We start from the raw sequence: 50,656 nt of genomic DNA, 5'->3' as shown, positions 1-50,656 counted from the left end.
ACCCCGCCCTCCCGAACCGTCGAGATCCTCTCCGACGCCCGATACGTCCAGGCCGAGTCTCCGCGGTGGGACGGTCGCGACGGCGGTCTCGTCTGGATCGACATGGCGACGGGGTCGCTGCACCGCGGGCGTATCGACGGCGGGCGGGTGATCCCCGAGTCCGCGGTCGTGGTCGGCGCACAGATCGGGGCTCCGGTCCCGCTCGCGCAGCCGGGGCAGGGCTGGCTGGTGGGAGTGGATCGTCGTGTCGTGCACGTGGGGGACGACGGAGCGGTCTCCCCGCTCACGGATGACATCGCCGCAGCGGGCGACTACATGAACGACGGCAGCGGTGATCCGGCCGGTCGCTTCTGGGTGGGCAGCCAGTCGATGCCCCGCGACCCGCACTGCACGCTCTGGAGCGTCGGTCTCGACGGCGAGCCGACAGCTCGCCTGGAAGGGGTCACCGTGTCGAATGGCCTGGCCTTCGACAGCACGGGGTCCGCGCTGTACTACATCGACACGCTTCCGAACCGCAGCATCGAGGCGTTCGACGTGACACCGGACGGGGAGCTGTCGAACCGCCGCACGGTGTGCCGGGTCGATGGCGGCAACCCGGACGGCATGGCGATCGACCTCGAGGGCATGCTCTGGGTCGCCGTCTGGGACGCCGCTGAGGTGCGTCGCTATTCGCCGGACGGCGTTCTCCTCGAGACGATCGTCCTTCCCGCGAAGCGCCCGACCGCGGTCGCCCTCGTCGATCGGCTGCTGGTGATCACGACGGCGAGCATCGGGCTGGCGGACCCCTCCGATGCCGACGGTGCGCTGCTCGGAGTCCAGGTCGAGGTCGGCGGGGCCCCCGCGTTCCCCTGGCGTGGCCCGGCACCGACAGGCAGCGACGCAAGGGAGGCTGCGCTGTGAGCACCGTCGACAACGACCAGCTGCAGGAACGGCTGCGGCGCACGCGACTCGTCGCGATCCTCCGCGGAACCGACGTCGATGCGACGGTCGCCGCCGCCCGCACGATCCTGGAAGCCGGCGTGCGCACTCTCGAGATCGCGCTCACTCTCTACGACGCGGAGGAGGCGATCGCGCAGGTGGTGCACGATGCTCCGGATGAAGCGCTGATCGGCGCAGGCACCGTGCTCGACGAAGCCGACGTGGAGCGCGCTGTGTCCGCCGGCGCGCAGTTCATCGTCACGCCCACTCTCAGCGCATCTGTGCCCTATGCCGTTCGTCAGGGCATCGGTGTGCTCCCCGGGGTGTACACACCCACGGAGATCCAGCGTGGACATGATCTCGGCAGTGCGGCGGTGAAGCTGTTCCCCGCGTCGGCACTCGGCCCCGGATTCATCCGCGCCGTCCGCGACCCCTTCCCGCACGCGCGGATCATCCCCGTGGGAGGTGTGAGCGTCGACACCGTCGGCGACTACCTCGCGGCCGGGGCCTTCGGTATCGGGGTCGGCGGACCTCTGGTCGGCGATGCGGCCACATCAGGCGGCGACCTCGCGGCGCTCGCCGTCCGCGCCAGGGCGTTCGTGGAGGAGCTCAGACGGGACGAGATCGCCGCGCCGGAGAAGACTTCGTAGGTCATCACGCACGCGGTGACACGCGAAGGGCCGGCCACCTCGCGGTGCCCGGCCCTTCGTATGACGGGATGTCAGTGCGTGTCTTCCGCCTCGATCTCGGTGCGGTCGCCCGACCACAGCGTGTGGAAGGTGCCCGGCTTGTCGATGCGCTTGTAGGTGTGCGCACCGAAGAAGTCGCGCTGTCCCTGCACGAGGGCGGCGGGGAGGCGGTCGGCGCGGATGCCGTCGTAGTACGACAGCGACGACGAGAAGGCCGGAGCCGGGATGCCCGCTTGCGCCGCGGTCACCACGACGCGACGCCACGACGACTGTGCGCGGGTGAACGCCTCGGCGAAGTATGGAGCGGTCATCAGAACGGGGAGGTCGGGGGTGGCCTCATACGCGTCGGCGATGCGGTTGAGGAACTGCGCGCGGATGATGCAGCCGCCGCGCCAGATCTTGGAGATCGCGCCGAGATCGATGTTCCAGCCGTACTCAGCAGCGCCGGCGCGGATCTCGTCGAAGCCCTGCGAGTAGGCGACGATCTTCGACGCGTACAGAGCCAGACGCACATCTTCGATGAACTGCTCGGTGTCTTCGGTCGAGACCGTGAACTCCTCGTCAGGACCCGGAAGGCCGCCGGCGACGGCACGCTGCTCGGGGTGCGACGACAGCGAGCGGGCGAACGTGGCCTCGGCGATGCCCGACACCGGGACGCCGAGCGACAGCGCGGTCTGCACGGTCCACGCGCCGGTGCCCTTGGCTCCCGCCTGGTCGAGGATCACGTCGACGAGCGGCTTGCCGGTCTCGGCGTCGATCTGGCGGAGCACCTCGGCCGTGATCTCGATCAGGTACGACTCGAGCTCGCCCCTGTTCCACTCGGCGAAGATCTCCGCGATCTCGGCGGGCGACTTGCCGGTACCGCGGCGGATGAGGTCGTAGGCCTCGGCGATGAGCTGCATGTCGGCGTACTCGATGCCGTTGTGCACCATCTTGACGAAGTGGCCGGCGCCGTCGTGGCCGACGTGGGTGACGCACGGCTCGCCTTCGGCGATCGCCGCGATGGACTTGAGGATCGGTCCGAGCGTGACCCACGACTCGTCCGAGCCGCCAGGCATGATCGAGGGGCCGGTGAGGGCACCCTCCTCGCCACCGGAGATGCCGGCGCCGACGAAGTTGATGCCGGTCTCGCGGACGGCCTTCTCGCGACGGATGGTGTCGGGGAAGTAGGCGTTGCCGCCGTCGACGATGATGTCGCCGGGCTCGAAGACCTCGACCAGCGAGTCGATCACGGCGTCGGTCGGACCCCCGGCCTTGACCATGATGATCGCGGTGCGCGGCTTCTGCAGCGAGTCGGCGAATTCCTGGTAGGTACGGGCCGGTACGAAGCCGGCCTCGGGGTGCTCGTCGAGGAGCGTCTGGGTCTTCTCATAGCTGCGGTTGAAGATCGCCACCGTGTTGCCCTCGCGGCTTGCGAGGTTGCGGGCGAGGTTCGATCCCATGACGGCGAGTCCGACGACTCCGATGTTCGCTGATGCTTCGGGCACAGAAGGCTCCTCGATCTGAAGAAGGGGTGGTTTCAGCGTATCGCTGTCCGGGAGGTCAGCGGCGACCTGTGTCGTGAGAGGTGATGTCGTGAGAGGCGATGTCGTGGGAGGTGACGTCGCGGGAGGCGATGAAGCGCCGCGACACCGCGATGTCGCGGTCTCCGAGCCCGGCGGCGACGAGTTCGTCGAAAGCCGCGCGCAGGGCGGGGAGCAGCACGGGAGCGATTCCGGTGGCCGCGGCGATGTCGGCGGCGAAACCGAGATCCTTCACCATGTACTGCGCGATGCCGCTGGGCGAGTCGTCTCCGGTGACGAGCTTCTCCCGACGGCTGTCCAGCAGCCGCGATCCGGCGTATCCGCCCGAGAGCAACGACCAGAGTGCGTCGAGGTCGAGTCCTGAGCGCTCGGCGAGCACGGTGGCTTCGCCGAGCGCCATGATCGTGGCGGAGACCACGAGCTGGTTGCAGGCCTTGGCGACCTCGCCCGCACCCAGGGGGCCGAGCAGTACCGGGTTGCCGCAGGGGGAGAGCACCTCGGCGGCGATCGCCGCGTCCTCCTGGTCCCCTCCGAGCATGATCGAGAGGGTTCCGGCGATCGCACCGTCCTCACCGCCGGAGACAGGGCAGTCGACGACTCGCACCCGTCCCTGCGTCTGTGCGCCCAGCCGCTCCGCGAGCGCGCGGACGGCCGGCGCCGACGATGTGGACCCGATCAGGATGAGCAGGTCCCCGGCGTCGGCCAGCAACCCGTCCGGCCCGTCGAGCATGGCTTCGAAAGGGGGGAGGTCGGGCAGCATCATGAGCAGGACGTCTACTCTGGAGGCGAGTTCGCGTGGCGTCTCCGCCCAGGAGGCACCGGCAGCCAGCAGTTCCGGCTGAGGGCGGCGGGCATGGATGACGAGGCGCCCGTGCGCGGCGAGCAGGCGGTCCGCCATCGGACGTCCCATCGCGCCCAGGCCGACCACGCCGACGGTGGCAGGTGTGTTGCTCATGCGCACACCGTAGCAAGAATCCAATAGACAGAACAGTGTCCAACAGGATGGAACTGAGCTAGGGTGAGGGATTCAGACTTCCCGAGGAGGGGACCAAGATGACGGGGACCGAGAAGAAGCTGCGTGCCGTCGTGGCGGTGCCGCTGCGGGAAGAGCTGTGCCGACTGATCGAGGAGCTCGAACCGCGCCTCGAGGTGATCTGTGACCACGACCTCATGCCGCCGATGCGGGGTCCGGCCGATTGGTCGGGCGACCCTCAGTACACGCGAACGCCGGAACAGCAGCAGGCCTTCGATGCGCTGGTCGATTCCGCGGACGTGCTCTTCGGGATCCCCGACGTCGACGCGGGGGCTCTGGCCCGCACAGTGGCTGCGAACCCGCGGCTGCGCTGGGTCATGACCACCGCTGCCGGTGGCGGAGCCTCGGTCAAGGCGGCTGGCCTCGACCGTTCGCACCTCGACCGAGTCGTCTTCACCACCAGCGCCGGTGTGCACGGTGGCCCGCTCGCGGAGTTCGCGGTGTTCGGAGTCATGGCGGGTGCGAAGAACCTGCCGCGCCTCCTCACCGACCAGGGTGCGCGCACCTGGCCGGATCGGTGGGAGATGCGTCAGCTCGACGAGATGACCGTCCTCATCGTCGGTCTCGGCGGCATCGGCTCGGAATGCGCGCGGCGCTTCCATGCGCTCGGTGCGCGCGTCTGGGGCACGACACGTTCGGGTGAGCCGGTGGCGGGGGTGGATCGTCTGGTTCCGCTGGACGAGCTGACCGACGCGGTGGCCGGTGTCGACGCGATCGTCGTGACCCTTCCCGGGACGGCGCAGACGCACCATCTGATCGGCGCCGATGTGCTGGAGGCCGTCAAGCCCGGTGCGATCATCGCCAACGTGGGCCGCGGCACCGTGATCGACGAGGTCGCGTTGCTCGGCGCGCTCGACGATGGCCGCGTGGCCTTCGCCGCCCTCGACGTGTTCGAGCAGGAACCGCTCGATGCCGCCTCGCCGCTGTGGGCTCACCCGAACGTCCTGGTGAGTCCGCACACCGCCGCCCTCAGCTCCAAGGAGGAGGAGCGGATCGCCCGACGCTTCGCGGAGAACGCGGCGCGCCTGCTCGACGGCGAGCCGCTGGCCGCCGTCGTCGATACGGTCGAGTTCTACTGATCGACCCGTAAGCCTTCACGGGCTGCGGGCCCCGAGCGCGAAAGGCGCGGCCATGGACGACGACACCCGCGAGGGGCGAGACCCCGCACCCGCCGTGACCCGCAGCATCCGCCTGCTCGGAATCCTCGCCGAGGCCGGTGGCCCGCGCACGCTCACCGAGCTCGCCGGAGACCTCGGGTTGGCGAAGTCGTCGACCGCCAACCTCTGCCTCGCACTCGAGGCCGGCGGCATGGTCGACCGCACGGCACAGGGCTACCGCCTCGGCGTGCGCACCGCCGAACTGGGTGGCGCGTTCGCCGCACAGTTCAACCAGGTGCGGGAGTTCTACAGCGTGTGCGAGGCCTCGCCGCAGCTCGCCTCCGAACTGGTGCAGGTCGCCATGTTGGATGGCACGGACGCGCTGTACCTCGCCCGTCACGAGGGCTCGCGCTCGCTCCGTCTCGGCACTCCGCTCGGCTCCCGTCTCCCGGCCCCGCTGTCGGCGACCGGACGTGCGCTCCTCGCCGCGATGAGCGACGACGAGGTGACCGAGCTCCTCGGGGCGGATGCCGTCTTCCCCCAGCTCACCGAGCGCAGTGCGACCACCATGTCTGGACTGCTCGAGGTGCTCGCCACCGCCCGTCGCAGAGGCTGGGCGCTGGACGCGGAGGAGTCCTTCCGCGGCATCGTGGGTGTGGCGGTGCCCCTCGAGGGATGGGCGCCGACCGATCCGCCGCTCGCCCTCGGCGTCGCGATCCGTGCAGCCGAGGCCGACTATGAGCGCATCGAGCGTGTGGGGGAGGCGCTGCGCGAGGCCGCGGCAGCGCTGACGAATCCGTTCAGCGCTGCGGTCCGCCGCTGACCTTTCCTGCTGCATCACCGCCCTGCCTGGGGCGGTGATGGTCGTGCACGCCGTGCGGCGTCCGTCTCGGTCCAAAGGGTTGAACGTAATTCAACCGGCTGGTACAGTCGTCATCACGCCGCAGGCGAAGCCGATCGAAGGAGATGGCCGTGACAGACCCCCGCACCTCAGCCCGAGCAGCGTCGGACGATCCGGAATACGCGGCGAATCTGCGCCGCGCGACGCTCGCGTCGAGCATCGGCAGCGCGCTGGAGTACTTCGACTTCGCGCTCTACGGCCTCTCGACCGCGCTGATCTTCAACGTGCTGTTCTTCCCCCAGGACGACCCGGCCATGGCGACGGTCGCCGCGTTCGCCACGTTCGGCGTCGGCTTTCTCGCGCGTCCGTTCGGCGGTCTGTTCTTCGGCGTGCTGGGCGACAAGCTCGGACGCAAGTGGGTGCTGGTCGCGACCATCGTGCTGATGGGCGGAGCCTCCACCGCGATCGGCCTGCTTCCCACGTATGCGGCGATCGGCGTCTGGGCGCCGATCCTGCTGGTGCTGATGCGACTGCTGCAGGGCTTCGGTGCCGGTGCGGAGCAGGCGGGGGCGACCGTGCTGATGGCCGAGTACGCGCCGGTGAAGCGCCGCGGCTTCTTCTCGGCCCTCCCGTTCGTCGGCATCCAGGCGGGCACGCTGCTCGCCGCCGTCGTCTTCGGGCTGATCACCCTGCTCCCCGAGGACCAGCTGCTGAGCTGGGGATGGCGCGTGCCGTTCCTCGCCTCCTTCGCGCTGATCCTGCTGGCGCTCTTCATCCGGATGCGGCTGCGGGAGACGCCGACGTTCATCGAGCTCGAGAAGCACGAGCAGATCGCCGATCGCCCTATCCGGGAGATCTTCACGCATGGTCTCCCGGGCGTGATCGTGGGCGTCGGGCTGCGCATGGCGGAGAACGGCGGCTCGTACATGTTCCAGACGCTCGGCCTCGCCTTCTTCGTGACGGTGGTCGGCGACACGGCTGACAAGAGCCTGCTCACCTGGGGCGTCACCCTCGGCTCGCTGATCGGCGTCTTCTCCGTGCCGTTCACCGGGCACCTCTCCGACCGATTCGGGCGCCGAACGGTGTATCGGTTCGGCGCGGTCTTCATGCTCGTCTACACGTTCCCCGCATGGTGGCTCCTGTCGCTCGGGAACTACGCCGTCGCGATCGGCGTGATCGCCATCGGCATCGGCGTGGCGGTGAACAGCATGCTCGGACCGCAGTGCGCCATGCTCCCCGAACTCTTCGGAAACCGTCACCGGTACCTCGGCGTCGCCATGGCCCGCGAGATCTCCGCCGTGCTCGCCGGCGGCCTCGCCGGTGTCCTCGGCGCCTACCTGATCGCGGTCAGCGACGGCAACTGGGTGCTGCTGGCCATCTACATGGCGGTGCTCGCTCTCATCACCACCGCATCCACGTTCCTCGCTCCCGAGACCCTCCGTCGCGACCTCACCCGCGTCGACGACGCGATCAAGGTCTCGCGCGCCGAAGCAGGCGACGACGTGTTCGCCACCACCGTCTCGATCAAGGCCGTGGGGCGATGACGGCACTACCTGCGGGACTGGCCGCCTTCGACCTCACGGGGCGGACGGCGCTGGTCACCGGATCGAGCCAGGGCATCGGGAAGACGCTCGCTGCGGGGCTGGCCGGCGCCGGAGCGACCGTCGTCGTGCACGGGCGCGATGCGGCGAAGGCAGGGGCGGCGGCGGATGAGATCGCCCGTGCGACGGGGGCCGTCGTGCACAGCGTCGTCTTCGACGTGACCGATGCTGCAGCGGTCGATGACGGTATGAGCGAGGTCGAGCAGCTGATCGGCGCCCCGGACATCCTCGTCAACAACGCCGGTGTCCAACGCCGCGCGCCCATCGCCGAGTTCACGGACGAGGACTGGGATGCGCTCGTGCAGACCAATCTGTCCAGCGTCTTCCACCTGTCGCGTCGGGTCTCCGCCGGGATGATCGCGCGCGGTTCGGGCAAGATCATCCAGATCGGCAGCGTCCAATCGCAGCTCGCCCGTCCCTCGATCGCGGCATACGCGGCGACCAAGGGCGCGATCGTGATGTTCACGAAGGGCCTGTGCGCCGACCTCGCCCCGCGCGGCATCCAGGCCAACGCGATCGCCCCCGGGTACTTCGCCACCGAGCTCACGAAGGCGCTCGTCGCCGATGAGCAGTTCTCGGACTGGGTGCGCGGACGGACCCCCGCCGGTCGGTGGGGAGACACCGAGGATCTCGTCGGCGCCCTGCTGTTCCTGGCGAGCTCCGCGAGCGACTTCGTCAACGGGCAGACGCTGTTCGTCGACGGCGGCATGACGGCGGTCGTCTGATGCGCATCGGTCGCGTCGCCGCGCCCGGTGGCCCGGTGTGGGTGCGGGACGGTATCCACGGCCCGGTGCCGATCACCGACCCGTTCGAGGCCTTCGCCGGCGGGAGCGCGCCGAACGACATCGGCGAGTCCGCCGAGGGGGCCGTCATCGCGCCGGTGGATCCGGTCGTCGTCATCGGCATCGCCCAGAACGGTCCTGGCCACGCCGCACCTGTGCAGGCGTGGCTCAAGAGCCCGCGGACCGTGGTCGGGAGCGGGGTGACGGTGACGCTGCGTCGCGACGCCGGTGCACAGGTGGCAGAGGGCGAGATCGCCGTCGTGATCGGACGCCTGACCGCAGGGCTGACGGCGCAGAACGCGCACGAATACGTCCTCGGCATCACCGCTGTGAACGACCTCTCCAGCCCCGAGCGTGCCGAGGTCGACCCGCGCAACTTCGAGTCGAAGTCGGGGGAGGGCTACACCCCGCTCGGCCCCTGGATCGACACCGAGGCAGGCATCGACGATGTGCCCCTCGAGGTGGAGGTCGACGGTGGCCGCGTCGCCGCCACCGGGAGCAGGCAGCTGCCGATGTCGATCCGGGATTGCCTCGCGTATGTGGCGGCGTGGTCACCGCTGGGTCCCGGGGACGTCATCATGACCGGTGCCCCCCACTCCCAGGCGGTCGTGGCGCCAGGACAGACCGTGACCGTCGACGTGGCGGGCATCCGATTGGTCACGCCCTTCGTGTGACCGGGAAAGGGGCGCGGTGAGAAACCTCGCTGTGGTGGCGCATGCCGCCGATGATCTGCGGATCGAGGACATCGGTGCGCCGACGGCCCGGCCGGACGAGGCCGTGGTCGACGTGGCTTTCGGCGGCGTGTGCGGATCCGACCTCCACTACTGGCAGCACGGAGCTGCCGGGGCCTCCGTGCTGCGGGAGCCGATGATCCTCGGGCACGAGGTGTCGGGCGTCGTGACGGTCGCCGCTGCCGACGGCACGGGGCCGGCGGTCGGCACGCCCGTCGCGGTGCACCCGCTCACGGCGCACGGCGACGGTCGCACGCCCTGGCCGGCCGAGCAGCCCAACCTCGCACCCGCGTCCACCTACCTCGGGTCAGCGATGCACCTGCCGCACACGCAGGGGGCCTTCGCCCGCCGCGTCGCTCTCCCCGCGCGTATGCTGCACACTCTCCCCGCCGGCCTCGACCTGCGGACGGCGGCGCTGGCCGAACCGGCTGCCGTCGCCTGGCACGGCGTGCGTCGAGCCGGCGATGTCCGCGGTCGCAGCGTCGTGGTGATCGGAGCCGGCCCCATCGGCCAACTCGTCGCGGCCGTCGCGCAACGTGAGGGGGCCGCCTCCGTGACGGTCACCGATCTGCAGCAGCTGCCGCGGGAGATCGCCGAAGTTCGTGGCATCCGGTCGATCGACGCCAGGGCAGAGAGCGAGATCTCCGAGCTGCACGCCGATGTCGTGGTCGAATCCAGCGGCACCGTCCCCGGTCTTGCGGCGGCCGTCTCCGCTGCCGTGCGCGGGGGTGTCGTGGTCATGCTGGGGCTGCAGCGCGGGGGAGACGTGCCGGCGCCGATGGCCACTGCGATCACCCGCGAGCTCACCCTGCGCGGCTCCTTCCGTTTCGGCGCGGAGTTCGACGAGGTCATCGCCGCTCTCGCCGACGGCAGCCTTGACGTGCGCGGTATCATCAGCCACGTGCTGCCCGTCGACGATGCGCTCCAGGCGTTCGCACGGGCCGCTGACCCTGCGAGCTCCTGCAAGGTGCTCATCGACTTCGGGCGAGCCGAATGAGCGTGCGCATCGTGGTGATGGGGCCGAGCGGCTCCGGCAAGTCGACGGTGGGTGCGTTCCTGGCCGGTTCTCTCGGAGCGCGGTTCATCGACGGTGACGACCTGCATCCGCGCGAGAACGTCCGCAAGATGGCTGCGGGAGTGCCGCTGGACGACGCGGATCGTCAGCCCTGGCTCCGCGTCGTCGGCGAGATCCTCCAGTCGGAGGAGCGGATCGTGGTGGCGTGCTCGGCGCTTCGGCGGGTATACCGCGACGTCATCCGGGGCGAGGCGCCGGACACGTTCTTCGCCGAGCTGGCGATCGATCGAGCCGTCCTCGAGGAGCGGATGCGTCTGCGCGTCGATCACTTCATGCCTGCTGCGCTGCTGGATTCTCAGCTGCAGACCCTCGAGTCGCTGGAAGCCGACGAAGAGGGCATCCGCGTGGATGCGGCGGCGGACGTGCGGACCGCGTCCGCGCTCATCGCCGCGGCGGTGGGCGAGCGCTAGCGCTGCCGTCGCAGGTCAGTCCTTGCGGTAGCCGGAGCGGCCCATCGCGAACAGGGCGATGAATGACGTGACGGCTGCGCACACGGTCATGGCGCCGATCAGCCAGAGGAGTGCGTGCGAGAGGAAGGCGCCGTCGAGCATGGGGGTTCTCCGTGTTCTGCAGAAAAAGGACCGGTGTCCTCAGCCTATCGGGTCATCCGGTACCATTGAGGCTGTACCTCGGCGAGGGATGCTTCTGCGCGTGCGCGAACATCCGTTATCGACGCGGCGAAGCAAGCCCGGTGGCTTTCCTCCTGCGTCAGCGAGTTCGAAAATTCCAAGACCACCGCGCGGCGCCTTCGCTGCGTGCCCCGAAGGAGAATCCATGTCTGAAGACACCAAGGTCCAGGCCGAGCTTCGCGAAAGCTTCGGCAAGGGCTTCGCCCGCCGCCTCCGCGCCGCCGGCAAGATCCCCGCCGTCATCTACGGTCACGGCACGGAGCCGGTGCACGTCGCGCTTCCCGGCCACCAGGTCTCGCTGATCATCCGTCGCGCCAACGCGCTCCTCGAGCTCGACATCGAGGGCAAGGAGCAGCTCGCTCTGGTCAAGGACGTGCAGAAGGACCCGGTGCACCAGATCATCGAGCACATCGACCTGCTCGTCGTGAAGAAGGGCGAGAAGGTCGCCATCGACGTCCCGATCGTCGTCACGGGCGAGTCGGCTGCCGGCACCATCGCGAACCTCGACGCCACGACCGTGTCGATCGAGGCCGAGGCCACGCACATCCCGCAGAACATCGAGGTCTCGGTCGAGGGCCTGGAGGAGGGCGCGCACATCACTGCCGCCGACGTGCAGCTCCCCAAGGGCTCCACGCTGCTCTCCGACCCCGAGGTGCTCGTCGTCGCGATCTCCGTCCCCGCCGCTCCGGTGGAAGAGGATGAGGCAGAGACCGAAGGCGAGTCCGCCGAGGCAGCAGAAGAGGCCGCCGCGGAGTGATCTCCGACTGATTCATCACAGAGGGGACGCGAGCCGATCGCGTCCCCTCTGTCGTATCCTGACCGGGGATCTGAACCCGGGCGGGGAGAGGACGACGACATGGCAGCGACCTGGCTCGTGGTGGGGCTCGGCAATCCCGGCCCGCGGTATGAGACGACTCGGCACAACATCGGACAGATGGTCATCGACGAGTTGGCCTCCCGGCGCAGCGAGGCGTTCCGCGAGCACAAGGGTGGCGCACGCGTCGTCGAGACCTGGTTGCGCCCGGGCGCGGACAAGCTGGTGCTGGCCAAGCCGAACACGTTCATGAACGTCTCGGGGACTCCTGTCGCGGCGCTTGCCCGGTTCTACTCGGTCCCCGCAGAGCAGGTGGTCGTCGTGCACGACGAGCTCGATATCCCGTTCGACACGGTCAAGCTCAAGACCGGAGGCGGGCACGGCGGCCATAACGGTGTGCGTGACGTCGGACGGGCGCTGGGAACGGCGGAGTTCCCCCGCGTGCGAGTGGGCATCGGTCGCCCGGTCGGGCGTCAGGACCCCGCGGACTGGGTGCTGGCACCCTTCGGGAAGGAGGAGCGGCCCAACCTGCCGATCCTCATCTCGGACGCCGCCGACGCGGTCGAGCTGCTCGTCGGCGAAGGCCTCCTGGCGGCGCAGCAGAAACACCACGCACCACGCTGACGCGGTTCGCTCCGACGCGACGGCGCGGTGCCGGCTATCGGCTCAGGCGGTGAAGCTCGACAACCCCGCCGTGGCGCCGCTCGTGAGGGCGACGACCAGGGCGATGAAGAAGATCGCGGATGCCAGGACCGCCACGACGAGAGCGGCGATTCCTGCACCTCGGCCACGCTTCTTGGCGATCGCGATGATGCCGAGGACGATCGCGGCGATGCCGACGAGGGTGCCCAGCCAGAAGGAGAGCTCCGCCCAGAGCACCTGATCCCGGACCGGGGTCAGCACGCGGAGATCATCGGCCGTGACAGATGCGCCGTTCGGCAGGTAACGGCCGATCTCGAACGCGCTGATGCTGACGACGATCGTCGGCACGACTGCCGCGACGAGCGAGAGGACCAGAGCGAGCGTCCCGAAGAGCCGCGAGGAGGAGGGAGCCGGTGTGGCGGGCACCTGATAGGCGCCGGAGGGGGCCGCGTAGCCGCCGACGGGCACCTGGTAGGCGCCGGGAGGGGCCGCGGGGTAGCCGGGAGGGGTCGCAGGATAGCCGGGAGCCGGAGCTGCGGGATAGCCGGCGGGTGCCGACTGAGGGTACGCGGGAGCCACGGGAGGATAGGCGGGAGCCGCCGCAGGATACGCGGGTGCTGCCGGCGGCGGGAACGCGCCGGAGGGGAACTCCGTTGCCGCAGACGCTGACACGGCGGGCGGCGCAGGCGGGTCGGAGGGCACGGCGCCGGACGGGGGAGGCAGCTGCGGATCAGTCACGACCCCCATCCTAGGCCGAGCGTCAGACACGGCGGAGGAGACCCACCCGGTCGTACACGTTCGAGAGCGTCTGGTCGGCGACGGCGTCGGCGCGTGCGGCGTTGTCGGCGAGGATGCGGTCGAGCTCTGCGGGATCGTCGAGCAGCTCCAGAGCGCGGTCGCGCACCGGCTCGAACTCGTTCACCACGACCTCGGCGAGACCCTTCTTGAACTCCCCGTAACCTCGACCGGCGTACTCGTCCTCGATCGCCGGGATCTGCCGTCCGGTCAGCGCCGCGTAGATGGTCAGCAGGTTCGAGACACCGGGCTTGTTCTCGCGGTCGAACCGCACCGAGCCCTCATTGTCGGTCACGGCGCGCATGACCTTCTTCGCCGACTTCGCCGGGTCATCGAGCATCCAGAGCACGCCGGCGTCGCTCTCGGCCGACTTCGACATCTTGGACGTCGGATTCTGCAGGTCGTAGATGCGCGCCGTCTCCTTCTGGATGACGGGCACCGGCACGGTGAAGGTCTCCCCGAATCGGGAGTTGAAACGCTCGGCCAGATCGCGCGTGAGCTCCACGTGCTGCTTCTGGTCGTCGCCCACCGGCACCACATCGGTCTGATACAGCAGGATGTCGGCGGCCATGAGCACGGGGTACGTGAACAGTCCGACGCTAGTCGAGTCGGCGCCGTAGCGGGACGACTTGTCCTTGAACTGCGTCATCCGTCCGGCCTCGCCGAAGCCGGTGATGGTGCTCAGGATCCAGGCCAGCTCGGCGTGCGCGCGCACGTGCGACTGCACGTACAGCGTCGAGAGCGACGGCTCGATGCCGGCAGCGATGTACTGCGCAGCCGTGCGACGCGTCTTCTCCCGCAGCTCGGCCGGATCCTGGGCGACCGTGATCGCATGCAGGTCGACGACCGAGAAGTAGGCGTCGTAGGAGGTCTGCAGGTCTCGCCACTGGAGCAGCGCGCCGATGTAGTTGCCGATCTGGAGGGAGTCGGCGGAGGGCTGCATTCCGGAGTAAAGGCGAGGTTTCGTCACGGGATCAATCCTATGGGGTGCGCGCCATGCGCCTACGATGGGCGCATGGCCCCCGAATCTCCCCGGCGACGGTCGCGGCGAGACCGGGCCCTCTACGTCGAAGTGCTGATCCAGGCTTCTCTGGACGAGGTCTGGCGGCTGACCCAGGATCCCGCCCTGCACGTGCGATGGGATGCACGTTTCACGGACATCGCCCCGGTGTGTACCAGAGCGGACGGTGCGCAGGAGTTCCGTTACGAACTCGACCTCGGAATGCACACCATCCGCGGGACCGGCGTCTCGCTGGCGACGAAGGAGAGTGGCGCAGGGGAGCGAACCTCCGCGCTGCTGTTCGACACCGAGGACGCGCTCTCGCCCCTGGGCGCCGGCCGCGGATACTGGCGGTACGTGCCCACCGAGAGCGGCGTGCGATTCCTCACCGGCTACGACTACGCCCCGGGGTGGGGGTGGATCGGACAGGTGCTCGATCCGCTCATCACCCGGCGCTTCATCTGGTGGCTCACCGCGAGGAGCTTCGATCGTCTGCGGCTGTGGGCCGAGGAGGGCATCCCACCCGAGGAGACCAGCGGGTGGAGGTCTTTGCGCCGAGGCCACCGTCCCCGTGCCGGGAACTGCCTCTCGCGCCCGGCCCGACGCGGCGGACGCACCATCATGCAGGACGCACCGGAATCACTCGAGAGGATCGCATGAGCACGGGGCAGGGCATCTTCGAGCGCGCACTGGGAGACGACTTCTCCCGACTCCATCCGCAGTTGCAGCGACGCTTCGGGGTCGGTGTGGATGCGGGATACGGCTGCATCGGACGTGGTGTGATGACCGAGGTGCGCCGAGGACCCTGGTGGACGCTGCCGTTCCTGCTGATCGGCACCTTCCGCAACATCCTGTTCCCCGAGCGCGGGAGCGACGTGCCCTTCCGCATCGACAATCACGCGTACATCGACGACTTCGGGCGCGAGACCGTGACCTTCGTGCGCACGATGGATGTTCGACCGGGGCGACGCCGCCGTTTCGACGCGACCATGATCTACAGCGACGCTCGTCGGAGGGTCGTCGACTACCTGGGCACCCATCAGCACCTCGCTGTCGACCTCGACCTGGAGGTGACCGACGAAGGCGCACTCCTGCTCACCTCGGGCGCGCAGCGTTTCTACGAGGGTCGGTTCGCCGTCCGGTTCCCGATGCTGTTCAGCGGCCGCGCACGACTCCTCGAGCGCTACGACGACGAGCAGGAGCGTTACCTCATCGACCTCGAGATCCACAACGACGTCTTCGGCTTCCTCTTCGGCTACCGTGGCGCCTTCACGTGCGAGTTCGTGGACGGGCCGGCGCCGGCGACCGTGAAGCCCTATCGAGAAGAGGCCAGGGAATGACCGCGCGGGGGGCGGCTTTCCTCGAGGCGCTGGGTAAGGAGGCCGAGCGTCTTCACCCCGAGATCCTCGCGCAGATGCGCATCGAGGCGGATCCGGCGCGACCGGGCCATGACAGCGCCGATGGTGTCTTCGCTGTCGCCGGAAGCAGGTTCGGCCGTATCTCCGTTCTGGGTCGCCCCGTGGTCGGCCCCGGCCTGCTCGTCACCCGGTTCGCGCGGGATGTGCCGTTCCGGATCGAGACCGTGTCGGCCCCCACCTCGTCGGGCCGGTCCATGCTCGTCACGGTTCGCGAGTTCCGCTTCCGTGGCGCCACCCAGTTCGTCCGGGATCGGCTCTTCGCCACGGGTCACCCGGGTCTGGTCCAGAACGCACTGGGCGATCGAGGTCGGGTGGAGATGCTCGAGCACTGCTCTGTGACGAAGGACGGTGCGCTGCGGATGCGCACTCGCGCCGTCCGCCTGCGGTTCGGGCGTCTGCGCATCCCGCTCCGTGGACTTCTTCGCGTCGAGGTCGACCTCGTCGACGGCTGGGATGAGGTCCGCCGTCGTCGCACGATCGACATGCGGGCCACGAGCCCCCTGGTCGGGACCGTGCTGGAGTATCGCGGCTGGTACCGCTATGCGTCTGCGACGACCGAAGCGCTCCCGGCGGAAGACGACGCGGCCGGCACCGATCAGTAGCGGTAGTCCACGACCACCGGCGCGTGATCGCTCCAGCGCTGGTCGTAGGCAGCCGCGCGGGCGACGTGATAGGTCTCGACGCGCTCGGCGAGAGCGGGCGTCGCGAGATGGTAGTCGATGCGCCACCCGGAATCGTTGTCGAACGCCTGCCCGCGCATCGACCACCAGGTGTAGGGGCCGTCGACCTCGCCGTGGAACTTCCGGCCGACGTCGATCCAGCCGAGACCCGTGCCGACGGTGCCGTCGACCCCCGAGACCTCGGTTCCCGCTTCGCCGAGGAAACGATCGAAGTAGGCGCGTTCGCGGGGGAGGAACCCTGCCTTCTTGCGGTTGCCACGCCAATTCTTGATGTCGAGCTCCCGGTGCCCGACATTGAGATCCCCGGTGACGAGTGCCAGGGCGCCATCGGTGTTGAGCTCGCCGAGCCGGGTGCCGAATGCGTCGAGGAACTTCCACTTCTCGTCCTGCTTCGGAGTGTCGGCTTCTCCGGAGTGCACGTACGCACTCACGACGGTGAGAGGGCGGTCGCCGATCAGGTAGTCGGCCTCGATCCAGCGGCCCTTGGAATCGAAGTCATCGGGGCCGAAGTCGGTGCGTGAGGCGAGAGCGGGCGTGCGACTGGCGATGGCGACGCCTGCCCGTCCCTTCGCGGTGGCCTCGTCGTGCACGAAGGTCCAGCCCGGGAGTGCGGCCTCGAGGTGCTCGTCCTGCCCGCGGACCTCTTGAAGCGTGAGGATGTCGACGCCGGCTTCGTCCAACCAGGAGCTCATCCCGTTGCGAGCCGCCGCTCGGATCCCGTTGACATTGACCGTGGCGATACGCAGATGAGGCATGATCAACAGCTTAACGAGGGTCGCGGACATCCCGTCCCGCGCGGTGGTTCAACTCGGCCAGCAGCCGCTGCGCGAGCGGCGTGCTCATGTCCGCCGGCGGGGGAGGGGACGCCTCGAGGTCGTGGAGTTCGTGCTCCGCCTCGCGTAGCGCCCGCCCCGCCGCCCACGCCCGATACCAGGGCGCGTCGTGGCGGGCCTCACGGGCGTCCCGCACACGGATACGGGCGGCGGTCAGGAGGGCCTGGTACTCGGCCACGCGGCGCTCCGCCTCGGTCTGCTCCAGGAGGGGCTGGTCCCGATCCTGCGCGGCGACCGCGATCCACGATGACGCGACCAGCATGACCACGCCGTTGATGCGGAACCAGAGCAGGAGTCCGATGAAGATGGCGAACGTCGCGAGCAGCGGATTGGACGGTGTGTAGCTGAGCAGGAAGCCCGCGCTGAACTGCAGGATCGTCATCGCTCCGCCGCCCAGGAGGGCACCGGGCCAGATCGTCCCCCAGTGCAGTGAGGTGCCGGTGAGGAAGCGGACCATCGCCGCCAGCGCACCCGACATCAGCACGAAGGAGACGATGACGGCACCGATGCGGATCAGGATGACGCCGTTGGAACCGGAATCCAGGCCCAGGAGGCCGAGGAGCCAGCCCAGGACAGCCGCGCTCGCGGAGCTGAGGACCGACCCGGCCACCAGTGAGGCTCCGAAGATCACCGCGGCGAGGAGGTCGCGCGCCTTCAGGATCACGTAGCTGCGGCGATCCGGCGGCAGGCCGAAGATGTCTCTGGTCGCGCGTCGGGAGAAGGTCACCCAGCCGATCGCCGTCCAGATCACCGTTCCGAGAGCGATCAGACCGGTGATGCTCAACACGCCGGTCGTGTTCGAGGCGATCTCCTGCACCTGCTCCGGCGTGATGACGCCGCCCTCCGGCAGGATCAGGTTGGGGATGTAGCTGTTGATCATCGCGATCAGACCGTTGACCGCGTCTTCGCTGCCGCCGAGCCAGAGACCAGCGATCGCGAACGCCAGGTAGATCGCGGCGAAGATCGCGAACAGCGCCTGGTAGCTCACGCCGGCGGCGAGGAGGAACCCGTTGTGCTGGAGGAAGTGCCGCCACACGCGAACGGGGAACAGGCCGAGAGTGCGCTGCGTGATCGCGGAGGCGCGTTCGACAGCCGCATCGAGACGACCGGACTCGGTCGCGGAGCCATCGGAATCAGCCACGCCCCCACCTTATCCAAGCGTCGTGCCAACCCCGCGTCGCGCCAACCCCGACGTCGTGCACTCCACGCGGGGTGATATGGCCCGCGTCAGCTCAGGCAGAAACGCGAGAACAGGCGGCTCCGGAACGGAACCGCCTGTTCTCGCGCGATCGCCTGATGCGGCGCGTGGCGTGAGCGGGTGTCAGGGACGGCCGCGGAGGACCGCCTGCTTGACCTCTGCGATGGCCTTGGTGACCTCGATGCCGCGGGGGCAGGCCTCGGAGCAGTTGAAGGTCGTGCGGCAACGCCAGACGCCTTCCTTGTCGTTGAGGATGTCGAGACGCACGGCGGCATTGTCATCGCGCGAGTCGAAGATGAAGCGGTGCGCGTTGACGATCGCGGCCGGGCCGAAGTACTGCCCGTCGGTCCAGAACACGGGGCACGACGAGGTGCACGCGGCGCACAGGATGCACTTGGTGGTGTCGTCGAAGATCTCGCGGTCGGCGATGGACTGCGTGCGCTCCTTGCCCTTCTCCGGCACGGAGCTTGCGACGAGGAATGGCTGCACCTCGCGGTACGACGCGAAGAACGGCTCCATGTCGACGACGAGGTCCTTCTCCAGCGGCAGACCCTTGATGGCCTCGACGTAGATCGGCTTCGAGATGTCGAGGTCCTTGATCAGCGTCTTGCAGGCCAGGCGGTTGCGTCCGTTGATGCGCATGGCGTCGGAGCCGCAGATGCCGTGGGCGCAGGAGCGGCGGAAGGTCAGCGAGCCGTCGACCTCCCACTTGATCTTGTGCAGGGCGTCCAACACGCGGTCGGTGGAGTACAGCTCCACGTCGTAGTCGACCCAGTGCGGCTCGGAATCGACCTCCGGGTTGAACCGGCGGATGTTGAACGTGACGATGAAGGACTGGATGCCGGTCTCTTCGGTCGTGTCGGCAGGTGCCTCTGCGATGGCGGTCGACATGCTCAGTACTTCCTCTCCATCGGCGGGTAGTTGAACTCGCCCTGCTCGTTCTTCGTGAAGACGACGGGCTTCCAATCGAGCTTGATGTGATCGCTCGGCGTGGAGGAGTGCGGGTCGCCGGTCAGGTAGGCCATGGTGTGCTTCATGTAGTTCTCGTCGTCGCGCTTCGGGAAGTCGTCGCGCATGTGGCCGCCGCGGCTCTCCTCACGGTTCTGCGCGGCGTAGACGACGACCTCGGCGATGTCGAGCAGGAAGCCCAGTTCGACGGCCTCGAGCAGGTCGGTGTTGAACCGCTGGCCCTTGTCGTCGACGTGGATGTTCTTGTACCGCTCGCGCAGCTCGGCGATGACGCCGAGCACGTGCTCCAGCGACTCGTGCGTGCGGAACACCTGCGCGCCCTTGTCCATCTCGTCCTGCAGCGTCTTGCGGAGGACGGCGATGCGCTCGGTGCCCTGGTTGTTGCGCAGGCCCTCGAGCATGTCGGAGACGAACGCCGCCGGGTTCTCGGGGAGCGGCACGAACTCGGCCGTCTTGACGTACTCGACGGCGTTGCGGCCGCTCCGCTTGCCGAACACGTTGATGTCGAGCAGCGAGTTGGTGCCGAGGCGGTTGGCGCCGTGCACCGAGACGCAGGCGCACTCACCGGCGGCGTAGAGGCCGGGGACGACGGTGTCGTTGTCCGCGAGAACCTCGCCGTTGTTGTTCGTGGGGATGCCGCCCATCGCGTAGTGCGCGGTCGGCATCACGGGGACCGGCTCGACGACCGGGTCGACGCCCAGGTAGGTGCGGGCGAACTCGGTGATGTCCGGCAGCTTGGTCTCGAGCACCTCGGCACCGAGGTGCGTGCAGTCCAGCAGCACGTAGTCCTTGTGGGGACCGGCACCGCGACCCTCCGCGACCTCCTGGACCATGCAGCGCGCGACGATGTCGCGGGGTGCCAGGTCCTTGATGGTGGGAGCGTAGCGTTCCATGAACCGCTCACCCGAGGCGTTGCGCAGGATGGCGCCTTCGCCTCGCGCACCCTCGGTGAGGAGGATGCCGAGTCCGGCGAGGCCGGTGGGGTGGAACTGGAAGAACTCCAGGTCCTCGAGGGGGAGGCCCTTGCGCCACACGATGCCGACGCCGTCGCCCGTGAGGGTGTGCGCGTTGGAGGTGGTCTTGAAGATCTTGCCGAAGCCGCCGGTCGCGAAGATCACGGCCTTGGCCTGGAAGACGTGCAGCTCGCCCGTGGCGAGGTCGTAGGCGACGACACCCGAGACCTGCGTCTTGCCGTCGGCGTCCTTCACCGTGAGGAGATCGAGCACGTAGAACTCGTTGAAGAAGTTGATGCCGAGCTTGACGCAGTTCTGGAACAGCGTCTGCAGGATCATGTGACCCGTGCGGTCGGCGGCATAGCACGCGCGGCGGACCGGGGTCTTGCCATGCTCGGCCGTGTGTCCACCGAAGCGGCGCTGGTCGATCTTGCCCTCGGGGGTGCGGTTGAAGGGGAGGCCCATGTTCTCGAGGTCGATGACCGCGTCGATGGCCTCCTTCGCGAGGATCTCCGCCGCGTCCTGGTCGACGAGGTAGTCGCCGCCCTTGACGGTGTCGAAGGTGTGCCACTCCCAGGAGTCCTCTTCGACGTTCGCGAGGGCCGCCGCCATGCCGCCCTGCGCAGCACCGGTGTGCGAGCGCGTCGGGTAGAGCTTGGAGATCACGGCGGTCTTCGCGCCCGGGCCGGCCTCGATGGCGGCACGCATGCCCGCTCCACCTGCCCCCACGATGACGATGTCGAACTGGTGGTAGTGCACGCCGTCTCGGACGACGGAATCCTGCGTCTCGGTAGTCACTTCTCGTATGCCTTCTTCTAGTACCCGACGATCGCGGCGCATTCGGACCAGAGGACGCTGTCCTCGGTCACACCCAGGCACGGGTCGAACGTGAAGACCACCAGCGTGCCGAGGATGATGAGCAGGCCGGCGGCCAGCCCGAGCGCCCAGACCAGCGACTTGCGCGCCGTGCTGTTCGTCACGTAGTCGTTGACGATGGTGCGCATGCCGTTGGCGCCGTGGATGAGAGCGAGCCACAGCATGAGCACGTCCCACCACTGCCAGAACGGCGTGGCGAACTTGCCCGCGATGAACGCGAAGTCGAGGGCGTGGATGCCTTCGCCGACCATGAGGTTGACGAACAGGTGGCCGAAGATCAGCACGACGAGCACGACGCCCGAGACGCGCATGAAGATCCAACCCCACTTCTCGAGGTTGACCCCGCGGCGGCGTCGCGCCGGGGCGGCGGCGATGGTCTGCGCAGACATCAGTGTCCCCCTCCGAATCCGGCGAACGCGAGCATCAGATGGCGGGGCACGAAGCCGGCCATGATGATGCCCCACACAAGCAGGACGCCCCAGAACAGCTGACGCTGGTACTTGGCGCCCTTCGACCAAAAGTCGACGGCGATGATGCGCAGGCCGTTCATCGCGTGGAACACGATGCCGGCCACGAGCACGACCTCGCCGAGCGCCATGATGGGGTTCTTATACGTCCCGATGACGGCGTTGTACGCCTCCGGCGACACCCTGATCAGCGCCGTGTCGAGCACGTGCACCAACAGGAAGAAGAAGATTGCGACTCCGGTGATGCGGTGAAGCACCCACGACCACATGCCTTCGCGACCCCGATAGAGGGTGCCGCGGGGGGTCTTTGACGTGGTTTCCGAAATCGACGGTGTCAAGCGGGCGCTTGTGGACACGGTCGTCCTCCCTGGATCGATGTGAACCGGTCGCGTGCGCTCAGGCACGCCCGATCGGAGTCCATCCTATTCCTGTCAGATCACTGGGAGCGACGAAGGGGAGCCTAAGTGTCTCGATGTCGAGATGTTCCGTGCGGCTACCCTGGCAGGGTGAGTGCACCCATCGAGAACTTCTACGCAGTGATTCCGGCCGGCGGCATCGGCAGCAGGCTGTGGCCGCTGTCCCGAGCCGACGCGCCCAAGTTTCTTCACGATCTGACCGGTTCGGGGCATTCTCTGTTGCGCGACACCTGGGATCGGCTCATCCCCCTCGCAGGGGAGGATCGGATCGCCGTCGTCACGGGACGGGCCCATCGAGCCGCCGTCGAGGCTGAGCTGCCGGGCATCCCGGACCTCAACGTCTTCCTCGAGTCGGAGCCGCGCGAATCCGCTGCCGCGATCGGACTCGCGGCGGCGATCCTGCACCGCCGGAATCCCGACGTGATCATCGGCTCGTTCAGCGCGGACCACGTGATCCGGGGCACACGCGTGTTCGAGTTCGCGGTCCGCGACGCCGTGGAGGTGGCGCGAGAGGGATACATTTGCACGATCGGCATCACCCCGACGGAGCCGGCGACAGGGTTCGGCTACATCGAGATGGGGCCTGAGCTCGTGGTGGACGGTGCGCGCGAGGCCGCCCTCGTGGCGAGTTTCGTGGAGAAGCCCGACCTCGAGACGGCGAATCAGTACATCGCCGATCGCAGCTTCCTCTGGAATGCGGGGATGTTCATCGCCAAGGCGAGTGTGCTCCTGGAGGAGCTCGCCGCGAACGAGCCGGAGCTGCACGCCAGTCTGATCGAGCTCGCCGAGGCCTGGGACGACCGCGACCGGCGAGGCCCGGCGGTCGACCGGATCTGGCCGGGACTGAAGAAGATCGCCATCGACTACGCGGTCGCGGAGCCTGCGGCGCGGCACGGACGTCTCGCCGTCGTCCCCGGGCACTTCGACTGGGACGATGTGGGCGATTTCGCCTCGCTCACCAAGCTCATCACCAACGGCCGCAAGAACGACCTCGCCGTGCTCGGCCCGAATGCGCGCGTGCTCACCGACGGTGCGAGCGGCATCCTGGTCAGTCAGACCACGCGTGTCATCAGCCTGGTCGGCGTTCAGGACATCGTCGTGGTCGACACCCCGGATGCCCTGCTGGTCACCACGGTGCAGAACGCGCAGCGCGTGAAGAGCGTCGTCGAGTCGCTCAAGCTCACCGGGCGCGGCGACGTGCTCTGACGCGTGCTCCGATGAGCAGGCGCTCACGCTCATCGGCTGTCTTGATTTCAGCTTGGTAACCATTGGCCAGCACCTGCGGCGCCGGTGTGCACAAAAACCGAAACACTAGGTAACTTTGATCGATCCGCGATGGCCGCGGTTTCGTTGAGGGAGGCATCAGTTGACCATCTCCACCACCAAGAAGCTGCTCGGCGTCACCGTCGCCGCTGGCGTCGTCTTCGCGCTTGCCGGTTGCGGCCAGGCACCGACCGACAAGCCCGCCGGCTCCGGCGAGCCGGTTGCCTCCGACTTCCTGCCCTGCCTCGTCTCCGACGCCGGCGGCTGGAACGACAAGTCGTTCAACCAGTCCGCCAAGGAGGGTATGGACAGCGCCGCGAAGGAGCTGGGCATCAAGCCGCTCGAGTTCGAGTCGGCGAATGACAACGACTACGCGCCCAACCTGGAGACGGCTGTCTCCGAGGGCTGCTCGCTCATCGTCTCGGTCGGCTTCAAGCTCTCCGCTGCCACGGTCGAGTCGGCTCTCGCGAACCCCGACCTCGACTACGCGATCATCGACGACTGGGCCGACAACGACTTCGACGGCAACGTCGACGCCCCGAACATCAAGCCGCTGGTCTTCGACACGGCTCAGGCCGCGTACCTCGGTGGCTACGCAGCCGCGTCCTGGTCCGCCCAGAGCGGTGTGAACAAGGTCGGCACGTTCGGCGGAATGCAGATCCCGTCGGTCGCCGTGTTCATGGACGGCTACCAGCTCGGCGTCGAGAAGTACAACACGGACAAGTCCGCAGCCGTCGAGGTCTTCGGCTGGGACGAGGCCACGCAGAAGGGCTCGTTCACGGGCGGCTTCGACGCGAACGACACCGCCAAGCAGACCGCACAGGGTGTGCTCGACCAGGGCGTCGACGTCATCCTCCCGGTCGGCGGTCCCGTCTACCAGAGTGCAGCTGCGGCGATCGCCGACAGCGGCAAGGACACCCTGATGCTCGGCGTCGACAGCGACCTCGCCGTCGCCGACCCCGAGGTGGCCGGCATCACGCTCGTGTCGATCATGAAGGCGATCGACGTCGCCGTGAAGGACGCGACCCTCGCCGCGGCGAAGGGCGAGTTCGACCCGGCTCCGTACGTGGGCACGCTCGAGAACGAGGGCGTCAAGCTCTCCGGCTTCGGTGACTTCGAGTCGAAGCTCCCGGCAGGTCTGACCGACGAGCTCAAGGCTCTGCAGGAGCAGATCATCTCGGGCGAGATCAAGGTGGAGTCCCCGAACTCCCCGACCTCCAAGTAAATCCGTCGCAGTTCCCGCACGGGGCGAGTGGTCAGCAGGCTGCCACTCGCCCCGTGTCGTGGACGGACGATGATCCTCCGGGATGACTCTCCTGGATGATTCTTCTGGATGACTCTTCTGGATAAGGTGCAGATATGAAGCTCGAACTTCGCGGCATCACCAAGCGATTCGGCACCCTCGTTGCCAACGACCACATCGATCTCGTGGTCGAGCCGGGTGAGATCCATGCGCTGCTCGGTGAGAACGGCGCAGGCAAGTCCACCCTCATGAACGTGCTCTACGGCCTGTATCAGGCTGACGAGGGCGAGATCCTCCTCGATGACGAGGTGCAGCGCTTCCGCGGTCCCGGCGACGCGATGGCTGCGGGTATCGGCATGGTCCATCAGCACTTCATGCTCGTGCCGGTGTTCACCGTCGCCGAGAACGTGATGCTCGGTCACGAGCAGACCAAGGCCCTCGGCAGGCTCGACATCGCGAAGGCGCGAGAGCATGTGCGGTCGGTCGCGGCCCGCTTCGGCTTCGACATCGACCCGGATGCGCTCGTCGGCGACCTTCCCGTCGGAGTGCAGCAGCGCGTCGAGATCATCAAGGCGCTCTCGCGCGATGCGAAGGTGCTCGTGTTCGACGAGCCCACCGCGGTGCTCACGCCGCAGGAGACCGACGAGCTGATGGCCATCATGCGTCAGCTGCGTGACGAGGGCACGGCGATCGTGTTCATCACGCACAAGCTGCGCGAGGTCCGCGAGGTCGCCGACAAGATCACCATCGTCCGCCTCGGCCGCGTCGTCGGCGAGGCGTCGCCGACCGCCACCAACGCCGAGCTCGCCTCGCTCATGGTCGGCCGAGCCGTCGAGCTCACCGTCCATAAGGAGCCGCCGCGTCTGGGCGAGGGCGGGTTCGAGGTCAAGGGGCTGCGCGTGCTCACCCCCACGGGTGCGATCGTCGTCGACGGTGTCGACTTCGCCGTTCGCCCGGGAGAGGTGCTCGCGATCGCGGGAGTCCAGGGCAATGGCCAGACCGAGCTCGTGGAGGCCATCGTGGGCCTTGCAGCCCGTGTCGAAGGCAGCATCGAGCTCGACGGGAAGGAGCTCGTGGGCAAGAGCGTGCGTGCGATCCTCGACGCCGGTGTCGGCTTCGTGCCGGAGGACCGCACGGAAGACGGCCTGGTGGCCGGATTCTCCGTCGCGGAGAACCTGATCCTCGACCGTTCGGACGACCCGGCCTTCAGTCGCGCCGGCACCCTGCGCCGCTCGGTGCTCGACGAGTTCGCCCGTGCGCGCATCAAGGAGTACGACATCCGTACCCAGGGTCCGGAGACCGCAGCGGGAACGCTTTCCGGCGGAAACCAGCAGAAGGTCGTGATCGCCAGGGAGATGAGCCGCGCGCTGCGCCTCCTCGTCGCGGCTCAGCCCACCCGCGGTGTCGACGTCGGTTCGATCGAGTTCATCCACAAGCGGATCATCGAGACGCGCGATGCGGGAGTGCCCGTGATCGTCGTCTCCACTGAGCTCGACGAGGTCGCAGCTCTCGCCGATCGGATCGCGGTCATGTACCGCGGCACCATCGTCGGCATCGTCCCCGGCGACACGCCTCGGGAGACGCTCGGACTCATGATGGCCGGTGCGGCCGAAGGGGAGGTGGCCGCGTGAGCGGAGCGACACCCGGCGCGGGAGATGTGACCAAGGGGATCCCGCCGCAGGAGCTCGCCACGAGCACCGGCACGGTTCCGCGGGACCCCTCGGACGTCCCGCCGCCCCCGCGCGGCAACGTCATCCTGAAGGAGATCCTCCGCGGCAATGCGGTCACGACGATCCTGGCGATCGTGCTGGCGCTCATCGTCGGCGGTGTGCTGATCGCCTTCACGAATCAGGACGTCCTCGACGCATCCGTCTACTTCTTCGCACAGCCCGGTGATACCTTCGCCGCTGCGTGGAACGCGGTCTACAACGGCTACGAGGCGCTCTTCCGCGGGGCGATCTTCAACGCCCGCGGTGCGGACTTCGCGGCGCAGATCCGACCCCTGACCAACACGCTCGGTTTCGCGGCCCCGCTCATCGCGGCAGGTCTCGGCGTCGCACTCGCGTTCCGCGTGGGGCTGTTCAACATCGGTGCTCGCGGCCAGATGCTCATCGGTGTCGCCGTGGCGGCCCTGCTGACCTTCTCGCTCGACCTGCCGATCTGGCTGCACATCCCGGCCACGCTCATCGCGGGAATCGCGGGCGGCGCGCTCTGGGGTGCGATCGCGGGGCTCATCAAGGCGCGCACCGGCGCGCACGAGGTGATCCTCACGATCATGCTGAACTACATCGCCTACTACCTGCTGCTGTGGATGATCCGCACCCCGGGTCTGCTGCAGAAGCCGGGCACCAACCAGGCTCTCGGCTCGGCGACACCGGAGAGCGCCCAGTTCCCGACCCTGCTCGGACCGCAGTTCCCGCTGCTCGACCTCGGCTTCGTGATCGTGATCGTGGCGACCCTGTTCGTCTGGTGGCTCATCGAGCGTTCGTCGCTCGGCATGCGGATGCGTGCCGTGGGTGAGAACCCGCACGCCGCGCGCGCCGCCGGTATCAGCGTGCAGCGCATCTACGTCTACGCGATGCTCTTCGCGGGAGGACTGGCGGGCCTTGCCGGCATGAACCAGATCCAGGGGGCTGTGACCACGGGCGTCACCGAGACGATCGATGCCGGCATCGGCTTCGACGCCATCACCGTCGCCCTCCTCGGACGCAGCCGCGCATGGGGCACCTTCGCGGCCGGCATCCTGTTCGGTGCGCTCAAGGCGGGCTCGTTCTCGATGCAGGCGCAGAGCATCCCGGTCGACATCGTGCTCGTCGTGCAGTCGCTCGTGGTGCTGTTCATCGCCGCGCCGCCCCTGCTGCGGGCGGTGTTCTTCCTCCCGAAGACCGATATCGAGAAGGCAGCCCGGCTCAGAGCCAAGGCTGCGAAGAAGGCGGTGGCGGCATGATGTCCCTCGTGCAGACTCAGGCCGCCGATGGCACTGTTCAGCTGGCGACCGTGAAGGAACGGCACCTCAAGGCGCCGATCGTCCTCGCCGGTGCAACGGTCCTCCTCGCGCTGCTGTTCTTGTTCGTGCCGCGTGACGGCATCAGCACGTTCCGCCTCTCCGACCAGTCCTCGGCGCTCGCGCTGCCGGATGTGTCGCTCCCGACGGCGTCGACGTTCTGGGTCGTGTTCGGCTTCCTCGTGGTGCTGACGGTCGGTGCTTTCCTCCGTGCCTGGACCTACCGCGCACCGTCGCTGTGGCTCGTCATCGCCTTCAGCGTGCTGGCCGTCTTCGGCTTCCTCGTCTGGGCCTCGGCCGGCGGACTCGTGCCTGTGACCAGTCTGCTGTTCGGTGCGGTCTCGCTCTCCGTGCCCCTGGTGTTCGGTGCACTCGGCGGCGTCATCGGGGAGCGCGCCGGTGTCGTGAACGTCGCGATCGAGGGACAGCTGCTCCTCGGTGCGTTCTCCGCGGCGCTTCTCTCGAGCATCACCGGCAACCCGTTCGTGGGTCTGGTCGGTGCGATGATCGGCGGCGTCCTCGTGGCGAGCGTCCTCGCGGCATTCGCGATCAAGTACCTCGTCGAGCAGGTCATCGTCGGTGTGGTGCTCAACGTGCTCGTCACCGGTCTCACGGGCTTCCTCTACGGCGCGCTGCTCGCGCCCAATGAAGCAGCCCTCAACCGCCCGGCGCGCTTCCCGCGCGTCGAGATCCCGGTGCTCAGTGACATCCCGATCATCGGACCGGTGCTGTTCAACCAGACGTTCATCGGGTACCTGATGTTCATCACCGTCGCCGTGGTGGCGTGGGGTCTGTACCGCACGCGCTGGGGTCTGCGGCTGCGTGCCGTCGGCGAGCACCCGCAGGCGGCCGACACGGTGGGCATCAAGGTGAACCTGACCCGGTTCTGGAACGTGCTGCTGGCCGGCGCGATCGCGGGCATGGGCGGCGCGTACTTCACACTCGTCTCGGTGCCGCAGTTCGGCAAGGACATGACAGCCGGTCTCGGCTTCATCGCCCTCGCGGCAGTGATCTTCGGCCGCTGGGACCCGATCCGCGCGACGCTCGCGGCGCTGCTGTTCGGCTTCGCCACCAACCTGCAGAACCTGCTGTCGATCCTGAAGACGCCGATCCCCGGCGAGTTCATGCTGATGCTGCCGTACGTGGTGACGCTGCTGGCGGTCGCCGGGTTCGCGGGCCAGATCAAGGCGCCTGCCGCCGACGGCAAGCCGTACATCAAGTCATAGCCCGGCCGGAGGAGAGAAGCATCGCAATGACGGACATCGACTGGGATGAACTGCGCCAGGTCGCGACCGATGCCATGACGAAGGCGTACGCGCCGTACTCGCGCTATCGCGTGGGTGCTGCCGCACTCGTCGGCGACGGTCGGATCGTGGCCGGCTGCAACGTCGAGAACGCGTCGTACGGCGTGACGCTGTGCGCGGAGTGCGCTCTGGTCGGCGACCTGCACATGTCGGGCGGCGGTCAGCTCGTCGCCTTCGTGTGCGTGAACAACGAGGGGCAGACGATCATGCCGTGCGGACGCTGCCGCCAGCTGCTGTTCGAGCATGCGATGCCCGGGATGCTGTTGGAGACGGTCTCCGGCATCCGCACGATCGACGAGGTGCTGCCCGATGCGTTCGGGCCGCGCGACCTGGAGGAAGCACGATGACCGCTGGACAGGCTCAGGGAGCTATCGAACCGTTCGACGCGATCGATGTGATCCGCGCCAAGCGCGACGGCGGTGCGGTGCCAGAGCCGGCGCTGCGCTGGATGGTCGACGCCTACACCCGCGGTTATGTCTCGGACGCGCAGATGGCATCGTTCGCGATGGCGATCTTCCAGCGCGGCATGGAGCGCGACGAGATCCGGGTGCTGACGGATGCGATGATCGCGTCGGGGGAGCGGATGAGCTTCGCCTCGCTCGGCAAGCGCACGGTCGACAAGCACTCCACGGGTGGCGTCGGCGACAAGATCACGCTGCCGCTGGCGCCTCTGGTGGCATCCTTCGGCGTGGCGGTGCCGCAGTTGAGCGGTCGCGGTCTCGGACACACCGGTGGCACGCTCGACAAGCTCGAGTCGATCCCCGGCTGGCGTGCGGCTCTCAGCAACGAGGAGATGTTCGCGCAGATGCAGGGCGATGTGGGTGCGGTCATCTGCGCCGCCGGCTCCGGGCTCGCTCCCGCCGACAAGAAGCTGTACGCGCTCCGCGACGTCACCGGCACAGTGGAGGCCATCCCGCTGATCGCCTCCAGCATCATGTCGAAGAAGATCGCCGAGGGCACGGATGCGCTCGTGCTCGATGTGAAGTTCGGATCCGGTGCGTTCATGCAGGACATCGACCGTGCTCGCGAGCTGGCGCGCACGATGGTCGCCCTCGGCACCGACTCTGGCGTCGCGACGACCGCCCTGCTGACCGATATGAACGTCCCGCTCGGCCTCGCGATCGGGAACGCGAACGAGGTGCGGGAGTCGGTGGAGATCCTCGCCGGTGGCGGGCCCTCCGACGTGCGTGAGCTGACCATCGCTCTGGCGCGCGAGATGCTCGCCCTCGCCGGACAGCCGGATGCCGACGTGGAGGCGGCGCTCGACGACGGCCGCGCCATGGACACCTGGAAGGCGATGATCCGCGCGCAGGACGGCGACCCTGATGCCGAGCTGCCGACCGCGCGTGAGACCCACCAGGTGCTGGCACCGGCCGACGGCGTCGTCACGCGCATGGAGGCCCTTCCGTTCGGCGTCGCCGCCTGGCGTCTTGGTGCGGGTCGCGCCAGGGCGCAGGATCCGGTGATCTTCGAAGCGGGAATCGATCTGCACGCGAAGCCCGGCGATCGCGTCGTCGCCGGTCAGCCGCTGTTCACCCTCTCTGCCGCGGACGACGCCCGTTTCGGCCGGGCGCTCGACGCGCTCGAGGGCTCGTGGGAGATCGGGGACGAGGCGCCGGTCACCGGCCCCATCGTCCGTGAGCGCATCACCGCGTGACGTCGGACCGCTAGCCTGATCTGAGCACATCCGCGACCGAGAGGATCACCATGTCGATCGATGCGAACGGCGACGTCACGCTCCAGGGGGTCTCCCTGCGGAGCTTGCCCAAGGTGTCGCTGCACGACCACCTCGACGGCGCGCTGCGGCCCGCCACGATCATCGAGCTCGCGGATGAGATCGGACTGGACGTTCCCGAGTCGAAGCCGGCGGCCCTGGGTTCGTGGTTCGCGAAGCAGAGCGACTCGGGTTCTCTGGTCGAATACCTCAAGACGTTCGACCTCACCACAGCCGTGATGCAGACCCGGGAGGGGCTCACCCGCGTCGCGCGCGAGTTCGTGCAGGATCTCGCCGCCGACGGAGTGATCTACGGCGAGGTGCGCTGGGCGCCGGAGCAGCATCTGGCTCGCGGTCTCACGCTCGAGCAGACCGTGGAAGCCGTGCAGCAGGGTATCGAAGAGGGGGAAGACCTCGCCGACAGCTCCGGGCGCAGCATCCGAGTCGGGCAGCTCATCACCGCGATGCGTCACACCGATCGCGCGCTCGAGATCGCCGAGCTCGCGGTCGATTTCCGCGGTCGCGGTGCGGTGGGCTTCGACATCGCCGGCCCCGAGGACGGATTCCCGCCGTCGAACCACCGCAAGGCGTTCGACTATCTCGCCGAGAGCTTCTTCCCGGTCACCGTGCATGCGGGAGAGGCGGCAGGCCTGGCCTCGATCCGGTCGGCCCTGCTGGACGGACGTGCCCTGCGCCTCGGCCACGGCGTGCGCATCGCGGAGGATCTCGAGGTCATCACGCAGGAGGGCGACGAGGTGCAGGTGCAGTTCGGAGACCTCGCGCGCTGGGTGCGCGACCGTGAGATCCCGCTGGAGCTCTCGCCGTCGTCGAACCTGCAGACCGGGGCGATCGCCGCGTGGGGCGACACGATGGTGGACCACCCGTTCGACCTGCTCTATCAGCTCGGTTTCGCCGTCACCGTGAACGTCGACAATCGCACCATGAGCGCCACATCCCTCACGAGGGAACTCGCGCGGCTGGTCGAGACCTTCGAGTACGACCTCGACGACCTCGAGACGTTCCAGTTCAACGCGGCCGCTGCCGCGTTCCTGCCGGTCGAGGAGCGCGAGGAGCTCGTGGAGATGATCGCCGAAGGCTTCGACGCCTGATCATGGCTTCCGGGGGGAAGAAACGGCGTGCACGCACCGCCGTCATCGTCTGCACGGTCGCTGCGGTCGTCGTCGTCGGAGCCGGCGCTGTGGCCTTCGCGTGGCTGAACCGCACGCCGGAGAACACCGTCCCGAGGGCGCAGTCGACGACGATCGAGCATCCGCTGACGCCGGCGGAGCAGCTCGTGGCCGATGCCGATGATCCGCGCGCCTGCGCCGTCACCTTCTCGGGCGAGGGCGCTCCTGCGGATCCGATGCTCCAGTTCCAGGACGATCTCTACCAGGGACTGCCGATCCCACAGCTCGAGGGCAAGGTGTTCGCCGGCTGGTACTCGAGTGCAGCGGACGCGGGAGCCTTCACCGTCGCCGCCCGGGTGAACGGCGCAGATCCCGTCGTGTGCGCCGAACAACAGGTCGAGCTCTTCGCCGCCTGGAAGACGCCGGAGGAGAACGCCGCAGAGAAGGTGCGAGTTCCCATCCTGATGTACCACCAGTTCACAGCCAACCCCGAGGGGGAGAAGGGCTGGCTGCGCGGCAACTACGCGTACATCGGCGACTTCGACGCACAGATGAACCACATCGCGACGACGGGGTTCTACCTGCCGACGTGGGATGAGCTCAGCGCTTTCATCGACGGTCGGCTCTCGCTCCCCGCCAAGAGCGTGATCATCACCGACGACGACGCCGACCAGTCGTGGTTCGATCTGGCGGTTCCGGTCGTCGACAAGTACAAGGTGCTCAGCACGTCGTTCATGATCACGGCCTACCGGCAGGATCCGGCACCATCGATCTATGTGCAGCGTCGTTCGCACACGCACGACATGCATCAGGCCGGCGACAACGGCAAGGGCCGGATGGTCAACTGGACCGCCGACCAGATCGCCGCGGATCTCACCACCTCCGCCCAGATCCTCGGCGTGGGTCAGGTCGTGGCGTATCCCTACGGGCATTACAACGACACCACGAAGCAAGGTGTCGCTCAGGCCGGATACGAGATGGGTCGCACGATCGAGCCGGGCTACGTGACGATCGGCACCGACAAGCTGGCTCTTCCCGTCGTGCGCATCGACTACGGCATGGGTCTGGACGCGCTGGTCTCGCGCATCGGCTGAGTGCGAAGCACGCGGCAGGATGGTGCCATGCCCTCCTCGTCAGAGTCCGCCTCCGTCGTCATCGTCGGGCCGGCGTCATGGAACACGATCGTCGTGCTCGACCGGCTGCCGGAGCCGGTGCCGCACATGCAGTTCGCCGAGAGCACCTGGGAGACGGTCGGAGGAACGAGTGCGGGTAAGGCGCTCAGTCTGACCGCGCTGGGCAGGACCGTCCGGCTCCATGCCACCGCGGGGACGGACCGGGAGGGTGCACGCGTCCGTGAGGCTCTGCGGGCCGCGGCAGTGCAGGTCGACTGGCAGGACGGCGTCACCGAACGGCATCTGAACCTCATGACCCGCGAGGGCGCGCGTGTCTCGCTCTACCTCGCCACGCCGGGGGAGAGCACGGGCGTACACGACCTGAGCATGCAGGAACAGATGACAGGGGCGGATGTGGTCGTCCTCGACCTCGCCGCGGAACCCCTGCGCCTGCTGCCTCTGGCCCGGTCGACAGGGACGCCGATCTGGGTGGACGTGCACGACTACGACGGGTCGGCGGACTACCATCGGCCCTTCCTCGATGCTGCCGAGGCGGTGTTCTGCAACGCCGACAGGCTCGACGATCCGGTCGCGTTCCTCCGGTCACGCATCGCGGCGGGAGCGCGTCTGGCCGTGTGCACCCTGGGAGCGGACGGCGCCGTCGCGGTCGACGAGGACGGCACCGTGCATCGGGTGCCCGCCGAATCCGTCGAGGTCGTCGACACGAACGGTGCGGGAGACGCCTTTCTGGCAGGAGTGCTCGATGCACGTCTCGACGGAGCCGGCATCCCCGACGCCCTCCGAGCCGGAGCACGTTCCGCGGCGTCGGTGCTGCGCACGCGGCACCTGCACCCGCTGCTCGACGCTGTGCTGGGGTCCGTGCCCGACCCCGTGCTCGGGTCTGCGCGCGATCCTGAGGGGGAGTGAGGTTCAGGGCGCGAGCGGCGCGAGGAAGTCCCCGGCGAGGCGCGTGACCTGGGCATGCATGTCGTCGCTCGAGATGGTCGGGGTGCCGTCGCCGTCCTGCGGTCCGTAGTCGCCGAACGAGGCGTGTGAGGCGCCGTCGATCTCGACCATCTCTGCAGCGGTGGGCAGCTCATGCCGCGCATCCGCGATCTTCTGCGGCGTGGATAGCCCGTCCTCGCCGCCCGCCAGGCTCAGAACGGGGAGATCGCTCCCGGAGAGGTCGTTCGCGCAGTACGACGCGAACAGCACCAGCGCATCCGCGTCGGATGCGAGCTGACAGGCGCGCACGCCGCCCAACGAGTGACCACCGACGCTCCAGACATCGATGCCGGGTGCCGCGGAGGTGAACGCGTCGAGACCGCGCGGGTCGAAGAACGCCAGGTTCAGCCAGGGACGCGTGATCACGACGGTGACCCCGTCTTCGGCCAGTCCCTGCAGGATGGCCGCATACGCCCAGGGATCGACCTTGGCACCGGGGATGAACACGAGGCCGAGCTCGGAATCCCCCTCGGCAGGCGCGAGCACGATGCCTTCATCGGCGTCCGTCACCGTGATCGCCGGGTTCGCACGCACGGCCGCGAGCGGCTCCGGCTCTGCGGCCATGACGCCGATCTGAGTCCAGGCGAGCACACCACCGACGGCGAGCACCAGCACGATGGCGATGCTCCACAGCACGCGCCTCAGGATCCGGCGGGACTTCTTCTCCACGAGACAACGCTACTGCGCGCGGCGACCGGACGATGTCCGTGGCCTGGGTGGTCTCACTCCGGCGCCTCGAGTGCGTCCTTCTCGCTCCGCACGGCCGCACGGTAGGCGTCCTTGTTGACGTAGTAAGCCATCCGGTCGAGACCGAGGTAGCGATAACCACCCGTGACATCCGGCCAGGGCTTCTCGGTCACACGTCGGCGGAAGCGGGCGGCGCGTGCGGGGTCCTCCTCAGCCGCGCCCAGGTAGGCCGCGAGCAGCTCGGCCTGCTCGTAGCGACCCTGCCAGCCGATGCCGGATGCCTCGATCATGCCCATCACGTAGAGGCCGTTGAACGACGAGGGGAACGCGTTCAGGAACAGTCGGGGCGAAGCGCCTCGCCAGTGCAGGTGCTCCCGGTCGACAAACGGGTAGTCGAGGGTGTACCCGGTGGCGAGCAGCACGAGGTCGTAGTCGTCGGCACGGCCGTCGCGGAAGTGCACGGTCGCTCCGTCGAATCGGGCGACGTCGGCGCGGATCCGCAGATCACCCTGTCCGAGGTGGTTCAGGATCATGGTGTTCACGATCGGATGGGCCTCGTAGATGCGGTAGTCCGGCTTCGGGAACCCGAACCGCACGGGGTCGCCGGTGAAGGCACGGAGCACTCGGCTGTCGAGGGCCTGCTTGATCCTGGCGGGGAGCGGACGCCCCTGGTTCAGGGTGTCGCTCGGTCTTCCGAACAGGTATCGCGGCACGAAGTAGTAGCCACGCCGAACGCTCATGTCGACCGACAGTGCGTGGTGCACGGCGTCGACCGCGATATCGCAGCCGGAATTGCCCGCGCCGACCAGCAGCACCCGCCTGGACCTCAGCTGTTCCGGCGACCTGTACGCGCTCGTGTGCAGCAGCTCGCCCGTGAACTCGCCGGGGAAGGAGGGAACGTTCGGCCGGGCGAGCGTCCCGTTCGCGAGCACGACACCTCTGTACCACCGTGTCTCGACGCCATCGGGACCCGCGCTCGCGAGATCCCATCCGCCGTCGCGCGGTTCGAGGCGGGTCACGGTCGTGTCGAACCGGAACAGAGCGGTGAGCTCGAAGCGGGCCGCATAGTCCTCGAAGTACGTCTTGACCACTCGATGACCCGGGTAGTCGACCGACGAGCGCATCGGGAACTCGGCAAACTCCGTCGTGGTGCGCGAGGAGATCAGGTGCGCGGATTCATACATCGTGCTGCGGGGATTCTCGATGTCCCACAGCCCGCCGACGCCGTGCGAGGCCTCATAGCCGTCCACGCCGATGCCGCGCTTCTGCAGTGCTCGGGCAGCGGCGAGGCCCGACGGTCCCGCGCCGATCACGGCATATCCGTTCATGTGGCTCCCGAACCTCACTGTCCTCCCGCACGCCGTCGTGTCGAGAAACGCCCCCGCCCACCGATGGTATCGGCAGACGGGGGCGTCTCTGAGCGAGGCGTCAGACAGCGCCCAGCTGCTGTTGCCGGGCGGCGACGGCATCGCGGATCAGCGGGAACAGCGGGTGCTCCGGGTCGAGGCCCGTCGTGCTGGTGGTGAACGCGGCGGGGTCCGTTGTGCGGAGCAGCTGCTGCAGCTCGACGGACTGCTCGTCGGCGGGGTCGTCGAACTCGAGTGCTGCTGACACGGCGGCGACGAGCGCCTCGGCAGGAAGCCCCCGTTCCGCCGCCATGGCGGCTGGGCCCACGAAGCGCTCATGCCGTGAGATCTTCCGCAGCGGCTGACGCCCGACGCGCTGCACGGTGTCGACGAGCGCGGGGTTGCGGAAGCGTTCGAGGATCGTCGCACGGTAGTCGGCGAGGTCTGCCGGGTCGAGCCCGTGCTCGGCCACCAGGACGGCCGATGTCTCCTCGAGAGCTGCAGAGACGCTCGCCGCGATGGCCGGGTCGGCGAGGGCGTCCGAGATGCGCTCGATGCCCGCACGCGCTCCGAAGTACGCGGTCGCCGCATGGCCCGTGTTCACCGTGAACAGCTTGCGCTCGATGTACGGCGCCAGGTCCTCGACGAAGTGCGCACCGGGAATGTTCGGCAGCTCGCCGCCGAAGGGGCCCGACTCGATGGCCCACTCGAAGTAGGGCTCGACCGTCACGTCCACGCCCGATCCCTCCGGCTGCGCCGGGACGATGCGGTCCACGGCCGTGTTGGCGAACACCGCACGTGCGAGCAGCGTCTCGGCATCGTCGCCCGCCGCAGCGACGACCTCCCGCCGCAGCAGGTCGGTGGCTCCGATCGCGTTCTCGCACGCCATCACCTGCAGCGGCGCGGAGTCCGGACTGCGCAGGGCGAGTCCGGCGACGATCGAGGGCGCGACGAATCGCAGCACGGTCGGGCCCACCGCGGTCGTGACGACATCCGCGGTCGCGACCTCCTCGGCGACCGCGGCCGGATGCGTGCGACTGTTGACCGCGCGAAACCCGGTGACGACGTGATCGGTCCCTCCGGGGCCGGCCTCGTGCACGGTGTACGAGTCGACCTCGTTGATCGCATCGACCAGTGCATCTGCGACGTCCGAGAAGACCACCTCGTACCCGCCGTCGCGCAGCAGCAGCCCGACGAACCCGCGTCCGATGTTGCCCGCCCCGAAGTGGACCGCCTTCATCCTTCGTTCACCTCCGACAGGAGGGCGTAGAGCTCCTCGGGAGTCTGCGCCGCTGACAGCTTCGCGACGTCGTCCTCCTCGGAGAACAGGATCGCGATGCGGGAGAGGATCTCCAGGTGCTCGTCGCCGATGCCGGCGATGCCGATCACGAAGGTCGCGGGCTCGCCGGACCAGTCCACGCCGCCGTCGTAGCGGACGACCGACAGCGCGGAGGCGAGGATGGTGTCCTTCGCGTCGTTCGTGCCGTGCGGGATGGCCAGGCCGTTGCCCATGAACGTCGACACCGTCTCCTCACGCTGTCGCATCGCGTCGACATAGGCCGGGGTCACGGCACCGGCGGAGACGAGGATGTCCGTCGCCTCCTGCAGAGCCTCGTCTCGTGTCGCACCACCGGGATGGATGCGGACCTGATCCTGGGTGAGGACGCTCATTCTGTTTCCTTTCGCTGCTCGCGCACCATCTCGACGACTTCTTCGTAGCGGGGCGAGTTCATGAAGTTGTCCACGGAGACGTGGACCGAGTTCGGCGACTTCGCCTCGGCGCGCTCGGTGAGCTGCTGCTGCGTGATGACGACGTCAGCCGTCCCGTCGAGGTTGGCGATCGCCTGGTTGGTGACCGTGATGTCCTCGATGCCGGCCTTCTTGAGCTTGTTGCGCAGCACGCTCGCGCCCATGGCGGACGAGCCCATCCCGGCATCGCAGGCGAACACGATCCGCTCGATCGGTGCCGAGATCACGGTCGCGCTCGTGGCGGGCGCGGCCTCCGGCGCCGCGGACGCCGTCGACGTGCGCAGTGCGTCCATCGCGGCGGACGACTTGCCCTTGTTGGCTTCGGTCTGCGCGATCGCGGCGCCGAAGGTGTCACCCTCGGCCTCGAGGTCGCGCTTGCGGGATGCCCGCAGGATCACACCGGTGATGAGGAAGGTCACGGTCGCCGCGACGATGACGGAGAGGTAGACGACCAGGAGGTTGCCGACGCCAGGGCCGATGGCGGCAGCGGTCACGGCGATGATGCTTCCCGGAGCTGCGGGGAAGGCGAGGCCCCCGCCGAGGACCATGTTCGTCGTGACACCGGCCGCGCCACCGGCGATGAGCGCGAGGATGGTGGTCGGCTTGCTCAGGGCGTAGGGGAAGTAGATCTCGTGGATGCCACCGAAGAACTGGATGATCGCCGCTCCCGGAGCCGAGGCCTTCGCCGCGCCGACGCCGAAGAACGTGAACGCGAGGAGCAGACCGAGGCCGGGGCCGGGGTTCGCCTCGATGAGGAACAGGATGGACTTGCCGGTCTCGGTCGCCTGCTCGATGCCGAGCGGGGTGAACACGCCGTGGTTGATGGCGTTGTTCAGGAACAGCACCTTCGCGGGCTCGACGATGATCGATACGAGCGGAAGCAGCTGCAGCGAGACCAGCCAGTCGACAGCGGCACCGAGCGCGGCGCTGATGCCGAGCATCACGGGGCCGAAGGCGAAGAAGCCGAAGATCGCCAGGATCATGCCGAGGATTCCGGCCGAGAAGTTGTTGACCAGCATCTCGAAGCCGGGCTTGATCTTGCCGTCCCACAGCCGGTCGACCTGCTTCATGACCCAGGCGGCGAGGGGACCCATGATCATGGCGCCGAGGAACATCGGGATGTTCGTGCCGACGATCACGCCGACCGTTGCGATCGACGCGACCACGCCTCCGCGCTCACCGTAGACCATGCGGCCTGCGGTGTTCGCGATCAGCAGCGGGAGCAGGTACGTCACCATCGGACCGACCAGGCCCACGTAGGCGAGGATGTTGCCGTCAGCACCTTCCGCCACGGCGGTCATGGCACCCTGCCAGCCGATGATGACGGAGTCTCCACCACCGCCGAGGATCTCGGACACGCCGGCCCAGTGCCAGCCGAACGGGCTCTCCGCGCCGAAGAACCCCTTCGGGATGAACAACATCGTGATGAAGCCCCAGGCGATGAAGGCCGCGATGTTGGGCATGATCATGCCCGAGAGGAATGTGCCGAAGCGCTGCACTCCTACGCGCAGGCCGCCGGGTCTGGTGGCGGCAGGTGACGTCGTCGTCATGATGTCGTCTCTTTCTTGTGGAGGGGGAGTTCCGCGGCGAGGGCTGCCACGGCGTTTCGGGCGGAGGAGGCATCGTCGGCGGCCAGGGCGGCCTGGGCGAGACTCCGCGCCTCGGACGGGGTGCGCGCGGACAGCGCGTGACGGACATCGGCGAGGGCGGACGGCGCCATCGACAGGCTGGTCGCGCCGAGACCGACCAGCACCACGGCGAGCAGCGGGTCGGCTGCGGCCTCGCCGCAGATGCCGACGGGTTTGCCGAGGCGGGTGCCGGCATCGCCCACCTCGCGCACGAGGCGGAGGACGGCCGGGTGCCAGGGGTCCTGGAATCCAGCGACGGAACCGAGCATGCGGTCGGCCGCCATCGTGTACTGCGTGAGGTCGTTGGTGCCGATCGAGGCGAAGTCGGCGTGCGCGAGGACGCGATCGGCGAGCAGTGCGCTCGCCGGGATCTCGACCATCACCCCGGCGGTCTTCAGCCCGTACTCGCGGGCGAGCCCTGTGAAGTAGATCGTCTCCTCGACCGTGGCCACCATGGGGGCCATCACCCAGAGGTCGGCCTCGGTCACGGCGTCGGCCTCGGCGAGTGCGGTGAGCTGCTCCCGGAGGATGTCCTCGCTGGCGCGCAGCGCCCGCAGACCTCTGAGTCCGAGTGCCGGGTTCTCCTCGTGTGCGTCGTTCAGGAAAGCCAGCGGCTTGTCGGCACCGGCGTCGAGCATCCGCACCACGACCTTCTTGCCGGGGAAGGCCGCCAGCAGCTCGCGATACGACTCGCGCTGCTGTGCGATGGTGGGCGCCTGCGCGGAGGAGAGGAACAGGAACTCGGTGCGGAACAGCCCGACGCCCTCGGCCCCCCGAGCGACCGCGTCGGCCGCATCTGCAGGCTTCCCCAGATTCGCGAGCAGCGCGACAGGCGTGCCGTCGGCGAGAGCGCCGGGAGTAAGTGGGGCCGCGTCGGCCGACCGTCGAGCGGCGGCGCGCTCGGTGGCGCGAGCCATCTCGTCGTCCGTCGGTTCGCGCGTGACCACGCCGCCCGCTGCATCGACGATCACGGTCTCGCCGGTGGTGAGCACGTCGCCGTCGGCGACGCCGACGATCGCGACGATGCCCTTCTCCCTGGCGAGGATCGCCGTGTGCGAGGTCGGGCCGCCGTCGGTGGTGATCAGCGCGAGGACCTGATCCAGGTCGAGGAGTGCGGTGTCCGCCGGCGCGAGATCACGGGCGACCAACACGAACGGGTGCCCCGGGTTCGGGACTCCGGGGGCGTCGACGCCGCGGAGGTGCGCGAGCACCCGCTGCGCGATGTCGTCGAGGTCTGCGGCACGCTCACCGAGGTAGCCGCCGACCGCCTCGAGGGTGGCGCGGAACCCTGCGAACGCGTCGTGCACGGCCCACTCGGCCGTCGCGCCCGCATCGATCCGAGTGTCGACCTCGTCCTGGAGGGTGGGGTCCTCGGCGATCATGGCCTGTGCCTCGAGGACCTCCTGCGCCGATCCTCCTGCGGCTTCGCCACGCTCGTTCAGCTCCTTCGCGACGGCCGAGACGGCGTCACGGACCCTGGCTCGTTCGGCGTCCGCGCCCGCGATGCTCGGCGTGTTCTCGGGAGCCGGCATCGCCTCGGCCATGCGGACGATCGGTCCCTGGGCGACGCCGAGACCGATCCCCACCCCGCGCAGCTCGCTCATCCGGCGGCGTCCTGGTCGTGGTCGGTGGTGAGCAGCTCGGTGAGGGTGTCGAGCACCTTCTCCGCGCCGTCACCGTCCGCGGTCAGCGTGACGTAGTCGCCGTGTTCGATGGCCAGGGCGATGACGCCGAGGATGCTCGCCGCGTTGACCGGCTTCCCGGAGTCCTTCGCGATCGTCACGGGGATGCCTGACTCCTTCGCCGCCTGCGCGAAGAGCTTCGCGGGGCGAGCGTGCAGTCCATGCGAGGAGCCGATCCGGACGGTGCGGGTGGCGGTCATGATGTTCCTTTCGGGGTTTCGCCGACGGCGAGGATCGCACGGGCGAGGACGAGCGTGCGCGAGCCGTCGAGATCGGAGAAGACGTCCTCCGGGAGCACGGCGACGGGCGCGCTCGCACTCTCGCGGATCGCATCGAGTCGGTCGCCGAGGTGCGGGCCGACCAGGATCAGGTCGTGGTCGGAGCCGGAGGCGGTGCTCTCCAGGCCGGCAGATGCCTCCCAGTCGAGACCGGCGAGGGCGGCGGCACGGCGAAGTCGTTGCGCGACGAACGTGCTCGATGCTCCCGCACCGCACACCACGAGGATCCTCATCGATGCCACCTTTCCTGAGAACAGTCTGGGAACGAAGCGGGGGTGCGCGCCAACACGTTCCTTTCCGCCCCTGCGGAACGGCGCCTTCCGCCCCGAGGTGCCGACCACCTGACATCATGGAGAACACGTCGAGACGGTGCGGTCAGCACGCGGGAGGGGAGGATCATGTCGCGCCAGCGTCAGGACCAGCTTCTCGCGACGCTGCTGCGTCAAGAGGGATGGGCGACGGCTGCGAGCCTCGCCGACCTCATGGGCGTCACCCCGCGCAGCATCCGCTCCTATGTGGCGGCGCTGAACGCCCGCACTCCCGGAGCCGCCGTCATCGAGTCGGGCCCTGCGGGCTATCGTGCCGGATCCGGTGCATGGGGCGCGATGCGCATGCGCCAGAGCGGAGACTCCGCGCCTCGCGATCGCCTGCACACCCTGGTACGACTCCTGCTCGATCAGCCGGCGGGGATCGACGTGTTCGACACCGCGGAGGACCTGCACGTCAGTGAAGCGACGCTCGAAGCGGATCTGGTGCGCGTGCGCGGCCTGCTCGACGGCACCGAGCTGACACTCGAGCGCGAGCGCGAGAACGTGCGGCTGCGCGGCAACGAGACGGCGCAGCGACGTCTGCTCAGCAGGCTTGCCCACGACGAGATGGATGACGCCTCGTTCCATCCGGAGACCTTCCGCCGGGCACTGTCTGGATCGGCCGTGGACGCCGGTGCGGTCGGCCCCTTCAAGTCGGCGCTGGTGCGCGAGCTGGGTGAGCTCGGCTACTACGTGAACGAGCTCGCGATCTCCGACGTGCTGCTGCATATCGCGATCGCTGCGGAGCGGGTCGCCGCAGGGCACACCCTCGAATCCGCGCCGGCCGGCACCCGCGAGGAGATCCCGCGCGTGGGGACGGTCATCGCCCGCCTGGCTTTCGAGCACTTCGCAGTGGTCCTCGGCGATGGCGACAGCGGCCACCTCGCGTCCCTCGTGCTGACGCGCATCGTCGCGCCGGGGGAAGCCACGACACGCGAAGTCGCCCGCAGCGGTGTGGACCCCCTGGTCGAGGCCGCCGTGCGTGCGGAGATCGCGCGAGCAGCCGAGGACTTCCAGGTCGACCTGGTCGACGAGACCTTCGTCCTGCGTCTCGCCCTGCACGTGCAGAATCTGCTGCGGCGGGCGGAGGAGAGCGCCCTCACGCGAAACCCGCTCACCCGGTCGCTGAAGGCGACGTACCCGATGATCTTCGAGGTGGCCGTCTCGATCGCGAGCGGGCTGCACGACCGCGTGGGCACGCCGATCCACGATGACGAGATCGCCTACATCGCCATGCATGTGGGTGGCCGTCTCGAACGCAGCCGCAAGGCGGAGTCCATCCTCACCGCCACGATCGTCTGCCCGGGGTATCACGAGCTGCACGAGCTGCTCCGGTCCAGTGTCGACCGTTCGCTGGGCTCGGCCATCGAGGTGACCACCGTGGTCACGAACGTCGACCCCGACTGGGCCTCGTTCGATACCGACCTCGTGCTCAGCACCATCGAACCCGGGTCCTCCGGCGACCGCTTCGTACGCATCCAGCCGTTCCTGACCGACGCCGACGTCGACCGCATCCAGCAGGCGGCTGCCCGGGTGCGTAGGGGACGGCGTCTGACCCGCCTCCGCGGCGAGCTCGCCCGCTACTTCCTCGCCGACGCCTACATCTTCCCCCTGCCGGACGAGGGGGAGGAGGCGATCATCCGGCGTCTGGGCGGTCTTCTGGTGCAGTCGGGCCTCATCGGCGAGGACTACATCGAGAACACCATCGTGCGGGAGCGGATGTCATCGACCGCCTTCACGGACGCGCTCGCCGTGCCGCATGCGCTCCAGATGACGGCGACCCGCACCGCCATCGCCATCGGCGTCGCCGACGGTTCAGCGGCCTGGGGCGGAGGCCGCGTGCAGGTGGTCGCCCTCGCGGCGTTCAGCGAGAGCGACCGTGCGGCCTTCCAGACCGTGTTCGAGCAGCTCGTCGAGGTGTTCAGCGAGCGCGAGAGCGTTCAGCGGATCGTGCGGAAGGGGACGACTTTCGAGGCGTTCCTGGACGAGCTCGTGGCCGTGATCGACGGCTGAGGGCCGCGTTCAGGAATCGGGGGCCAGGACCGCCTCGAGCTGATCCAGGACGGCTTCGGACGTCGGAGACGGTGCGGTCTCGATCTCGACGGGATCTCCTGTCGCGATCCCGAGGTCCATCACGGCCAGCACGCTGCTCAGATCGACGGTCGTGCCGTCGGCCGTGCGGAGGGTGACCGGAGACCCGTGCGACTGCGCGAGTCGCACGAGCTCGGCCACCGGACGGGCATGCACGCCGTTGTGTGCGCTGACGATGAGGCGTCGGACGGGCATGCTCAGGAACGTTCGTCGAGCAGGGTGCGCACCCCGGCTTCGAGTTCGGCGACGGCCTCCCGCGCGCGCTCCGCGGAGTCCGCCTTCGCGTCGATGTAGACCTTCAGCTTCGGCTCGGTGCCGCTGGGACGCACGATCACGCGAGACCCGTCGGTCAGCCGGTAGCGCAGCACGTCGCCGGACGGCTGTCCCTGACCCGCCTGCAGCAGATCCTCGGCCGAGGCGATCGACCGACCGGCGATGTGCGTCGGGGGGAGCGTGCGCAGGGCGAGCATCACGGTGCCGATGATCGAGAGGTCGTCGACGCGCACCGACACCTGACCGCTGGCGAAGTGCCCGTAGGTCTCGCCGAGCTCGTCGAGCAGGTCGGCGAGGGTGGCTCCGCGATCGCGTGCCTCGGCCGCGAGGCCCAGGACGGCGACGGCGGCGGAAACCCCGTCCTTGTCGCGCACGGTCTCCGGGTTCACGAGGTAGCCCAGGGCCTCTTCGAAACCGAAGACGATGCCGGGGGCGCGCGAGATCCATTTGAAGCCCGTGAGGGTCTCGTGGAAGTCGAGTCCATGATGGGTCGCGACGGCGCCGAGCCCCGGAGAGGAGACGAGCGAGCACGCGAGCGATGCCCCCGGTGTGCCCGCCGCAGCACGCGCTGCCCTCGCGCCGAGCAGGAGTCCGACCTCGTTGCCGGTGAGGCGACGCCAGCCGCCTTCTGCCGAGTCGTCGGGAATCGCGACGGCCAGGCGGTCCGCGTCGGGGTCGTTGGCCAGGATGAAGTCCGCCTTGACGCGGCGGGCCCTCGCGAAGGCGAGATCCATGGCGCCGGGCTCCTCCGGGTTGGGGAAGGACACGGTGCGGAAGGTGGCATCGGGGGTGAGCTGCTCGTCGACCACGAACGGCTGCGGGTAGCCGGCGTCCTTCACGATGCGGGACAGCGTCTCCCAACCCACGCCGTGCATCGCCGTGTACACCCAGCGCATCCCGGTGGTACCTGCGGGAGCGGGGGCCACCGCGGCGGTCGCTGCGATGTACGCCTCGACGACGTCCTCTCCTGCGGTCTCGTACTCCGTGGAGCGCGGAAGCGCCGTCACCGGTCCCGCATCCGCGGTGCGCTGGATATGCGCGGCGATCTCCGCGTCCGCAGGTGCGACGATCTGGGAGCCCTGATCGGCGCCGCCCAGATAGACCTTGTACCCGTTGTCGTTCGGCGGGTTGTGGCTCGCCGTTACCATCACGCCGGCGTCGGCACCCAGGTGGCGCACGGCGAACGCGAGGACGGGGGTGGGGAGCAGGCGGGGGAGCAGGATCGCGCGCAGTCCCGCTCCCGCGAACAGCTCGGCGGAGTCCGTCGCGAACACGCGGGAGTTGCGACGCCCGTCGTAGCCGATCACGACCGTCGGCGTCTGGCCGTTGGACTTCTCTCGCAGGTAGGCGGCGAACCCCGCCGCTGCCTGGGCCACGAGCACCCTGTTCATCCGGTTGCTCCCGGCGCCGAGCTCACCACGCAAGCCCGCTGTGCCGAAGGCGAGACGCGTGCGGAAACGGTCGTCCAGATCGGCGATCGCACCTTCGTCACCGGTTGCGGCGCGGGTGATCACGCCGGCGAGCTCGTCGCGGGTCTCGTGGTCGGGGTCCTGGCGCAGCCAAGCGCGGGCCTGGGCGAGACGGTCCTCGTTCACAGGGCCTCGACCACCCTGGCCAGGAGCGCGGAGATCACGGGCTCAGCCTCGCGTCCTGCTTCGATCACCTCGGCATGGCTGAGCGGGGTCTGCTGGATGCCCGCGGCGAGATTGGTGATCAGGGAGAAGCCGAGGATCTCCATGCCGGCCTCACGGGCCGCGATCGCCTCGAGCGCGGTGGACATCCCGACGATGTGGCCGCCGATGTGCTTCGCCATCTGCACCTCCGCCGGAGTCTCGTAGTGGGGCCCGCGGAACTGCGTGTAGACGCCCTCGTCGAGCGCCGGGTCGATCGAGCGGGCGATGTCGCGAAGGCGCTTCGAGTAGAGGTCGGTGAGGTCGACGAACGTGGCGCCTTCGAGCGGCGAATCGGCCGTGAGGTTGATGTGATCGCTGATCAGCACGGGCTGGCCGGGAGTCCAGGTCTCGCGGATGCCGCCCGCTCCGTTCGTGAGCACCATGATCTTCGCGCCCGTCGCGGCGGCGGTGCGGACGCTGTGCACCACGCGGCGCACGCCGTGGGCCTCGTAGTAGTGCGTGCGTGCACCGATGACCAGGACGTTCTTGCCGCCGGGCGTGCGGATGCTGCGGAGCGTCCCGACGTGGCCCTCGAGCGCGGGCTTCGAGAATCCGGTGACCTCGGTCGCGGGAATCGTCGCCACGGTCTCGCCGATGATGTCGGCGGCCTTGCCCCAGCCGCTGCCGAGGGTGAGGGCGATGTCATGGCTCTCGACGCCGGTCAGACGGGCGATGTCGGCGGCGGCCTGCGCGGCCACCTCGAACGGGTTCGCGGTCGGGTCGTCGAGGGGGTTGCTGTGCGTTACGGGCATGGATCCACTCTAGGAAGGTGCAGGCTCGGGTGCCAGGATTGCGCGAGAATGGATTCCATGTCTTCCACCACTTTCGAGCGCACTCAGCGCGTCGCCGTGCTCGGCGGCGGTCCCGGCGGCTACGAGGCGGCCCTCGCGGCAGCCCAGTTGGGTGCCGAGGTCACCCTGGTCGAGCGGGTGGGGGTCGGCGGATCAGCCGTGCTCACCGACGTCGTGCCTTCGAAGAGCCTGATCGCCACCGCGGATGCGGCCGTCGCCATCTCCGAGGCCAGTGATCTCGGTGTGAACTTCTACGCCAAGGGCGACCACTCCCGCCCCCTGAAGCCGGAGATCGCGATCAACCTCGCCGCCGTGAACAAGCGCCTCGTGGCTCTCGCGGGTCAGCAGTCCGAGGACATGCGCGCGACGCTCCTCGAGGCCGGCGTGCGCATCCTGTCCGGTCACGGACGCCTCGAGGGCCCCACGGCGATCGTCGTCTCGACGGGCCAGGGCGGCACCGACTTCGACCGGGTCGAGGCCGACACCATCGTCGTCGCCGTCGGCGCCTCGCCGCGCGAGCTGGATTCCGCGAAGCCCGACGGCAAGCGCATCCTGACGTGGACGCAGCTGTACGACATGAAGGCTCTCCCCGAGCACCTCATCGTGGTCGGATCCGGTGTGACCGGAGCGGAGTTCGCCTCCGCGTACATGAACCTCGGCGCCAAGGTGACTCTGATCTCCAGCCGCGAGCAGGTGCTCCCCGGCGAGGACAAGGACGCGGCCGCCGTGCTGGAGAAGGTCTTCAAGCGTGGCGGCATGCAGGTGCTCTCCAAGTCGCGCGCCGACAAGGTCGAGGTCACGGGTGACGGAGTGACCGTCACGCTGTCCGATGGGCGCACGGTCGAGGGCAGCCACTGCCTCATGGCCGTCGGTTCCATCCCGAACACGGCGGGCATCGGTCTCGAGGAGGCCGGCGTCGAGCTCGACGACTCCGGGCACGTCAGGGTGAACAAGGTCGCGCGCACCTCGGTCCCCAACGTGTACGCGGTGGGTGACTGCACGAACTTCTTCCCGTTGGCGTCCGTCGCATCGATGCAGGGCCGCACCGCGGTGTTCCACGCGCTCGGCGACATCGTGATCCCGTTGGAGCTGATCAAGATCACTTCCAACATCTTCACCGCGCCCGAGATCGCGACGGTCGGCTACGGAGTCAAGGACGTCGAGGACGGCGTCGCGGACGGCATGGTCTACAAGCTTCCTCTCGCGGCGAACCCGCGCGCGAAGATGATGGGCATCAAGGACGGCTTCGTGAAGCTCATCGCACGGAAGGGCTCCGGCACGGTGATCGGCGGTGTGATCGTCGCTCCGAAGGCCTCGGAGCTGATCTATCCGATCGCGGTCGCCGTCGAGCGTCGCCTCACGGTCGATCAGGTCTCGCGCGTCTTCGCTGCGTACCCCTCGCTGTCGAGCAGCATCACCGACGCGAGCAGGGCGATGCACCTGGTGAACATCTCGTAGCCCCTGCAGGTACGGCAAAGGCGCCCCACCGTAGTGGGGCGCCTTTGCCGTACCAGCGGGACGATCAGCTGATCGTGAGCAGCTGATGTCCTGCGGAGACCGTGGCGCCGGCGTCCGCGTTGATGTTGCCGACGACGCCGTCCTTGTGCGCCTGCAGCGGCTGCTCCATCTTCATGGCCTCGAGCACGACGACCAGGTCGCCCTTGACGACCTGCTGTCCGTCGGCGACCGCGATCTTGACGACCGTCGCCTGCATGGGCGACTTCACGGCGTCGCCGGATGCTCCCGCGTTGGCCGTGGTGGCGTGGCTGCGACGCGACGGCGGAACCGCTGCCGGGCGCCCTGCCGTGCCGGCGGCGACGGCGACGCGGTCGGGGAGGCTCACCTCGAGGCGCTTGCCCGAGACCTCGACCACGACCGTGTGCCGGGCCTCGGCGGCCGTGGGCGCCTCGAGCTCTCCGTCCCACGCGGGGATGTCGTTGACGAACTCTGTCTCGATCCAGCGGGTGAAGATGCCGAAGTCGCCGTTCTCCGCCGTGAACGCGGGGTCGCGCACGACCTTGCGGTGGAACGGGATGACGGTGGGAAGGCCTGCCACCTCGAACTCGTCGAGGGCGCGGCGCGAGCGCTCGAGCGCTTCTGCCCTGTCCTTGCCGGTCACGATGATCTTCGCCAGCAGGGAGTCGAAGGCGCCGGAGACCGAGTCGCCCGCAGTGACACCCGAATCCAGGCGGATGCCTGGGCCGCCGAAGGTCTTGAAGACGTGGATCGGGCCCGGCTGCGGCAGGAATCCGCGACCGGGGTCCTCGCCGTTGATGCGGAACTCGATCGAGTGGCCCTGCGGCTTCGGGTCGTCGTAGTCGATGGTGCCGCCGGCCGCGATGCGGAACTGCTCACGCACCAGGTCGATGCCGGTGACCTCTTCGGAGACCGGGTGCTCGACCTGCAGACGCGTGTTCACCTCGAGGAACGAGACCGTGCCGTCGGCGCCGATGAGGAACTCGCAGGTTCCGGCGCCGACATAGCCGACCTCCTTGAGGATGGCCTTGGATGCGGCGTACAGGAGGTCGTTCTGCTCCTGCGTGAGGAACGGAGCCGGCGCCTCCTCGACGAGCTTCTGGTGACGGCGCTGCAGGGAGCAGTCGCGTGTGGAGATGACGACCACGTTGCCCTGCGCGTCGGCCAGGCACTGCGTCTCGACGTGGCGCGGCTTGTCGAGGTACTTCTCGACGAAGCACTCGCCGCGGCCGAAGGCGGCGACGGCCTCGCGCGTGGCGGACTCGAAGAGCTCGGCGACCTCGTCGAGCTCACGCGCGACCTTGAGGCCGCGCCCGCCACCGCCGTATGCCGCCTTGATGGCGATCGGCAGGCCGAACTCCTTCGCGAAGGCGATGACCTCGTCGGCACCTTCGACCGGTCCCGGCGTTCCGGGGGCGAGGGGTGCGCCGACCTTCTCGGCCACGTGACGCGCGGTCACCTTGTCGCCGAGGGCTTCGATCGCCTCGGGGGAGGGGCCGATCCAGGTCATCCCCGCATCGATGATGGCGCGGGCGAACTCGGCGTTCTCGGCGAGGAAGCCGTAGCCGGGGTGCACGGCGTCGGCACCGGCGCGGCGGGCGATCGAGAGGATCTTCTCGATCTGGAGGTAGGTCTCGGCGCTGGTCGAGCCGCCGAGGGCATAGGCCTCGTCGGCGAGGCGGGTGTGCAGGGCGTCGCGATCCTGGTCGGCGTAGACGGCGACCGAGGCGATCCCGGAGTCACGGGCGGCGCGGATGATGCGGACGGCGATCTCGCCGCGGTTGGCGATGAGCACCTTGGCGATAGCAGGCATGCTTGTCAGCCTAGCGAGAACGACCCCGATCCCTTTGACGACTCCCCACAAGAAAGTCGGGAAAACGTGGAGGGGAGTCTACGACCAGAGGTCGGTCCAACGAACACCGAGCTCCGCGGCGAGGCGGCGCACCGTCGACAGGGACATGCCGACGACGGTCGACGGGTCGCCCTCTACACGCGTGATGAAGGCGCCGCCCAGGCTGTCGACGGTGAAGGCTCCCGCCACGAGCAGCGGTTCCCCTGAAGCGACGTACGCGGCGATCTCGGCGTCCGTCACGTCGGAGGCGAAGGTCACGGCGGCCTCGGCGACGGCGGTGGCTTCCCGGGGCTCGGCGCCGGGGGCCACGCGGAAGACGGAATGGCCGGAGTGCAGGATGCCCGTCGCTCCGCGCATCTCTCGCCAGCGCCTGGTCGCCTCTTCCGGGGTGTACGGCTTGCCGTAGACGCGCCCGCCGAGCTCGAACATCGAGTCGCCGCCGATCACCAGGCCGTCGAAGCCCCCGTCCTCGACGAGACTCTGCGCCACGGCGGAGGCCTTCGCTCGAGCGAGCAGCAGCACCAGCTCCTCGGGAGGAAGCGGCGCGCCCCGCTCCGCCTCCGCAGCGGCGGCGACGGCGTCCTCGTCCACGTCCGGAGACAGTGTGAGCGGCTCGATGCCCGCCTGGCGCAGCAGCATGAGTCGGGCGGGTGAGGTGGAGGCGAGGCAGACGCGCATGTCCACCACCGTATCCTCGAAGGATGACTTCCTCCCCAGCCGACGTGCTCGAACTCGACATCACCGGCATCGCGCACGGGGGCACGTTCATCGCCCGCCACGAGGGGCGCGTGGTCTTCGTGTCCGATGCCGTCCCCGGTGAGCGCGTCCGTGCCCGCCTGATCGCTCCGCAGGAAGGGGCCGACGCCGACACCCGAAGCTTCTGGAGGGCCGAGACGATCGAGGTGTTGGAAGCGTCGGAGCACCGCCGCCCCCACATCTGGGCTGAAGCCGACGTATCCCGTGACCCCGTCGATCGTCCGGGCGGCGCCGACCTCGGGCACATCGATCTCGACCACCAGCGTGAGCTCAAGCGACGCGTGCTGACCGAGGCCCTCGACCGATTCGCGGGG

The 50,656-nt window shown here is 68.6% G+C and carries 51 protein-coding genes (1 of these 51 running past the window's edge); 27 read left to right on the top strand and 24 right to left on the bottom strand.

Annotation, left to right across the window (positions count from 1 at the left end):
* Positions 1-900, top strand: a 900-nt coding sequence (locus tag RN51_RS06990; protein WP_052674624.1) for an SMP-30/gluconolactonase/LRE family protein, incomplete at its 5' end; no start/stop codon positions are given.
* Positions 897-1,568: a bifunctional 4-hydroxy-2-oxoglutarate aldolase/2-dehydro-3-deoxy-phosphogluconate aldolase gene (locus tag RN51_RS06985; protein WP_197073196.1), complete on the top strand. Its 672-nt coding sequence runs from the start codon at positions 897-899 to the stop codon at positions 1,566-1,568. The genes RN51_RS06990 and RN51_RS06985, both read left to right, overlap by 4 nt.
* Before the next feature lie 71 nt (positions 1,569-1,639).
* On the opposite strand, the gene gndA is transcribed toward RN51_RS06985, so the two are convergent.
* Positions 1,640-3,094 carry an NADP-dependent phosphogluconate dehydrogenase gene (gene gndA / locus RN51_RS06980; protein WP_156149123.1) on the bottom strand — a complete coding sequence of 485 codons (1,455 nt, stop codon included), beginning with the start codon at positions 3,092-3,094 and terminating at the stop codon, positions 1,640-1,642.
* Positions 3,095-3,149: 55 nt separating this feature from the next.
* Positions 3,150-4,085 (bottom strand): NAD(P)-dependent oxidoreductase, encoded by a 936-nt coding sequence (locus RN51_RS06975; RefSeq protein WP_045263323.1) that lies wholly within the window; start codon positions 4,083-4,085, stop codon positions 3,150-3,152.
* Between the two features lie 98 nt (positions 4,086-4,183).
* On the opposite strand from RN51_RS06975, the gene RN51_RS06970 reads away from it, so the two are divergent.
* The 7 genes from RN51_RS06970 to RN51_RS06940 all read left to right on the top strand — a co-directional run bounded on the left by RN51_RS06970 (position 4,184) and on the right by RN51_RS06940 (position 10,700).
* Positions 4,184-5,242 (top strand): D-2-hydroxyacid dehydrogenase, encoded by a 1,059-nt coding sequence (locus tag RN51_RS06970; protein ID WP_045263322.1) that lies wholly within the window; start codon positions 4,184-4,186, stop codon positions 5,240-5,242.
* 52 nt (positions 5,243-5,294) lie between these two features.
* On the top strand, positions 5,295-6,083 hold the full coding sequence (locus RN51_RS06965; RefSeq protein ID WP_045263321.1) for an IclR family transcriptional regulator: 789 nt from the start codon (positions 5,295-5,297) through the stop codon (positions 6,081-6,083).
* Positions 6,084-6,226: 143 nt separating this feature from the next.
* Complete coding sequence (locus RN51_RS06960) at positions 6,227-7,645, top strand: MFS transporter (RefSeq protein WP_045263320.1); 1,419 nt, start codon at positions 6,227-6,229, stop codon at positions 7,643-7,645.
* Complete coding sequence (locus RN51_RS06955) at positions 7,642-8,427, top strand: SDR family oxidoreductase (RefSeq protein WP_045263319.1); 786 nt, start codon at positions 7,642-7,644, stop codon at positions 8,425-8,427. The genes RN51_RS06960 and RN51_RS06955 overlap by 4 nt, the downstream gene beginning before the upstream one ends.
* Entirely contained in the window at positions 8,427-9,158 is a 732-nt protein-coding gene (locus tag RN51_RS06950; protein WP_045263318.1) for a fumarylacetoacetate hydrolase family protein, read from the top strand. Before RN51_RS06955 ends, RN51_RS06950 begins: the two co-directional genes overlap by 1 nt.
* Before the next feature lie 16 nt (positions 9,159-9,174).
* Positions 9,175-10,212, top strand: a complete 1,038-nt coding sequence (locus tag RN51_RS06945) for an alcohol dehydrogenase catalytic domain-containing protein (protein ID WP_045263317.1) — start codon at positions 9,175-9,177, stop codon at positions 10,210-10,212.
* Entirely contained in the window at positions 10,209-10,700 is a 492-nt protein-coding gene (locus RN51_RS06940) for a gluconokinase (protein WP_045263316.1), read from the top strand. The genes RN51_RS06945 and RN51_RS06940 overlap by 4 nt, the downstream gene beginning before the upstream one ends.
* Before the next feature lie 15 nt (positions 10,701-10,715).
* Here RN51_RS06940 and RN51_RS18790 read toward each other — a convergent pair whose 3' ends face one another.
* Positions 10,716-10,841, bottom strand: a complete 126-nt coding sequence (locus tag RN51_RS18790; protein WP_017828452.1) for a hypothetical protein — start codon at positions 10,839-10,841, stop codon at positions 10,716-10,718.
* 223 nt (positions 10,842-11,064) lie between these two features.
* On the opposite strand from RN51_RS18790, the gene RN51_RS06935 reads away from it, so the two are divergent.
* A complete protein-coding gene (locus tag RN51_RS06935; protein WP_045263315.1) occupies positions 11,065-11,676 on the top strand; it encodes a 50S ribosomal protein L25/general stress protein Ctc in 612 nt (203 codons plus the stop codon).
* 99 nt (positions 11,677-11,775) lie between these two features.
* Positions 11,776-12,357, top strand: coding sequence for an aminoacyl-tRNA hydrolase (pth, locus tag RN51_RS06930; RefSeq protein ID WP_045263314.1), 582 nt, complete (start codon positions 11,776-11,778; stop codon positions 12,355-12,357).
* Positions 12,358-12,399: 42 nt separating this feature from the next.
* Here pth and RN51_RS18665 read toward each other — a convergent pair whose 3' ends face one another.
* Both RN51_RS18665 and trpS read right to left on the bottom strand, forming a co-directional pair.
* Positions 12,400-13,122, bottom strand: a complete 723-nt coding sequence (locus RN51_RS18665; protein ID WP_045263313.1) for a hypothetical protein — start codon at positions 13,120-13,122, stop codon at positions 12,400-12,402.
* A 13-nt stretch (positions 13,123-13,135) separates the two neighbouring features.
* Entirely contained in the window at positions 13,136-14,140 is a 1,005-nt protein-coding gene (trpS, locus tag RN51_RS06920; protein WP_082066485.1) for a tryptophan--tRNA ligase, read from the bottom strand.
* Between the two features lie 45 nt (positions 14,141-14,185).
* On the opposite strand from trpS, the gene RN51_RS06915 reads away from it, so the two are divergent.
* The 3 genes from RN51_RS06915 to RN51_RS06905 are packed head-to-tail and all read left to right on the top strand — an operon-like array spanning position 14,186 to position 16,190.
* The gene (locus RN51_RS06915; protein WP_045263311.1) at positions 14,186-14,830 is read left to right on the top strand and encodes a hypothetical protein; all 645 of its coding nucleotides are present in this window, start codon (positions 14,186-14,188) and stop codon (positions 14,828-14,830) included.
* Positions 14,827-15,510 (top strand): DUF4166 domain-containing protein, encoded by a 684-nt coding sequence (locus RN51_RS06910; protein WP_045263310.1) that lies wholly within the window; start codon positions 14,827-14,829, stop codon positions 15,508-15,510. Before RN51_RS06915 ends, RN51_RS06910 begins: the two co-directional genes overlap by 4 nt.
* Positions 15,507-16,190 (top strand): DUF4166 domain-containing protein, encoded by a 684-nt coding sequence (locus RN51_RS06905; RefSeq protein ID WP_045263309.1) that lies wholly within the window; start codon positions 15,507-15,509, stop codon positions 16,188-16,190. The genes RN51_RS06910 and RN51_RS06905 overlap by 4 nt, the downstream gene beginning before the upstream one ends.
* On the opposite strand, the gene RN51_RS06900 is transcribed toward RN51_RS06905, so the two are convergent.
* From RN51_RS06900 to sdhC, 6 genes are all read right to left on the bottom strand, one after another.
* A complete protein-coding gene (locus RN51_RS06900) occupies positions 16,184-17,023 on the bottom strand; it encodes an exodeoxyribonuclease III (protein WP_197073195.1) in 840 nt (279 codons plus the stop codon). The two genes, RN51_RS06905 and RN51_RS06900, sit on opposite strands and share 7 nt — an antisense overlap.
* 10 nt (positions 17,024-17,033) lie before the next feature.
* A complete protein-coding gene (locus tag RN51_RS06895) occupies positions 17,034-18,242 on the bottom strand; it encodes a YihY/virulence factor BrkB family protein (protein WP_045263307.1) in 1,209 nt (402 codons plus the stop codon).
* A 180-nt stretch (positions 18,243-18,422) separates the two neighbouring features.
* Positions 18,423-19,190, bottom strand: coding sequence for a succinate dehydrogenase iron-sulfur subunit (locus RN51_RS06890; protein ID WP_045263306.1), 768 nt, complete (start codon positions 19,188-19,190; stop codon positions 18,423-18,425).
* Between the two features lie 2 nt (positions 19,191-19,192).
* Positions 19,193-21,019: a succinate dehydrogenase flavoprotein subunit gene (gene sdhA, locus RN51_RS06885; RefSeq protein ID WP_045263305.1), complete on the bottom strand. Its 1,827-nt coding sequence runs from the start codon at positions 21,017-21,019 to the stop codon at positions 19,193-19,195.
* Positions 21,020-21,036: 17 nt separating this feature from the next.
* A complete protein-coding gene (locus tag RN51_RS06880) occupies positions 21,037-21,486 on the bottom strand; it encodes a succinate dehydrogenase hydrophobic membrane anchor subunit (RefSeq protein WP_045263304.1) in 450 nt (149 codons plus the stop codon).
* Positions 21,486-21,920, bottom strand: coding sequence for a succinate dehydrogenase, cytochrome b556 subunit (sdhC, locus tag RN51_RS06875; protein ID WP_072591539.1), 435 nt, complete (start codon positions 21,918-21,920; stop codon positions 21,486-21,488). The genes RN51_RS06880 and sdhC overlap by 1 nt, the downstream gene beginning before the upstream one ends.
* Positions 21,921-22,070: 150 nt before the next feature.
* Here sdhC and RN51_RS06870 point away from each other — a divergent pair, with 150 nt between their 5' ends.
* The 10 genes from RN51_RS06870 to RN51_RS06825 all read left to right on the top strand — a co-directional run bounded on the left by RN51_RS06870 (position 22,071) and on the right by RN51_RS06825 (position 33,674).
* Entirely contained in the window at positions 22,071-23,186 is a 1,116-nt protein-coding gene (locus RN51_RS06870) for a mannose-1-phosphate guanylyltransferase (protein ID WP_045263303.1), read from the top strand.
* Positions 23,187-23,346: 160 nt separating this feature from the next.
* Positions 23,347-24,468, top strand: coding sequence for a BMP family lipoprotein (locus tag RN51_RS06865; RefSeq protein ID WP_045263302.1), 1,122 nt, complete (start codon positions 23,347-23,349; stop codon positions 24,466-24,468).
* 134 nt (positions 24,469-24,602) lie between these two features.
* Complete coding sequence (locus RN51_RS06860) at positions 24,603-26,117, top strand: ABC transporter ATP-binding protein (protein ID WP_045263301.1); 1,515 nt, start codon at positions 24,603-24,605, stop codon at positions 26,115-26,117.
* Positions 26,114-27,433 carry an ABC transporter permease gene (locus RN51_RS06855; RefSeq protein ID WP_045263300.1) on the top strand — a complete coding sequence of 440 codons (1,320 nt, stop codon included), beginning with the start codon at positions 26,114-26,116 and terminating at the stop codon, positions 27,431-27,433. The genes RN51_RS06860 and RN51_RS06855 overlap by 4 nt, the downstream gene beginning before the upstream one ends.
* On the top strand, positions 27,433-28,716 hold the full coding sequence (locus RN51_RS06850; RefSeq protein ID WP_419865794.1) for an ABC transporter permease: 1,284 nt from the start codon (positions 27,433-27,435) through the stop codon (positions 28,714-28,716). The genes RN51_RS06855 and RN51_RS06850 overlap by 1 nt, the downstream gene beginning before the upstream one ends.
* 26 nt (positions 28,717-28,742) lie before the next feature.
* Positions 28,743-29,141 carry a cytidine deaminase gene (locus RN51_RS06845; RefSeq protein WP_017828470.1) on the top strand — a complete coding sequence of 133 codons (399 nt, stop codon included), beginning with the start codon at positions 28,743-28,745 and terminating at the stop codon, positions 29,139-29,141.
* On the top strand, positions 29,138-30,451 hold the full coding sequence (locus RN51_RS06840) for a thymidine phosphorylase (RefSeq protein ID WP_045263298.1): 1,314 nt from the start codon (positions 29,138-29,140) through the stop codon (positions 30,449-30,451). Before RN51_RS06845 ends, RN51_RS06840 begins: the two co-directional genes overlap by 4 nt.
* 50 nt (positions 30,452-30,501) lie before the next feature.
* Positions 30,502-31,617, top strand: a complete 1,116-nt coding sequence (locus tag RN51_RS06835) for an adenosine deaminase (RefSeq protein ID WP_045263297.1) — start codon at positions 30,502-30,504, stop codon at positions 31,615-31,617.
* Between the two features lie 2 nt (positions 31,618-31,619).
* On the top strand, positions 31,620-32,729 hold the full coding sequence (locus RN51_RS06830) for a polysaccharide deacetylase family protein (RefSeq protein ID WP_045263296.1): 1,110 nt from the start codon (positions 31,620-31,622) through the stop codon (positions 32,727-32,729).
* 27 nt (positions 32,730-32,756) lie between these two features.
* Positions 32,757-33,674, top strand: coding sequence for a carbohydrate kinase family protein (locus RN51_RS06825; protein ID WP_045263295.1), 918 nt, complete (start codon positions 32,757-32,759; stop codon positions 33,672-33,674).
* Between the two features lie 3 nt (positions 33,675-33,677).
* Here the strand turns inward: RN51_RS06825 and RN51_RS06820 are convergent, their stop codons facing one another.
* The 8 genes from RN51_RS06820 to RN51_RS06785 form a co-directional block, all read right to left on the bottom strand.
* The gene (locus RN51_RS06820) at positions 33,678-34,421 is read right to left on the bottom strand and encodes an alpha/beta hydrolase (RefSeq protein WP_045263294.1); all 744 of its coding nucleotides are present in this window, start codon (positions 34,419-34,421) and stop codon (positions 33,678-33,680) included.
* Positions 34,422-34,474: 53 nt separating this feature from the next.
* A complete protein-coding gene (locus RN51_RS06815) occupies positions 34,475-35,767 on the bottom strand; it encodes a flavin-containing monooxygenase (RefSeq protein WP_045263293.1) in 1,293 nt (430 codons plus the stop codon).
* Positions 35,768-35,867: 100 nt separating this feature from the next.
* Positions 35,868-37,025, bottom strand: coding sequence for a mannitol-1-phosphate 5-dehydrogenase (locus tag RN51_RS06810; protein ID WP_045263292.1), 1,158 nt, complete (start codon positions 37,023-37,025; stop codon positions 35,868-35,870).
* Positions 37,022-37,456: a PTS sugar transporter subunit IIA gene (locus RN51_RS06805; protein ID WP_045263291.1), complete on the bottom strand. Its 435-nt coding sequence runs from the start codon at positions 37,454-37,456 to the stop codon at positions 37,022-37,024. The genes RN51_RS06810 and RN51_RS06805 overlap by 4 nt, the downstream gene beginning before the upstream one ends.
* Positions 37,453-39,084 (bottom strand): PTS mannitol transporter subunit IICB, encoded by a 1,632-nt coding sequence (locus RN51_RS06800; protein WP_045263290.1) that lies wholly within the window; start codon positions 39,082-39,084, stop codon positions 37,453-37,455. The genes RN51_RS06805 and RN51_RS06800 overlap by 4 nt, the downstream gene beginning before the upstream one ends.
* On the bottom strand, positions 39,081-40,766 hold the full coding sequence (gene ptsP / locus RN51_RS06795; protein WP_082066484.1) for a phosphoenolpyruvate--protein phosphotransferase: 1,686 nt from the start codon (positions 40,764-40,766) through the stop codon (positions 39,081-39,083). Before ptsP ends, RN51_RS06800 begins: the two co-directional genes overlap by 4 nt.
* Positions 40,763-41,044: an HPr family phosphocarrier protein gene (locus RN51_RS06790; protein ID WP_045263289.1), complete on the bottom strand. Its 282-nt coding sequence runs from the start codon at positions 41,042-41,044 to the stop codon at positions 40,763-40,765. The genes ptsP and RN51_RS06790 overlap by 4 nt, the downstream gene beginning before the upstream one ends.
* Positions 41,041-41,355 (bottom strand): PTS sugar transporter subunit IIB, encoded by a 315-nt coding sequence (locus tag RN51_RS06785; RefSeq protein WP_045263288.1) that lies wholly within the window; start codon positions 41,353-41,355, stop codon positions 41,041-41,043. The genes RN51_RS06790 and RN51_RS06785 overlap by 4 nt, the downstream gene beginning before the upstream one ends.
* Before the next feature lie 165 nt (positions 41,356-41,520).
* Here RN51_RS06785 and RN51_RS06780 point away from each other — a divergent pair, with 165 nt between their 5' ends.
* A complete protein-coding gene (locus tag RN51_RS06780; protein WP_045263287.1) occupies positions 41,521-43,443 on the top strand; it encodes a BglG family transcription antiterminator in 1,923 nt (640 codons plus the stop codon).
* Positions 43,444-43,452: 9 nt separating this feature from the next.
* Here the strand turns inward: RN51_RS06780 and RN51_RS06775 are convergent, their stop codons facing one another.
* The 3 genes from RN51_RS06775 to RN51_RS06765 are packed head-to-tail and all read right to left on the bottom strand — an operon-like array spanning position 43,453 to position 46,219.
* The gene (locus tag RN51_RS06775) at positions 43,453-43,716 is read right to left on the bottom strand and encodes an HPr family phosphocarrier protein (RefSeq protein ID WP_045263286.1); all 264 of its coding nucleotides are present in this window, start codon (positions 43,714-43,716) and stop codon (positions 43,453-43,455) included.
* A gap of 2 nt (positions 43,717-43,718) precedes the next feature.
* Entirely contained in the window at positions 43,719-45,389 is a 1,671-nt protein-coding gene (locus tag RN51_RS06770) for a phospho-sugar mutase (RefSeq protein ID WP_045263285.1), read from the bottom strand.
* Positions 45,386-46,219 carry a purine-nucleoside phosphorylase gene (locus tag RN51_RS06765; protein WP_045263284.1) on the bottom strand — a complete coding sequence of 278 codons (834 nt, stop codon included), beginning with the start codon at positions 46,217-46,219 and terminating at the stop codon, positions 45,386-45,388. The genes RN51_RS06770 and RN51_RS06765 overlap by 4 nt, the downstream gene beginning before the upstream one ends.
* Before the next feature lie 48 nt (positions 46,220-46,267).
* On the opposite strand from RN51_RS06765, the gene RN51_RS06760 reads away from it, so the two are divergent.
* A complete protein-coding gene (locus RN51_RS06760) occupies positions 46,268-47,716 on the top strand; it encodes an NAD(P)H-quinone dehydrogenase (protein WP_045263283.1) in 1,449 nt (482 codons plus the stop codon).
* A gap of 64 nt (positions 47,717-47,780) precedes the next feature.
* Here the strand turns inward: RN51_RS06760 and RN51_RS06755 are convergent, their stop codons facing one another.
* Together RN51_RS06755 and RN51_RS06750 are read right to left on the bottom strand one after the other, a co-directional pair.
* Positions 47,781-49,547: an acetyl/propionyl/methylcrotonyl-CoA carboxylase subunit alpha gene (locus RN51_RS06755; RefSeq protein WP_045263282.1), complete on the bottom strand. Its 1,767-nt coding sequence runs from the start codon at positions 49,545-49,547 to the stop codon at positions 47,781-47,783.
* A 78-nt stretch (positions 49,548-49,625) separates the two neighbouring features.
* Positions 49,626-50,264, bottom strand: a complete 639-nt coding sequence (locus tag RN51_RS06750) for a Maf family protein (protein ID WP_045263341.1) — start codon at positions 50,262-50,264, stop codon at positions 49,626-49,628.
* 23 nt (positions 50,265-50,287) lie between these two features.
* On the opposite strand from RN51_RS06750, the gene RN51_RS06745 reads away from it, so the two are divergent.
* Positions 50,288-50,656, top strand: the start of a protein-coding gene (locus RN51_RS06745) for a class I SAM-dependent RNA methyltransferase (protein WP_045263281.1). It continues 879 nt past the right edge of the window; the window shows 369 of its 1,248 coding nt (coding positions 1-369); its start codon is at positions 50,288-50,290; its stop codon lies beyond the right edge, outside the window.

This window comes from Microbacterium oxydans, assembly GCF_000956405.1.
Taxonomy (GTDB): domain Bacteria; phylum Actinomycetota; class Actinomycetes; order Actinomycetales; family Microbacteriaceae; genus Microbacterium; species Microbacterium oxydans_C.
Note: the sequence above shows the minus strand (reverse complement) of the source record. Positions and strands in the feature narration are given on the sequence as shown.

Bases quoted from the DNA above. Each gene is read 5' to 3' on its own strand.
- RN51_RS06950 (WP_045263318.1), top strand. From the start codon at position 8,427: ATGCGCATCGGTCGCGTCGCCGCGCCCGGTGGCCCGGTGTGGGTGCGG.
- RN51_RS06940 (WP_045263316.1), top strand. From the start codon at position 10,209: ATGAGCGTGCGCATCGTGGTGATGGGGCCGAGCGGCTCCGGCAAGTCG.
- RN51_RS06750 (WP_045263341.1), bottom strand. From the start codon at position 50,264: ATGCGCGTCTGCCTCGCCTCCACCTCACCCGCCCGACTCATGCTGCTG.
- pth (WP_045263314.1), top strand. From the start codon at position 11,776: ATGGCAGCGACCTGGCTCGTGGTGGGGCTCGGCAATCCCGGCCCGCGG.
- RN51_RS06825 (WP_045263295.1), top strand. From the start codon at position 32,757: ATGCCCTCCTCGTCAGAGTCCGCCTCCGTCGTCATCGTCGGGCCGGCG.
- RN51_RS06800 (WP_045263290.1), bottom strand. From the start codon at position 39,084: ATGACGACGACGTCACCTGCCGCCACCAGACCCGGCGGCCTGCGCGTA.
- RN51_RS06810 (WP_045263292.1), bottom strand. From the start codon at position 37,025: ATGAAGGCGGTCCACTTCGGGGCGGGCAACATCGGACGCGGGTTCGTC.
- RN51_RS06915 (WP_045263311.1), top strand. From the start codon at position 14,186: ATGGCCCCCGAATCTCCCCGGCGACGGTCGCGGCGAGACCGGGCCCTC.
- RN51_RS06880 (WP_045263304.1), bottom strand. From the start codon at position 21,486: ATGTCTGCGCAGACCATCGCCGCCGCCCCGGCGCGACGCCGCCGCGGG.
- RN51_RS06760 (WP_045263283.1), top strand. From the start codon at position 46,268: ATGGATTCCATGTCTTCCACCACTTTCGAGCGCACTCAGCGCGTCGCC.
- RN51_RS18665 (WP_045263313.1), bottom strand. From the start codon at position 13,122: ATGGGGGTCGTGACTGATCCGCAGCTGCCTCCCCCGTCCGGCGCCGTG.
- RN51_RS06830 (WP_045263296.1), top strand. From the start codon at position 31,620: ATGGCTTCCGGGGGGAAGAAACGGCGTGCACGCACCGCCGTCATCGTC.
- RN51_RS06860 (WP_045263301.1), top strand. From the start codon at position 24,603: ATGAAGCTCGAACTTCGCGGCATCACCAAGCGATTCGGCACCCTCGTT.
- RN51_RS06935 (WP_045263315.1), top strand. From the start codon at position 11,065: ATGTCTGAAGACACCAAGGTCCAGGCCGAGCTTCGCGAAAGCTTCGGC.
- RN51_RS06975 (WP_045263323.1), bottom strand. From the start codon at position 4,085: ATGAGCAACACACCTGCCACCGTCGGCGTGGTCGGCCTGGGCGCGATG.
- RN51_RS18790 (WP_017828452.1), bottom strand. From the start codon at position 10,841: ATGCTCGACGGCGCCTTCCTCTCGCACGCACTCCTCTGGCTGATCGGC.
- RN51_RS06850 (WP_419865794.1), top strand. From the start codon at position 27,433: ATGTCCCTCGTGCAGACTCAGGCCGCCGATGGCACTGTTCAGCTGGCG.
- RN51_RS06765 (WP_045263284.1), bottom strand. From the start codon at position 46,219: ATGCCCGTAACGCACAGCAACCCCCTCGACGACCCGACCGCGAACCCG.
- RN51_RS06905 (WP_045263309.1), top strand. From the start codon at position 15,507: ATGACCGCGCGGGGGGCGGCTTTCCTCGAGGCGCTGGGTAAGGAGGCC.
- RN51_RS06805 (WP_045263291.1), bottom strand. From the start codon at position 37,456: ATGAGCGTCCTCACCCAGGATCAGGTCCGCATCCATCCCGGTGGTGCG.
- ptsP (WP_082066484.1), bottom strand. From the start codon at position 40,766: ATGAGCGAGCTGCGCGGGGTGGGGATCGGTCTCGGCGTCGCCCAGGGA.
- RN51_RS06835 (WP_045263297.1), top strand. From the start codon at position 30,502: ATGTCGATCGATGCGAACGGCGACGTCACGCTCCAGGGGGTCTCCCTG.
- RN51_RS06845 (WP_017828470.1), top strand. From the start codon at position 28,743: ATGACGGACATCGACTGGGATGAACTGCGCCAGGTCGCGACCGATGCC.
- RN51_RS06775 (WP_045263286.1), bottom strand. From the start codon at position 43,716: ATGCCCGTCCGACGCCTCATCGTCAGCGCACACAACGGCGTGCATGCC.
- RN51_RS06755 (WP_045263282.1), bottom strand. From the start codon at position 49,547: ATGCCTGCTATCGCCAAGGTGCTCATCGCCAACCGCGGCGAGATCGCC.
- RN51_RS06890 (WP_045263306.1), bottom strand. From the start codon at position 19,190: ATGTCGACCGCCATCGCAGAGGCACCTGCCGACACGACCGAAGAGACC.
- RN51_RS06780 (WP_045263287.1), top strand. From the start codon at position 41,521: ATGTCGCGCCAGCGTCAGGACCAGCTTCTCGCGACGCTGCTGCGTCAA.
- RN51_RS06910 (WP_045263310.1), top strand. From the start codon at position 14,827: ATGAGCACGGGGCAGGGCATCTTCGAGCGCGCACTGGGAGACGACTTC.
- RN51_RS06965 (WP_045263321.1), top strand. From the start codon at position 5,295: ATGGACGACGACACCCGCGAGGGGCGAGACCCCGCACCCGCCGTGACC.
- RN51_RS06900 (WP_197073195.1), bottom strand. From the start codon at position 17,023: ATGCCTCATCTGCGTATCGCCACGGTCAATGTCAACGGGATCCGAGCG.
- RN51_RS06785 (WP_045263288.1), bottom strand. From the start codon at position 41,355: ATGAGGATCCTCGTGGTGTGCGGTGCGGGAGCATCGAGCACGTTCGTC.
- RN51_RS06840 (WP_045263298.1), top strand. From the start codon at position 29,138: ATGACCGCTGGACAGGCTCAGGGAGCTATCGAACCGTTCGACGCGATC.
- RN51_RS06970 (WP_045263322.1), top strand. From the start codon at position 4,184: ATGACGGGGACCGAGAAGAAGCTGCGTGCCGTCGTGGCGGTGCCGCTG.
- RN51_RS06955 (WP_045263319.1), top strand. From the start codon at position 7,642: ATGACGGCACTACCTGCGGGACTGGCCGCCTTCGACCTCACGGGGCGG.
- RN51_RS06790 (WP_045263289.1), bottom strand. From the start codon at position 41,044: ATGACCGCCACCCGCACCGTCCGGATCGGCTCCTCGCATGGACTGCAC.
- RN51_RS06815 (WP_045263293.1), bottom strand. From the start codon at position 35,767: ATGAACGGATATGCCGTGATCGGCGCGGGACCGTCGGGCCTCGCCGCT.
- RN51_RS06960 (WP_045263320.1), top strand. From the start codon at position 6,227: ATGGCCGTGACAGACCCCCGCACCTCAGCCCGAGCAGCGTCGGACGAT.